Origin of the sequence: Ruegeria sp. HKCCSP351 (assembly GCF_017872535.1) — a bacterium.
GTDB lineage: Bacteria > Pseudomonadota > Alphaproteobacteria > Rhodobacterales > Rhodobacteraceae > Ruegeria.
The window spans coordinates 169,435-226,343 of the sequence record NZ_JAEDOV010000001.1 but is presented as its reverse complement, the minus strand read 5'-3'; the positions used below and the strand labels follow the sequence as shown (position 1 = coordinate 226,343).

Here is a 56,909-nt window from a genome sequence, read left to right as displayed (position 1 = left end):
ATGATCGCCTTGGGAATGATCCCCTGAACCCCGACCGAGTAAAGGACCACGATAATCATCGGTGCCAAAGCGATAATCGGGATCGTCTGGCTCACGATAGCCCATGGCATGACTGACAAATCCATCACGCGGCTATGCACGATCCCAACGGCCAACAAGACACCCAGCCCGGTCCCGATGACAAAGCCCAGCATCGTGGCGCTGAGTGTCACCCATCCATGAAAGACCAGCGATCTTTTCGAGTTGATTTTCTTCAGGACGGTTGTATCCCACAGTTCAATCGCCACCTGATGAGGGGATGGCAAACGGGGCTTGCCCTGCTCCCAAGCAGCTGGAATTGCGAACGAATTATCCAGAACGAGACCGAACTCTCCCAGATCCCGACGCGCGCTTGCGGTGGGTGGCTGAACCTCGGCACCGCCACGTTCAAGTTCGGTCAAAACCCCTTTGATGTTCATCGGAACGCAAGCGACATACCAGAACAGAACGATCACGGCGACGACTGTGAAAACGGCGATGATCTGCTTCATGCGTGCCACTCCATACGATAGACGGGCACTGTATCCGGCGGTGCAGGTAGTTCTTCGGCAGTAACCTCGAACCCTTCACGGCGGTAAAACCGCTGCGCCGACCGATTGGGTTTGTGTGTTGTCAGCCAAAGATGGGTCCGACCCTGCTTCGCCTTGGCAACGAAACGCTTGCCAATTCCCTGCCCCGTCCGGCTGCAATACAACGCACCGATCTTACTCTGCGCCGGATCTATGGACATGTAGCAATCAACCGGATCACCCGCGACCCAGATTTCGCGGCTGTCAAACGCATCGCGGATCAAGATCGCCAGTTGTTCAACTGGCAATTCATCAGGCATCCAGTCCGTCTGCGAGGCCCAGTTGTAAATCACGCGGGCACAAGCCGGCACGTCACCTACCACGGCCCGTCTGATGGTTTCTGTCCCCGGATCAGTCGTCATAAGAATGCCCCGCCCGCAACCCGTCGCGAACACGATGGGCCACTTCGATGAATTCCGGAGTGTCACGAATGTCCAAGGGCCGTTCCTTTGGCAGCGGGCTGTCGATCACATCCGTAATCCGCCCCGGCCGCGGGCTCATCACGACAATTTTAGTACTCAGATAAACGGCTTCGGGAATCGAATGCGTCACGAATCCGATGGTCTTTTCGGTTCTTGCCCAAAGCGCCAAAAGCTGCTCGTTCAGGTGGTCGCGCACAATCTCATCCAAAGCGCCGAACGGCTCATCCATTAACAAGATATCAGCATCAAAGGCCAAGGCCCGCGCGATGCTGGCGCGCTGCTGCATCCCGCCGGATAACTGCCATGGAAACTTTCCGCCAAATCCTTCAAGATCAACCAGTTCCAGGACTTTTCTCACCCTTTCTTCCTGCTCGGACGCGGAATAGCCCATGATCTCAAGCGGCAACTTGATGTTCTTTGCTATCGTGCGCCAGGGATAAAGGCCCGCCGCCTGAAAGACATACCCATAGGCCCTGTTCCGCCGCGCTTCGTCTGCGGTCATTCCGTTGACAGTCAGCGACCCGCCGGTCGGTGTCTCCAAGGCCGCGATGCAGCGCAGGAAAGTGGTTTTTCCACAGCCCGAGGGGCCAATGAAACTAACAAATTCCCCCTTGTCGATCGTCAGGTTCACGTCTTTCAACGCGTGAACAGGCCCGTCATTGGTTTGAAAGGTGAGGTCAAGCTGCCTTGCTTCGATGACGTGCTGGGTCGTGCTTTCAGTGGTCATTCTACTGCCTTGAAAAGAGTGGTGCCGGGGCCGCCCAGATAGCGGCCCAACGGATCAAACCCCCGTCGCCGGGATACCTGTCCGCTCAACCGGCCGAGGGGCGGTTAGTTCCTTCCACGCGCTCAAAGCCTTGTTGACAGTCGTATTTGCCTCGCGCGCAACGAACTCGCCATGGCCTTCCTGCGTGCGGATTTCACCATCATGTACCGCAACCTGTCCACGGGTCAGCGTAAAGCGCGGCAGGCCTTTGACCTCTTTGCCCTCAAACACGTTGTAGTCGATCGAAGATTGCTGCGTACTGGCTGTGATCGTTTTCGTTTTTTCAGGATCCCACACTACGATATCTGCATCCGCCCCAACAAGGATCGCGCCTTTTTTCGGATAGCAATTCAGTATCTTGGCGATGTTTGTTGAAGTCACTGCAACAAATTCATTGGGCGTCAGGCGTCCGGTATTCACACCGTGCGTCCACAGCATCGGCATCCGATCTTCCAGACCGCCGGTCCCGTTCGGGATCTTGGTGAAATCCCCAACTCCAAAGCGTTTTTGTTCGGTCGTAAAGGCGCAATGGTCGGTTGCCACAACACTCAGCGATCCTGATTGCAGGCCATTCCACAAGCTGTCCTGATGCTGCTTATTGCGGAACGGGGGGCTCATGACCCGCCGCGCGGCGTGGTCCCAATCCTGATTGAAATATTCGCTTTCATCCAGAGTCAGATGCTGAATCAACGGTTCGCCCCACACTCTCTTGCCCTGCATTCGGGCCCGACGAATGGCTTCATGAGATTCTTCGCAGGATGTATGAACAACATATAGCGGCACCCCCGCCATATCAGCGATCATGATGGCCCGGTTGGTGGCCTCACCCTCTACTTGCGGCGGTCGGGAATAGGCATGCGCTTCGGGGCCAGAGTTCCCCTCGGCCAGCAGCTTGGCGCTCAGTTCGGCAACGACGTCTCCGTTCTCGGCATGCACCATTGCGATGCCGCCCAGTTCGGCCAAACGCCTGAACGAGGCATAAAGCTCATCATCATTCACCATCAGCGCGCCTTTATAGGCCATGAAATGTTTGAAGGTATTGATGCCGCGCGTCTCGATCACGGTCTTGAGGTCGTCAAAAACCTGTTCGCCCCACCATGTCACCGCCATGTGGAACGAGTAGTCGCAATTCGCCCGTGTCGATTTGTTGTCCCAACGCTTCAGGGCATCCAGCAGGCTTTCGCCCGGATTGGGCAGCGCGAAGTCAACAACCATCGTCGTGCCCCCGGCCAGGGCGGCCCGCGTACCGCTTTCGAAATCGTCGCTGGAATAGGTGCCCATGAACGGCATTTCCAGATGGGTATGCGGATCAATCCCACCGGGCATCACATAACAGCCGGTCGCGTCCAGCTCGTTATCCCCTTTCAGACCCATCCCGATCCCGGTGATGACGCCGCCTTCGACCAATACATCCGCCTTGTATGACAAATCCGCGGTGACAACGGTTCCGTTTTTAATAACAGTACTCATTTTGAACTCCCTGATGCGGTCCGCGCCGCTTGCTTCATCTGGCCAAAAATATCCCGGGGGAGTCGCCCTTGGGCGACGGGGGCAGCGCCCCCTATTCCACGATTTCGGCAGTCTCGACCACGGCATGCAGCAGGACATCTGCCCCGGCTGCCGCCCAATCCTTGCTGATCTCTTCAGCCTCATTATGGCTCAGCCCGTCCACACAGGGGCACATGACCATGGCGGTCGGGGCAACACGGTTGATCCAGCAGGCATCATGCCCCGCGCCCGAGATGATGTTGGTATGCGAATAGCCCAGCCTTTCAGCCGCATCGCGCACGGCAGACACGCAATCGTCGTCGAACTTCACCGGATCGAAACCGCCGACTTTCTCGAATTCGACCTGCAGGCCCATTTCTTCGACAATATCTTCCGCCGCCACCCGCAGGCGATTTTCCATGTCGGTGATCACCTCCAGCTCGGGCGAGCGGAAATCGACCGTGAACACCACCTTGCCCGGGATTACGTTGCGAGAATTCGGGAAAACGTCGATATGCCCCGCGGCACCGACCGCATGCGGTGCGTGAGACCAGGCGATTTCGTCCACTTTCTCAAGAATGCGCGCCGTCGCAAGCCCGGCATTCTTGCGCATCGGCATCGGGGTTGAACCGGTATGGGCATCCTTGCCGGTCACCGTGACCTGTGTCCAGCTCAGACCCTGACCGTGGGTGACGACGCCGATATCCTTTCCTTCGGCTTCAAGGATCGGGCCTTGTTCGATATGCAACTCAAAGAAAGCGCGCATCTTGCGCGCGCCAACTTTTTCTTCACCGCGCCAACCGATCCGGTTCAGTTCATCCCCGAATTTCTTACCATCGGCATCTTCACGGTCATACGCCCAGTCCTGCGTGTGCATTCCCGCAAAGACGCCAGACGACAGCATGGCAGGCGCATATCGCGTCCCTTCCTCGTTGGTCCAGTTGGTTGCCACGATGGGATGTTTCGTCTTGATCCCGAGGTCATTGAGCGTGCGGATAATCTCCAGCCCGCCCAGAACGCCCAGAACGCCGTCATATTTTCCGCCAGTCGGCTGCGTATCCAGATGCGAACCCACATAGACCGGCAAAGCGTCCGGGTCGGTGCCCTCACGATGCGCAAACATGTTGCCCATCTGGTCCAGCCCCATGGTGCATCCGGCCTCTTCACACCATTTCTGGAACAAGGCGCGGCCTTCGGCATCCTCGTCAGTCAGAGTTTGCCGATTATTCCCCCCCGCAACACCGGGACCGATCTTGGCCATCTCCATCAGGCTGTCCCACAACCTGTCGCCATTGATCCTAAGATTCTGCGCCGGAGCTGCCATTGTCTTATTCCCTGTTTGCTTGCGATTTTGCTCGCTATTGGTGTCTTGATTTGACCAACTGGTCAAACTCACGCTATCACGGGTTCGGTATCAGTCAAGAAATTGCGCGGCAAAGCCTGAATTTTCAGTGTAATCCGTGCCTATCCGACGAAAAAAGAGACACACTGAAATCATGTCGAAAGACCGCGCACCGACTCGTATCCAGAAGAAGAACCGAGCCGCGATTCTCGAGGCTGCCCTGAATGTGTTTTCCGCACACGGGTTTCGTGGGGCAACCGTCGATCAGATTGCTGCCGAGGCGGGGTTGAGCAAACCCAATCTCCTCTACTATTTCGCGTCGAAAGAGGCGATCCACACCGAATTGCTTTCGGGCTTGCTGGAAACCTGGCTGGCGCCCCTGCACGATCTGGATGAGACCGGTGATCCGATGGAGGAGATGCTGTCCTATATTCGCCGGAAACTGCAAATGAGTCAGGAGCTACCACGGGAAAGCCGCCTTTTTGCCAATGAGCTTGTGCAAGGCGCGCCCCGTATTCACGACGCTTTGTCCAATGATCTCAAACAACTGGTTGACGAAAAGGTCACCATACTCACCAATTGGATGGATCAGGGCAAAATCGCACGGTTGCACCCTTATCATTTGATGTTTTCGATCTGGGCGCTGACGCAGCATTATGCCGATTTCGACGTTCAGGTGCGGGCTATTCTGGGCCACGAAAACCCGTTCGAGGGTGCGGAACCCTTTGTAGAGACGTTGTACCGAAAGCTCCTGACGCCATGAATGCAGGGGCCGCGTCAGCGGCCCCTCAGGGATATTCCCTGTCTCGATCATTCCGCTGCTTTGGCCATCGGATTGTTCGGGTGCGTGGTCCAGTTCGCGTAGGTCGGCTGAACCTCTTTCCCGGTGCGCGGATCGATTTCACCTGCCGCCATCGGCACCATCGAAATACAGCCTTCCACCGGGCATACATCAACGCAGAGGTTACAGGCGACACATTCGTCATCCATCACCTCGAACACACGGTCATCCGATATTGAAATCGCCTGATGGCTGGTATCTTCACAGGCGGCATAGCAGCGGCCGCATTTGATACACTGGTCCTGATCGATTTTGGCTTTGGCGATGTAGTTCAGGTTCAGGTATTGCCAATCGGTGACATTGGGCACCGCGCGTCCGATCACCTCATCAATGTTGGTGTACCCCTTTTCATCCATCCATTCCGACAGACCTGCAGTCAATTCATCGATGATCTTGAACCCATAGGTCATCGCAGCGGTACAGACCTGCACCGTGCCACATCCCAGCGAGATAAACTCGGCCGCATCACGCCATGTGGTGACACCCCCGATGCCCGAGATCGGCATGCCATGCGTCGCCTCGGCCCGCGCGATTTCGGACACCATCGACAGGGCGATCGGTTTCACGGCAGGGCCGCAATACCCGCCGTGGCTGCCCTTGCCATCGATCGAAGGTTCAGGGCTGAACGTGTCCAGATTGACGCTGGTAATCGAATTGATCGTGTTGATCAGCGACACCGCATCCGCGCCACCGTTTCTGGCCGCCGCCGCAGGTTTGCGGATATCGGTGATGTTCGGAGTCAGTTTCACGATGACCGGTCGGTCATAGTATTGCTTGCACCAACGGGTGACCATTTCGATATATTCCGGCACCTGCCCTACGGCGGACCCCATACCGCGCTCGCTCATCCCGTGCGGGCAACCGAAGTTCAGTTCGATTCCGTCCGCGCCGGTTTCAGCCACGCGTGGCAGAATGGCTTTCCAGGCTTCTTCCTCGCAGGGCACCATAATCGAAGCGATCAGGGCGCGATCCGGATAGTCGGACTTGACCCGCGCCATTTCCTCGAGGTTCACCTCAAGCGGGCGGTCGGTGATCAGTTCGATATTGTTCAGTCCCAGCAAACGACGGTCGGCACCATAAATCGCGCCATACCGCGGGCCGTTCACATTTACGACCGGCGGCCCCTCGGACCCCAGCGTCTTCCACACAACACCGCCCCAACCGGCCTCAAACGCGCGACGAACGTTGTATTCCTTGTCCGTCGGCGGCGCAGAGGCCAGCCAGTAAGGGTTGGGGCTGGAAATGCCCAGAAAGTTAGTCGTCAGATCGGCCATGGCTTCTCCCTTCCCGGCTCAGCCGGATTTTTTGAATATCATTTCGGTCGGGCGTATGCGCCCGGCCTTGAGGTTTTTGACGTAGTTCTGGAACTTTTCGGGTGCCGTCTCGCCCATCATCAGATGAATGCCCAGCGGTGCCAGGCCGGATTCAGCAATCTTTGCAAAGACGTCCTCGAAGAACTGTATCGCGAATTCGGTGCGATCCGTTTCTGTCACCAGTTCAAGACCCGCGGCACTTGCCGCAGACTTATAAACATCCGGCGCATCCACGAACGAGGTTTCGGCAACAGTGGACCACGGCAGAGGGAAAGCCAGCGGCTCGTCCACGTCTGCGGCCATCACATCGAACAGGGCAAAAGTACCGCCCTTGGCCAGCGCCCGCGACACTTCGGCGAACAGCCCGGCCTTGTCCATAATGTTCATGCCCACATGCATCATGACAGCCAGATCGAACCCAGCATCCGGCACCGGCATCTCCAAGGCACTACCCACATGAAAGCTGGTTTTCGAGGAATGCCCGACCATATCGCTGAGCACCCTGGCGGTTTCAACGAATTCCGGTGTCAGATCGACGCCCGTTACCGTCGAGTCATAGCGATCCACAACATAGCGAGAGGTTCCGCCGATACCGCATCCGACATCCAGAACGCGCGTCGCATGGGTCGGCGACAACTGCGCAAACAGGTTGTTGGTCGCCAGAACGCCACCCGTGTGGAACTCGTCCCCTGCTTTCAGGTCTGCGACCGTGGCCGCATCCGGATCGATACCGCTGGCCTCAAGCGCCGCGCGGACGCGGTCGGTCAGAGCTCCGGTGGTGTAATGTTGCGCTACGGCTTGTTCGATCTGGGACATGGGAATACCTCAGCAGCGAAAGGAATGGGGTGAATACCCCATCCTATCACGAAACCAGCGTCGCGTGGATGTCCATCGCAGCATCCCTGCCTTCGGCAACAGCCGTGACGGTCAGGTCCTCGCCGCCCGCCGCGCAATCTCCACCTGCCCAGACACCGGCCACAGAAGTGCGTCCCGCACCGCTGACAGCGATCTTGTTGCCGTCCAGCTTCAGCCCTTCCGGCGCACCTTCCAGCGTCTGACCGATGGCTTTGAGAACCTGGTCTGCCCGCAGCCGGACCGTCTCACCGGTTCCGGTAAGCTGACCGTTCTGGCTTGAGGTATATTCCAGCTCAATCTCGGTAGCGGCTCCATTGCCGTGCACCGCCACCGGCTGCACGTTCGTCAAGATCTGAACCCCGTGCGAGGCTGCCAGATCCTGCTCGTACCGGCTGGCACCCATGGCGTCGCGGCCCCGACGATAGGCAATGGTGACATTCTCGGCACCTAACAATTTGGACTTTACCGCTGCGTCCACCGCAGTCATGCCACCGCCAATAACGACGACGTTCCGCCCGACAGGAAGCTGTGCAAGATCACCAGCCTGCCGCACGTCCGAGATGAAATTGACGGCATCCCGCACGCCGTCCTTGTCAACACCATCCGCGCGCAGGGCATTCACCCCGGCAAGTCCGATGGACAGGAACACCGCGTCGTAATTTTCGACCAGACCATCCAGCGAGATGCCTTCACCCAGAACCGACCCGGTTTCAATCGAGATACCACCGATTTTCAACAGCCAGTCGACCTCGGCCTGCGCAAAATTGTTGGTCGATTTATAGGCGGCAATCCCGTATTCGTTCAGACCGCCCGGTTTGGGCTTGCCTTCGTGGATCACCACGTCATGACCCAGCATGGCAAGACGATGCGCGCAGGCCAGACCAGCAGGCCCTGCCCCCACGACAGCAACCGTCTTCCCGGTTGATGCCGCACGTTCAAACGGATGCGCGCCCGCGGACATAAGATCATCCGTCGCAAAGCGCTGTAGCCGCCCGATCTCGACCGGCTTGCCTTCTGCCGTCTCACGAACACAGGCCTCTTCGCACAGTGTTTCCGTCGGACAGACACGGGCGCACATTCCGCCCAAAATGTTCTGCTGAAAAATCGTTCGCCCGGCTGCCTGCGGCTGTCCAGCCTGAATCTGACGGATGAATAGCGGAATATCGATGTCTGTCGGACACGCTGTCACGCAAGGTGCGTCATAGCAGAAATAACAACGGTCTGCTGCAACTGCGGCCTCATGCGGGGCCAATGGCGGATGCAGATCGGTGAAATTCGAGGTCAGCTCATCGCTTGAAAGCCGCCCGGCGACGATGCCGGGTGCCATCTGGCCCTGTGCCATCACTCTACTCCCTGTAGATATGTTTGTTATGACCTCAGCTTGCCACAAATAAATTTTTTATCAATTGGTAAAATTTGCCAAATGGTCAAAAAATTGAAAATCCGGGCCGTAAAACCCGGATTCATTGGCATTTTGGTTAATTTCAGGGCCGAAAAGCTTTCAGACCATTTCGCCAAGATGGCGGGACTTGGTCCAAACCCGGGCGCCGTCAGGCCCTGCAACGGCCCGCGAGTGCGTTCCGGGCGGCAAGCGCAACCAGTCCCATGTCGAAAATTCCTCCCCAGCTTCTTCGAAACTGCCGCTTATGACAAACACTTCCATGCCTTCGCGCGCGTCCAGTTCGACCACGTCCCCAGCCGCCCATGTCCGCACAAAAACGTCCTCATGATCATCTTTGAACAGTTGTACGTCAGAATCGCCATTTATCGACCGGCGAACCTCGGTCCGGTCTTGCGGGTCGAACTGGTGCAGCTTGACCAGAATGGTCGCGCCCTCCACAGCAGACGGAGTGTGCGAGGACGTCGGAGGGTTGCGAACATAGCTGCCGACGGGAAAATCTCCGGTCTCGTCCTGAAATACACCGTCCAGCACCAGATATTCTTCGCCGCCGTCATGGGTATGGGCGGAAAAGGTGCTGCCGGGCGCAAAGCGGACAATGGTTGTTGCGCGGGCCACCTCATCACCAATCCGGTCCAGCATTTTACGCTCGACGCCAGCCGCAGGGGAAGCGACCCATTCGCTATTGTCAAAATGAACTGCGACCCGTTTTGTGAAATCCGCATTGATCCGCATGTGTAACCCTTTCTGCTACGACCCCTGAAAGAAATGGGATCGCGTGATGAAATTTCAAATTTTCCGCTTTTGACGCCTTGGGCCGCTTGCTGTAATCCGAACTTCAAGGTGCATGGTCAAACACCTGTCGGGAACGGGCATAGATGCAGGCAACGTCACAGACATTCAACATCGCGGTCGTCGGTCAAAACAACCGCCTGCAATACGAAGCCCTGTTGTTTGCGGCTTCACTGCGCCATTCTTCACCGCAATTCGGGGGCAAACTGTTTGTCGCCACGCCCAATCCGGGGCCCCGCTGGAAACAGGACCCGCGCATTCAGGACGAAGAAGTTCTGAAAGCCCTGAAACAACTGGGTGCCGAAATTCTGCCCTTCGACTCGCATGTATTCGGTGAAAGCTATCCGTACGGCAACAAGATCGAAGCGCTGATGGCTCTGCCGGAAGATGAGCCCTTTGTGTTCTTTGACACCGACACGCTGATCACTGGCGAGATCACATCTGTACCTTTTGACTTCGACCGCCCCAGCGCATCACTGAAGGTTGAAGGGACATGGCCCAAACCAACGCTGTATGGCCCCGGTTTTGACGGTATCTGGCGCGCGCTTTACGCCCGGTTCGGGTTGGATTTCGAAAGCTCGCTGGACACCGATCAACCCCATGACCACTGGCGGCGGTACCTATATTTCAATGCAGGCTATTTCTTCTACAAATGCCCCCGGAAATTTGGAGAGCGTTTTCTGGACTACGCCAGAACAATCCGCGACGAAAACATTCCGGAACTGACTGGCCAAAGCCTTGATCCCTGGCTGGATCAGGCCGCCCTACCCCTTGTCATTCACTCGTTCGGCGGCGGTCGTGATGTTTTGCCCTCAGGTTTTCTGGACGGGTCCGTCAGTTGCCACTATCGCCTGTTTCCCTTGCTTTACGCCCGTGAAAGCGACCAAGTGATTGACGTTTTGGAGACCGTCGTCGCTCCAAACAAGGTCAAGAAGGTTCTCAAGCAATACGAGCCACTGAAAAAGATGGTTCTGCAGGGGAAAGGCGCAAAAGTCCGCGCCCTGTTTGACCGGGATCAACTGCCACGACGTGAACAGGCCATCCGCAACACGATCAAAAGCAAGGGCCTCTGGCTGCGCTGACAGGATCGTTGTGCGCAGGCGGGCAATGGCCTACAGATTTCGCAAGACAAATTCCAACAGGAGATTTTCAAGATGTCTGACGGCCCCACCTACGGTTTCGACACGTTGCAAATTCACGCGGGCGCCCGCCCCGACCCGGCGACCGGAGCGCGCCAGACACCCATTTATCAAACCACAGCCTATGTGTTTCGCGATGCAGACCACGCAGCGGCCCTGTTCAACCTGCAAGAGGTGGGCTTTATCTATTCCCGCCTGACCAACCCAACCGTCGCCGTTCTGCAGGAACGCGTGGCGACTCTTGAAGGCGGTGTTGGTGCCGTTTGCTGCTCGTCCGGGCACGCGGCCCAAATCATGGCGCTGTTTCCGCTGATGGGTCCGGGTTGCAATGTGGTCGCCTCAACCCGTTTGTACGGCGGCACGGTCACCCAGTTCAGCCAGACAATCAAACGCTTTGGGTGGTCTGCCAAGTTTGTCGACACCGATGATCTGGACGCGGTGAAGGGCGCAATCGATGAGAATACCCGTGCGATTTTCTGCGAGTCCATCGCCAATCCCGGCGGCTATGTGACGGACATCCGTGCACTGGCAGATGTGGCCGATGCGGCGGGCATTCCGCTGATTGTCGATAACACCTCGGCAACACCATATCTGTGCCGCCCGATCGATCACGGAGCGACTCTGGTGGTGCATTCAACCACCAAGTACCTGACCGGCAACGGTACGGTCACTGGCGGGTGCATCGTGGATTCGGGCAAATTCGACTGGTCGGCAAATGACAAGTTCCCGTCACTCAGCCAACCCGAACCGGCCTATCATGGACTGAAGTTCCACGAAACGTTCGGACCTCTGGCCTTTACCTTCCACGGCATCGCCATCGGTCTGCGCGATCTGGGCATGACCATGAACCCGCAGGCGGCCCACTACACGCTGATGGGGATCGAAACACTGTCGCTGCGAATGGAGCGCCACGTGGAGAACGCCCAGAAAATCGCAGCGTGGTTGGAAGCGGATGACCGGGTGGACTACGTCACCTATGCGGGATTGCCGTCATCGCCTTACAAAGACCGGGTCAAATCGCAATATCCACGTGGCGCTGGCGCATTGTTCACCTTTGCAGTGAAGGGTGGCTATGACGCCTGTATCAAACTGGTCAACGCGCTGGAGATTTTCAGCCACGTAGCCAATCTGGGCGACGCGCGCTCGCTGATCATTCATTCGGCATCGACGACACACCGTCAATTGACCCCGGAACAGCAGGAAGCCGCGGGCGCAGGTCCGGGCGTGGTGCGCGTATCCATCGGTATCGAAGATGCGAACGATCTGATTGCCGACCTTGATCAGGCCCTGGCCAAAGCAACCGCCTGACCATGACCCAGCACGACACAAACGATCTTGGCCAGCCCATCGGCTTACCGGTTTCGGGTGACTTTCCACGCCCGACACCACCCTATTCGCCGATGGTGGGCAGGTATTGTTCCGTCGTGCCCCTTGATGTGAACAGGCACGCGCCCGGACTGTTCCGGGCGTTTGCAAAGGACACGGATGGCCGCAACTGGACGTACCTACCCTACGGCCCGTTTGCTGGCGAACCTGAGTTCGAAGACTGGGCGCGCGCCAACTGCATGGGCGCGGACCCGATGTTCCATACCGTTCTGGACGGTGATGATATACCGTTGGGCATGGCCTCATATTTGCGGATCGAACCCGCTGCCGGAGCGATTGAGGTCGGGCATATCCACTTTTCACCACTGCTTCAGCGCAAACCGCAATCAACCGAAGTCATGTATCTGATGATGCGGCGCGTGTTCGATGAACTGGGTTACCGGCGTTACGAATGGAAATGCGACGCGCTGAATGGTCCGTCGCGCAGTGCGGCAGAGCGGCTTGGGTTCACCTTCGAAGGCGTGTTTCGCCAAGCGACCCACTACAAAGGACGCAACCGCGACACAGCCTGGTATTCAATCATAGATACCGAATGGCCACGCATCCGCGATGCTTTCGAGGCCTGGTTGTTACCCGAAAATTTCGACGCTTCGGGCCAACAACGAAAACCGCTGATGGCCCGCGCGAAGGGTTGATTTCATTCCGAAATCTCGAACACCATCGAGACGCTGACAGACACCGAAACCTCGCCACCTGCCACAGGAACACCCCCTGCGTCAGCCATGCTCATCATGCGCATCTCGGGCATCGGGCGCACGCCCCCCGTTTGTTCCGAAATCGTTTGCACCGCGCCAAGGGTTACACCCGCGGCCTGCGCCAGCTGCTCGGCCTTGGCCATAGCTTCGCCGACAGCTTGCGCGCGCGCTTGGGCTTCGATTGGTTTGGTATCCTGCACCCCAAAGCTCAATCCACCAAAATCGTTGGCGCCATCCTGAATGACCGCATCCATGATGCTTCCAAGCTTGGACAGATCACGCACACGCACAAACACGCGGTTCGAGGCTGCGAACCCCGAAATTTCCGGTGTTTCCCCATTCTGCCCGTGCCGCCCGGACCAAACAGGGGAAAGCGACAGATCGCGGGTCTGAATATCGCGGTCTTCAATCCCCATCCCGGTCAGGCGCGCAAACACCTTCGCAACTGCGTCCGAGGTGGCCTGCATCGCTGCCGAAGCCTCGGCATTTTCATTTGTCACACCCAATGTGATCGTCGCCATATCGGGAGCAACCTCGATGGTTCCGGTTGCGTCTACGGTGATGCGACGTTCTTCCGCATGGGCAAGTCCAGCGGTCGTAGCGGCCATCATCGCGGCCAGAAAAGCGAATGTCTTCAATGTTATCACTCCGATTTGCTTGCATTAAAGATGGGTCGGCGATGCATTGCCATACAAGAGGAGAGTTTGCCTTTTTCTTTTCCTCGGCAAGTTCCTGCTTTAATGTCGGTCTGCGAACGCCAAGGTGTTTGCATCGACGTTGATAATTATGGTTCCTGCGGATTATGAAACCTGCCTTTGCGCTGTCTTTTTCTGCGACCGGAATATCACTGTATCATCACTCGGATGACGAATGGTTCGTTATCGGCTCGATTCCCTTGGATTCGCCGGACCTGTCCGGTCAGATGCAGGTTTTGCGGGAAAAAGCCTTTGCGTTGGAAAACGACCTGAGCTGCAAGCTTGTTTTGCCTTCCGAACAGGTTCGATACCTTCAGGTTGCAACCGATGACTTACCCCCCGAAGACACGGTCGAACGTATTGAGAGAGCACTTGCCGACGCTACGCCTTACGCTTTGTCCGAACTCAGTTACGACTATCAGACCGAAGGCGGCACCACCTATGTTGCAGCTGTTGCGCAGGAAACGCTGAGCGAGGCGCGTACCTTTGCCTCGGACCATGGTTTCGTGCCGGTTTTGTTTTGCGCCGAGGAAGACGCAGACGCATTCCCCCGAGAGGCATTGTTCACAGCGCGTTCGGGCGTATCGAAAACCCAACCAGCAGAGCCACCGCTGTCGGAAAAAAACTCTGACCTGCCCGAACCGGCAAAATCCACTGAGAAACCAGCGCATCCCATTGCAGGCACGGCAGCACCAAACGTGTTTCTGACCCCCGAAACACCTGACAAAAAGTTTGCGAATACGAAAGCGCAGGCACCGCGCATTGCGATCCCGGCATTTGCCGCGGCGGTTCTTCTTGGCGGCGTTTTCGGCGTTTGGCTGGCCTTGGACAGCGGTGGAGAAACAGATCAGGTCGCACTGAGCCCAACTCCAACCGAGATAGGTGTTTCCGCGCCGGATATCGACGCCCTGCCACCGACAGTGCCCGAAGTTGCAGCAATTGCGCCTTCGGAAAACTTGCCACCCGAGCCTGCTCTGGACGGGGACGTGCCCCCTACACCAGACCCCGCCGAGGCCGAAGCCGTAGAACAACCGGAACTCACCCCAACCGACGCGGCAATCCTTGAGGCACTCAAGGTGGCCCCGACCCCTGTTGAATCTGTGGCTCAGGACCCCGAGGCAGATGAGGATATCAGCGCTGCCTCCGGTGTGAATGTAACGCCTCCGGCCGCTTTGGATGTGCCAGAAGCCCCGGAACCGGACGATCTTTATCTGACGTCGATTGACAAATCCGACCTGTCAAGCGATGCGGTTGCCCTGCCCCCGGCTTCCAGTTTCGATACCGACGAACCCTTCGTTCGGGACGTGCAACATGGCATAGCAGGAGCGCGGTTCAATCTGGATGACCGCGGGCTGGTAACGCCCACGCCGGAAGGGACGCTGAACCCGGATGGGATCGTCATTTATCAGGGCCGGCCACCGAAGGTTCCACCGGCGACGCCAGTGCGTTTCGAAGACGAACCCGTACTTGACGAGGTCGACGAAAGACTGGCCGGTCTTCGCCCCAAACCTCGCCCCGCAGATCTGGTCGAGAGCTTCGAGCGCTGGCAATTGGGGGGGCGGTCGCTGGCAGAGCTTTCGACGAAGCGACCCAAAGCACGCCCTGACAGTCTGCAAGCGCGCACAGAAATCGACGAGACGCCAACCGCATTGGCCGTTGTCCGCGTCCCGCGCCCCAGAGTGCGCCCGGCGGGTTTGGACACTGGAAAGGCACCTGTTTCTGGTAACTCCAATCTTGGATCAACGGCCGCGCTGGACCAGAGTTCAGATGACGCCGGATCGTTTCAGCCGAAATCGGTTGCACCCAAGATTCCCTCAACCGCATCTGTAGCCCGCCAGGCCACGCTCGATAACGCGATCAATTTGCGCCGCCTGAATCTAATCGGCGTTTACGGCACACCCGCAAACCGGCGCGCTTTGGTTCGGCTTCCCAGCGGGCGCTACAAAAAATTGAAAGTTGGCGACAATATTGACGGCGGCAAGGTTATTGCAATCAGTGACAGCGAACTGCGTTATCAAAAGAAAGGTCGCAACGTGACACTGGCTATGCCGCGAGGCTGACATAGGCGCTCAAAGCCGTGACCCATCACCTGCAAACAGGCACGTCAGAGGCAGCAAAACCGCCCCCGACTTATTGGTTCATTTGGATCAAGCCGCGGAAATCTCGCCGCTTTCGATCTGTTCGCGCTCGATGGATTCAAACAGCGCCTGGAAGTTCCCTTCGCCGAAACCATCATCACCCTTGCGCTGAATGAACTCGAAGAAGATCGGGCCGATCACCGTTTTCGAGAAGATCTGCAACAGAATGCGCGTCTCGCCCCCGTCAACGACACCTTCGCCGTCGATCAGGATGCCGTGTTTCATCATCCGGTCCAGCGGCTCTTCATGACCGACCACGCGGGTCCTGGACATCTCGTAATATGCTTCATTCGGACCCGGCATGAACTTCAGGCCGTTTTCAGCAATGGCATCGGTCGAGGCATAGATGTCGTCGCTGCCAACTGCGATATGCTGAATGCCTTCACCTTTGTATTTCTTCAGGTAAGACACGATCTGCCCGGTCTCACCGCGGTCCTCGTTGATCGGAATACGGATACGGCCACAGGGTGACGTCAGCGCGCGGCTGTAAAGGCCAGTGAATTTTCCCTGAATGTCAAAGAAACGAATTTCGCGGAAGTTGAACAGGTCGCCATAGAACTTGAACCACTTGTCCATGTTGCCCTTGTAGACATTGTGCGTCAGGTGATCGAGATAGAAGAACCCCTCGCCCCGAGGTTTTGATTCCTTGATCCATTTGAATTCCTGATTATAGGGCGAAGTGTCGTAGTACTGATCAATGAAATAGATCAGCGACCCGCCAATCCCCTTGATCGCAGGCACATTCATGGTTTTGTCAGCGCCGTCGTAAGGTTCCGCACCCTTTGACACGGCATGCTCGTACGCTTTTTGCGCGTCCACGACCCGCCAGCCCATCGAAGGCGCGCAGGGCCCATGTTCGGCTACGAATTTAGCTGCAAAACTGTCCGGGTTGGCATTCAGGATGTATGTGACATCCCCTTGCTGCCAAAGCTCGACGGCAGGATCTTCCTTGTGGCGTGCCACCAGATCAAACCCCATCTTTGCGAACAGATCACGCAGCTCCTGCGGTTCAGGATGAGCGAATTCGACGAATTCAAACCCATCTGTTCCGGCAGGGTTTTCTTCGCTGATCACGGATTTCGGGGCATTGTGCGGGAAAGGACCCATGGGCGTCTCCTACGAAAACAGGAATTTCTTTGCTGATTCAAAAATACGACTTTTCTGACGCTGTTTCTGCGCATTGTTTTTGTATAAACTGCAAGATGACGCGCAAAATGCGCATATCAGTTAATAAAATCAGGATTTTTCCGCACATGTTGGATGCAACCGACAAGCGACTGCTTTCCGCGCTGCAAAAAGATGCACATCTGACAGCGCAACAACTGGGTGAAATGCTGAACCTGTCGCCCAGTCAAGCGGGTCGCCGCCGACAGCGGCTTGAAGTCGAAGGGTACATCACCGGATATGCTGCCCGGCTGGACCCGCTGAAACTGGGCTTACAGGTGCAGGGGTTCGTTCAGGTGCATCTGGGCACCCATGGCCCCGAGCAATCCGCAAGCTTTGCCCGCATGGTCGACACCCGACCCGAGATTACCAGTGCATGGACAATGACAGGTGAGGCAGACTATCTGCTGCACATCTACTGTGACGACCTGTCCGCCCTCAACAGCTTGCTACATCATGTGATCCTGCCGCATCCTGCCGTTGCAAGAGTACAAAGCCAGATCGTAATGGATCAACTTAAACGCGACGCCCCCCTTCCCACCTGAAAAGGTTCTGAGGACACACATGGACGACTTTCTATATCAGGCTTCAATCTATCTGGCAGCGGCAGTCATTGCCGTTCCCCTGTCTGCCAGACTGGGGTTGGGATCCGTGCTGGGTTATCTTGCCGCCGGGATCATTATCGGACCCGCACTGGGCCTTGTCGGAGCGGAAACCGAAAATCTTCAGCATGTGGCCGAATTTGGCGTGGTGATGATGCTGTTTCTCATCGGTCTGGAACTGGAGCCACGCGCCCTGTGGGACATGCGCGACAAGTTATTGGGTCTGGGCGGATTGCAGGTGTTGCTGTCAACAGTCGCGATTGCTGCCGTGGCCATGTACGCCAACCATCCCTGGTCGGTTGCCCTGGCGGTAGGGTTGACCCTTTCGCTTTCATCGACCGCGATCGTTCTTCAAACCCTGTCAGAAAAAGGCCTGATGCAGACAAACGGCGGCCGCGCGACATTTTCGGTTCTGTTGACGCAGGACATCGCGGTGATCCCAATTCTGGCTTTGTTGCCACTGCTGGCGCTGCCCGCCATGCCACGTTTCCAAGCAGATGGATCGATTGACCGGGGGGCAGGAGGATCACATGGCGCAGGCGATCACAGTTTGTCGCTGGTCGAAGGGCTGCCGGGCTGGGCCGTCACCCTTGTCACAATCGGCGTTGTGGTGTTTGTCATTCTGGCCGGTGTCTACCTGACTAGACCGTTGTTTCGCTTTATCCACGCAACCCGTCTGCGCGAGATGTACACCGCACTGGCACTGATGATTGTCGTGGGCATTTCGTTTCTGATGACACTGGTCGGCCTATCACCTGCCCTGGGCGCGTTCCTGGCAGGCGTTGTTCTGGCCAGTTCTGAATTCAGACATGAAATGGAAAGCGACCTTGAGCCGTTCAAAGGATTGTTTCTGGGGCTGTTTTTCATCACGGTCGGTGCCGGAATAGACTTCGGTTATTTTTTCAACGACCCGCTGGACCTGATTGGACTGGCGCTGCTTGTGATACTTGCCAAGGGGATCATCCTATTTCTGGTGGGCAAGGCCTTCAAACTGCGGGGGCGTGATCACTGGTTGTTCACCCTTGGGTTGGCGCAGGCTGGTGAGTTCGGTTTTGTCCTGCTGGCATTTTCGACGAAACAGAATGTCATTCCGCCCGACCTGTCGCAGAAACTGCTAATGATCGTTGCTCTGACGATGTTAATCACGCCTCTTCTTTTCATCGTCTACGATGCGTTGTCGCGGAAGATTGGCGATTCCGCGGCCAGCCCTGAACCTGACGTGATTGACGAAAAGGGCCCGGTCATCATCGCCGGCATTGGTCGCTTTGGTCAGATCGTCAACCGGCTGGTGCGGGCCAGCGGTTTCAAGACAGTCGTTCTGGACCACAATATTGAAACCATTCAGCTGATGCGCCGATTTGGCGTCAAAGGCTTTCTTGGCGATCCCACTCGGCCGGAACTGTTGCGCGCGGCGGGATTGGACAAAGCATCCGTTCTTGTCGCCGTTATGGACGATCACAAGCAAGTCACGCGGCTTGTCAGCTATGCCAGACGGCAGCGTCCTGACCTTCACATCATCGCCCGCGCCCGCGACCGGACCCATGTATACGAGTTGTATCAGGCGGGTGCCAATGACATCGTGCGGGAAATGTTCGACAGTTCGCTGCGCGCGGGTCGCTATGTTCTGGAGAATATCGGACTGAGTGAGTACGAAGCAGCCCAGGCTGAACAGACGTTTTACCACCATGACAGGAAGGCGGTGCGCGATCTGGCCGAGCTTTGGGTCCCCGGAATGCCAATCGCCGAAAACAAGAAATACATCGAGCGTTCGCAGGCGCTGGAAAAAGATCTGGAAACCGCGCTGCTGGAACTGGCTGAAGAGCACGCCAAGAAATCGGCCTGACCCAAGCCTTTGCCCGGGTCAGGTGCGGGTTTAGCCGTCCGAAACCCCAGCTTCGGCAAAGGTAGCCATGCCGGAATGACAGGCGACAGCGCTTTTCAGAATGTTGATCGCCAGCGCCCCGCCGGACCCTTCGCCCAACCGCAGGCCAAGGCTCAGCAACGGCTCTTTGCCCAATTTCGCCAGCACGGCACCATGGGCCGCTTCGGCGCTTTGGTGGCCTGCCACGGCATGATCCAGCGCGCCATCGGACAGCTTCCACAAGCAGGCTGCGGCGGCCGAACAGATGAACCCGTCCAGGATCACCGGGATGCGCAACACCCGCGCGGCAGCAATTGCACCCGCCATTGCAGCAATCTCGCGCCCACCCAGACAGCGCAGGATGTCCAGACCATCATTCGACTTGTGTTTCGCGACGCCCTCGGCCACGACACGGGTTTTGTTGACCAGACCGGCGTCATCCACACCGGTTCCGCGCCCTGTCCAATCGGACGCGTCGCCACCAAACAGCGCGCAGGCAATAGCCGCAGCCGGGGTGGTGTTGCCAATCCCCATTTCGCCGACCACCAAAAGATCGGATTGCGGATCAACGGCCTGCCAGCCAGTGCGCAACGCGGCCAGCAACTCATCCTCTGTCATGGCGGGGGTTTGGGTGAAATCCGCGGTCGGCTTGTCCAGATCCAGCGCGTGAACATCCATCTTCGCGCCTGCCGCCCGGGCCAACTGATTTATCGCCGCCCCGCCATGTTCGAAATTCATCACCATCTGCACGGTTACTTCGGGCGGAAAGGCCGAAACACCCTGCGCGGTAACACCGTGATTTCCGGCAAACACAATGACCTGAGGTGCGCTGATCTGTGGACGGGCGTCCCCCCGCCATCCTGCATACCAGACCGCAAGATCCTCAAGCCGACCAAGCGCGCCAGGGGGTTTGGTCAATTGTCCATTTCGCTCGGCCGCGCCCTGCACCGCAGCAGCATCCGGGCCCGGAGTCCCCGCCAGGACAGCACGGAACGTGTTCAAATCATTCAGTTCAGGCAGCATGAAAGCCTCATTGCATCAGAGTGGTCCTGCGTGTTTAACCGAAGGATCGAAACCAACAAGACCCCGAAAGGCACGGGTGTGCAAAAAAACGACACCAAACCGTTTTCCCTGTGGGATGTTCCGCTGGCTCTGGTGCTGTTGACCCGCCTGCCCCTGCCCCGTTTGCCTAAAGCCGTGTTTGCCCGGCAGGCACAATCGGCATGGGCGTTTCCACTGGTTGGGCTGGTCGTTGGCGGGCTGGCATGCCTGACCGGTTGGCTGGCGATGGGTCTACAACTGCCCCCGTTTGTCGCAGCCTCGTTGCTGGTCGCGGTACTGGTCTTGATGACGGGCGCTATGCACGAGGATGGTCTGGCCGACACGTTCGACGGGCTTTGGGGCGGTTTCACTCCTGAACGCCGGTTGGAGATCATGAAGGACAGCCAGATTGGAACGTACGGCGTGCTTGCCTTGATGATCTCGCAGATTTTACGAATCTCTGCGATTTCCACCATACTGGCCGTTGGTCCGATCTGGATGGTTGTTGCGGCTTGTGTATTTTCCCGCGCCCTGATGCCAGCACTAATGGTTCTTCTTCCAAACGCCAGAAAGTCGGGCCTGAGCCATTCTGTTGGCACCCCCGGCGCAGGATCAGCCTGTATCGCAGTGGGCATCGCGATTCTGGTCGCTTACAGCTTGTGCGGAAGTCTGGCGCTTACCGCGATACTCTGCGCGGCTTTGATCGTTGCTGTTTTGGGGCTCGTCGCGAAGACCAAGATCGGCGGTCAAACCGGAGATATTCTGGGCGCATCACAACAATTGGCGGAAATCACATTTCTGCTTGCCATCAGCGCCCAGATCTAAGGCGCGCCCCCGGTTTCAATTCGCAATGTATCGCCGCAATGTTTGCAGTGCACGGCGTCGGGGTCGTGCCGGTACAGCCCGCAGCTGGGGCATTTGTGACGGACCTTCTGTGGCGCGAAAATTGCCTGCGCCAGCCGGACGAACAAGGCCACGCCAACGACCATAATGAAGACGGAAAACAGCTTGCCGCCCGGTGTGACCAAAGTGATGTCGCCAAACCCGGTCGTGGTGAGCGTCGCCATGGTGAAATACAGCGCGTCTATGTAGGGCGTTTGCGCGTCTTCGGGGATAAAAAACACCAAAACGGCCGTTGAGGTGGCAAAGACAAAGACCAGCAGGTTGATCGCCGCAATAACTGCGTCCTCGTGCGTGCGGAAAAAACGGCTGTCGCGCCGCAGATCCCAGAGCAGGTGATATGAATGGATCAGACGCAGGGCACGTAAAATCCGCAGGAAAGCGAGGTTGCCTGTCAAAAACGGATCAAGCACCAGCGAGAGGATGACCACGATATCCGCCACTGTGTAAATCTGGCGCAAAAATCTCCAGCGGTCTTTTGAGATCCAGAGCCGCGCAGAGAAATCCAGAAAAATCAGCACACCGACCAGTTGGCTTGCAACGGTTAAGCCCGGCCCATGCGGGATGTGCGCCGTCCCGACAAAGAAAATGATTGTCGCAACATCGAACAGGATCAACGCATACCTAAACCAGACCGAAACAGGGTCGTGTCCGATGTACAGGTATTTCACAGTCTGCTTCACGTGCGTCCGGTAATCTGCTGCATACACAGTGAAATTAGCGCCACTTGAACAATTCACCAAGCCACGAAAAAGGCCGCCCCAAATTTGGAGCGGCCCGTATTGTCAATGTACCTTCGATCAGGCAGCGCGTGAGGTCAGAACCTCGTCAACCTGTTTGGCGGCTGACACCTCGCCAGCGCCTGAAACAGCCGCGACCTCACGGGTCAGACGCTCCAAGGCAGCTTCATACAGCTGGCGCTCGGAATAGCTCTGCTCGCGCTGATCATCGGTGCGGTGCAGGTCACGGACCACTTCGGCGATCGAGATCAGATCACCCGAGTTGATCTTCTGTTCATATTCTTGTGCGCGACGGGACCACATGGCGCGTTTCACCTTGGCCTTGCCTTTCAGCGTTTTCATCGCCTGGCTGATCACATCGGGCGAGCTGAGCGACCGCAGACCGGACTCGGTTACCTTGTTGGTCGGAACGCGCAACGTCATCTTGTCTTTCTCAAATGAGATGACGAACAGCTCAAGCGAGAATCCCGCGACATCCTGTTCCTCGATCGAGATAATCTGGCCCACGCCATGGGCGGGGTAGACAACATAGTCGTTCGGGCGGAACTCGAGCTTTTTCGACTTTGTCATTCAGTTTTTTCCTTGCTAGCGGACGGGACACGGACAACAAAAGCACCACATGCGGGGACTGTCTCAGCCCCGTCAGGCGGCGATACTGTCACAAATTCAGAACTCCAAAGTGAGCATACTTACGGAGCGCATCCCAATCTCGGTCATCATGTGGATATAGTATATCACAAATTTACGACGCCCGAAAGTTTACCTTACGGGAATCTTTTGTATTCAACCTTGATTCAACAGGTTGTACTGCGATCTTTATGTCCAAAACAGGCCGCTTGGAACGAATCACTCAGCCGCCTTCGCCGGGCGCTTCCGAGAAATACTTCTTCATCTTGCCCTCTTCACCATCACGCTCCTCCGCATCGGGCAGCGGGTCTTTCTTGGTCACGATCACCGGCCATTGTTCGGAATACTTGCGATTGAACTCGACCCACTCCTCCATGCCCGGCTCGGTATCGGGGCGGATCGCGTCAGCGGGGCACTCGGGCTCGCACACTCCGCAGTCAATGCATTCATCAGGATGGATGACCAGCGTATTTTCACCTTCATAGAAACAGTCCACCGGGCAAACTTCGACACAGTCGGTGTATTTGCAGGCGATACAGTTTTCGGTGACTACATAGGTCATGGTCGGATTCCTGTTTGCGGTTTGAGCGACTAGCTAATTCAGTCTGGCCCGCTCTTCAAGACAGGATCAGTGATCTTCCGGGCGAGAAAGATCAATAGCACGTCGATCTTTCTTGGTTGGCCGACCTTTTCCCTCGAAACCCGGATTTACCAGAGGCGCTTCCTGCTTTTCGGTCATATCAAAGTACAGCGTTTGCGCCTCGGGCGCCGGACCGCGGCGTTCCCCCAGTTTTTCCACACGTATGACGCGGACAATGCGGCCCTGCGAGAAGGTCAAAACGTCACCGGGGGCCACGGCTTGGGCCGGTTTCAGCACCCGGTTTCCATTCAGCCGGACATGGCCGCCACTGACCTGTTTGGCGGCAAGGCTGCGGGTCTTGAAGAACCGCGCCTGCCACAACCATTTGTCAATTCGCAGTTTGGCCTCGGCCATCTTGCGTCAATTGCCGTCCTTCAGACCCATAAGCGCTGCGGCGAACGGGTTGTCGGGATCAATGGCCTTTTCCTTCTTCGGTGGACGTGACGAGAAGGTCTTGGCTCCTTGCGGTTTTCCGCCCTTCTTGCCATGCGGTTTGCCACGGCCCTCCTGCGGTTTGCCCCGTGGTTTCCCCTTGCCCTGCCCCGGCTCGCGGCGCGGTCCACGGTTCGGCTGGCGCTGGCGACCCCATGTGAAGGTGTAATACACTTCAACCTCGGGTTCATCCGACGCAGGTTCCGCAACCTGACCTTCCGTGGCGGCCTCGTCTGCAACCTCAGTGCTTTCGGTGGCCTCGGTTGTCGCTTCGGCGGGCGCGGCGACCTCTTCTGATGCCGCATCGGGTGCAGGCGTCTCGTCGATAACGGCTTGTTCCGCCGCCTCTGTCACAGGCTGCTCTACCGGGGCCGGTTTGACCTTGTCACGCTCGCCGCGTTCGGCTTTGTAGCCCAGCCCCTGCATCAGGTCAGCAAACTGTTCAAGCGTCATACCGGTGATCGACAACATATCCGGCTTGGCTTCGAACCCGCCACGGCTGTCCTCCGCACGAAGCATGTCCGCCAGACGTTCCAACATGTCGATCCGGATCGACCGGTCACCCGCATCGCGGTAGCCGCACATGGTGTCATAGCCCTGCGGTGCATCCTTGGCGACCGGCACAGTCACCAACCCCGGAGGCGGTGCTTCGGGGAATTCCTGCAAACCGCTGGACAGCGCCCAAAGCACGAGACGCAGACGCGTGGGAGCAGGTTTCAGCAGCAGCGGCATAAAGATGGTGAACTGGCCAAACCGGATACCATGCTTGCGCAAGGCGCCGCGGGCGTCCTGATCCAGATCCTTAACTTCTTGTGCGACCCCCGCACGGGGCAGTACGCCCAGCGCCTCGACCATGCGGAAGGCAAATCCTTTCGCCAGACCGTTGAGTTCCTCATCGCGCGACAGATTAAGCAGCGGCTCGAACAGCGCAGCGATTTTGCGGTCGATGAAGTGCTGCAACCGGCGCCGCACCTTCTGTTCAACATCCGGACCGGCGGCTTCGTCCACAAAAACCTCGACCACGGGCTTGAGAGGCTCGGCCCCGGCAACCAGTTTGCCAACGGCATATTCGCCCCACATCAGGCCGCCCTGATCGGTGAAATCAATTTCGGTATCGGGCGCATTGTAGAAGCGATCGGCACGCAGATGGAATTGCGGCGCGAGTGCTTGCAGGGAAGCCGATTTCAGCGCTTTCGCTTCGGTTCCTTGCGCGCTTTTGTCCGGGCTGAACCGGAACCCTTCCAGACGACCGACGAATTCGCCTTCGACGGTCACTTCACCCTTGTCATTTACTTCGGCCAAAAGGGCCTCCTTCTGCTTGAGCCGCCGCAACAAAACCGATGTACGCCGGTCCACAAATCTTTGAGTCAGTCGCTCATGTAGTGCGTCAGACAGCCTGTCTTCTACAGTGCGCGTTTCGTCACGCCAATGTGATTCGTCACGCACCCAACCGTTTCGTTGCGCAACATATGTCCAGGTGCGAATATATGCCAACCTTTTGGATAACGCATCGATATCCCCATGGGTTTGGTCAATCCGCCGTATCTGCCGGGCCATGAAATCATCGGGAATACTGCCGCGTTCGTGCAGGTGGCCATAGATCACTTCCAGCAGGCTGGCGTGCTCTGCATGGCTGATGCCGCGAAAATCAGGGATTCTGCACACATCCCAAAGCAATCGAATGGATGGACCGTCACTTGCGCGGGCGGCAATCTCGGCCTGTTGTGACAGCGATTTCAACACATTCAGGTCGTCAGCAGGGCGGGCTTTGACCAGGTGTTCGTCACTCGGACTGACCTCAAGCGAGTTGATCAGCGCGTCAATCGAGCCAAACCGGAGGGCGGCATTCCGCCAGTTCAACTTTTTCATCGGCGTAAACCGGCTGTCCATGATTGCCTGCGCGACACCTTCGTCCAGCGGCGGCGCCTCGCCGGTCACGCCAAAAGTGCCGTCCGACATGCCACGCCCGGCCCGGCCTGCGATCTGGGCCAGCTCATTCGGGGTCAGCGGGCGCATCCGCCACCCGTCGAATTTGGTAAGGGATGAAAATGCAACGTGGTTTACATCCAGGTTCAAGCCCATACCGATGGCATCTGTGGCGACCAGGTAATCGACCTCGCCATTCTGATAAAGCTCCACCTGAGCATTCCGCGTCCGCGGGCTGAGGGCACCCATGACCACCGCCGCGCCACCTTTCAGACGGCGCAAAAGCTCCGCGATGGCATACACATTCTCAACCGAAAACCCGACAATAGCGCTGCGGGCAGGCATCCGGCTGAGTTTCTTCGAACCGGAATAGACCAACTGTGACATCCGCTCGCGCCGGACAAACTGCGCCTCGGGTACCAGCGCGGCAATCGGGCCGCGCATGGTGTCAGAGCCAAGGAAAAGTGTCTCGTTTGTTCCGCGCGACCGAAGCAGGCGATCCGTAAAGACATGGCCGCGCTCGGGATCGGCACACAGCTGGATTTCATCAATTGCCACGAAATCCGCGCCCATACCTTCGGGCATCGCTTCGACCGTGCAGACCCAATACTGGGTCCGGGGCGGCACGATCCTCTCTTCGCCGGTAACTAAAGCAACAACCGATGGCCCGCGGATGGCGACGATCTTGTCATAGACCTCGCGCGCAAGCAGACGCAGCGGCAGACCGATGACACCTGTGCGGTATCCCAGCATCCGTTCGATTGCGTAATGGGTTTTACCTGTATTCGTAGGGCCCAAAACGGCCACTATTCGGGATGACCCGCTCACCTTTGCCCCCTGCCCGGACCTTACAGCGCTGCGCCGTCAATCTGCGGCTTCAGTCGATTCACCGCATTGGTTACTTCTTCGTGGTGGGGATGTATAGCCAATGCCCGTGAATAGGCCTCGTAGGCTTTGTCGGGTTGTCCGATAATCTCAAAGATCAGGCCCAGACCGTAGATTGCCTCGTAATTGTTGGGGTTCAGGGTCAGGGCATGTTCCAGATCGGCAGCGGCCATGCCAAACCGTTCGATCCCAAAAAAAGCCGAAGCGCGTAGGTGCCAGCCTTCAGCAAAATCGGGCGCATGGTCCGTCAGGGCGGTCAGATGTTCCAGTGCCGCACCTACGTCACCGTCATCCAGCGCTTCACGGCCACGTTCCAGCAGCAGATCGGCCGATGCTGAACCGGACTGGGCCCACAGAGCTTGCAACTGCCGATCCAGAGCAATGGCCTGCTCGGGCGTCGATTGGCCAAGTTTTTGCAGCAATTCGCCCTCATCGCGCAAATCCGCTTGTTGCGCGAGGCAGGTGGAGGAAATCGTGACTAGGACAAAAAGTGCCGCGACGATACCTTTGAGATTGTAGATTGCAATGCTCATAACAATAGTCAGTGTAGCGTTGCGACCGGGGATGTCCATTCACGGCGCACTAACAATATGAGGAAAAACATGAGCGAGACTCTTGAAAAGGCAGCCGCCGCTTTGAATGAAAAACTGGAAGGCGGCGCGTTTGATGCCTCGGCCAAGTTTGATATCGCCGATCTGGGTGCCATTGTCCTGGATTCCAACGGTGCGCGGGTCAGCGACGATGATGCTGATGTCACCCTCAGCGCGGATGCCGACACGTTCGAACAAATCCTCAGCGGTGAATTGAACCCAACAGGTGCGTTCATGTCCGGCAAGCTGAGCATTGATGGCGACATGGGTGTTGCCATGAAACTTGCATCGGTACTGGCCTGATGGAGTTCTCGCCGGCCCCCCTGTTTGAAGACGTGGCCGGCGGCCCCGCCGGTGGAAAGGCCCACTGGTTGACGACGTCGGATCAAAAACGCATCCGCGTTGCTCACTGGCTTCCGGGCGGAAAGGCACATGGCACTGTCATGATGTTTCCGGGACGCACGGAATACATTGAAAAATACGGCAATACTGCCAGCGAATTCGTAGAGCGTGGGTTCGCCATGCTGGCTGTCGACTGGCGCGGTCAGGGTCTTGCAGATCGGTTGCTGGACGATGCTCGGGTCGGACATGTCGATCAGTTCACCGATTACCAGCAGGACGTTCAGGTTACCCTGAAACTTGCAAGCGCGCTGGATCTGCCAAAACCATGGTACGTGGTCGGGCATTCGATGGGCGGTGCAATCGGGTTGCGTGCCGTCATCGAGAATGGCTGCTTTGCCGCGTGTGCCTTCACGGGCCCGATGTGGGGAATTTTCTTCACCCCGGTCATGAAACCCCTAAGCCGCGTGACAGCCTATTGGGGCACAGCGCTTGGCCTGGGCGAGCGCACCCCCCCCACCACGACGCTCAAAAGCTATGTTCTGTCGCAACCTTTCGAGGGAAATATGCTGACCCGTGACCCGGACATGTACCGGATGATGCAGGATCAGTTGAACGCACATCCTGAACTCGCGCTGGGTGCCCCTTCAAACCTGTGGCTGCGCGAGTCGCTGGACGAATGTGCATGGTTGATGGAACAGCCCGCCCCGAAAGCTCCTTGCCTGACATTTTTGGGCAGCCATGAGCAAATTGTGGACCGCAAGGCAATTCGTGCGCGCATGGCCAATTGGCCCAACGGAACGCTGATCGAAATTCCGGATGGTGAACACGAGGTGCTGATGGAAGCACCCGAGGTTCGAGGGCCTGTTCTGGACAAGATCGCGGCGCATTTTCTGGCCAATCAGGCCAATGGCGCATCCGAGCTGGTTTCCTCGTAAACCCTTTCACCTTTGGAATTGGCCGCTTGTGATCCGGGCGCGCCAGCCCTAGATGTTTGCAAAAGCAGTCTACTAAAGGTGATCCATGCGCGACCTCCCCTTCCCTGTCCGTGACGCGAACGCAATCGGTGGCTCCGGCAATCTGGGCAATCTTCCGGAATGGGATCTGAGCGATCTCTATACCGCGGAAGACGCACCCGAGTTAGCGCGCGATCTGGATTGGCTGGAAGGCGAATGTGCCGCATTTGCTGCTGATTACGAAGGCAAACTGGCCGATCTGGATGATGCAGACCTGCTGGCCTGTGTGCATCGCAACGAAAAGATCAACGCCATCGCCGGGCGTATCATGTCCTTCGCTGGTCTGCGCTATTACCAACTGACCACTGATGCAGAGCGCGCCAAATTCCTGTCGGATATGCAGGAAAAGATCACGATCTTCACCACTCCGCTTGTGTTCTTCACGCTCGAGATCAACCGGATCGAAGACGACGTTCTGAAGGCGCATTTTGCGGCCAACAAAGATCTTGCCCGATACGAACCTGTGTTCCGCCGCATCCGCGCAATGAAGCCCTACCAGCTGTCTGACGAGCTGGAAAAATTCCTTCACGATCTGGGGGTTGTCGGCGACGCGTGGGAACGTCTGTTCGACGAAACGATTGCCGGACTGGCATTTCATGTCGACGGTGAAGAACTGAACATCGAAGGCACCCTGAACCTGCTGACGGAACAGGACCGCGCGAAACGTGAGGCTGCGGCGCGCGAACTGGCATCGGTCTTTCAGGACAACGTAAAAACCTTCGCCCGAGTCCACAACACGCAGGCCAAAGAGAAAGAAATCGTTGATCGCTGGCGCAAGATGCCGACCGCTCAGACCGGGCGTCACCTGTCGAACGATGTCGAGCCCGAGGTGGTCGAGGCCCTGCGTGAGGCAGTCGTGGCCGCCTACCCCAAGCTGAGTCATCGCTATTATGAGCTGAAGCGCAAGTGGCTTGGACTGGACGTCATGCAGGTCTGGGACCGCAACGCGCCCCTGCCCATGGAAGACACGCGTATCGTGAATTGGGAAGAGGCCCAAAAGACAGTAATGAACGCGTATAACGCCTTTGATCCCCGGATGGGCGAAATCGCGGCCCCTTTCTTCTCAAAAGGATGGATCGATGCGGCGGTGAAACCAGGCAAAGCGCCGGGGGCCTTCGCCCATCCGACGGTCACCGATGTCCACCCCTATGTGATGCTCAACTATCTGGGCAAACCGCGCGATGTGATGACGCTTGCCCATGAACTGGGACACGGCGTCCATCAGGTGCTGGCCGCCGGTCAGGGCGAGATGCTGTCATCCACCCCGTTGACGCTGGCGGAAACCGCCTCGGTCTTTGGCGAGATGCTGACCTTCCGCAAGATGCTGGAACAGGCCGAAACCCCGGAACAGCGCAAGGTTCTGCTGGCTGGTAAGGTCGAAGATATGATCAACACGGTGGTCCGCCAGATCGCCTTCTACGACTTTGAATGCAAGTTGCACGCCGCCCGACGTGAGGGCGAGCTGACCCCGGATGACATCAACGCCCTGTGGATGAGTGTTCAGGCCGAAAGTCTTGGCCCCGCATTTGAATTCATGGACGGGTACGAGACCTTCTGGGCATACATCCCCCACTTCGTCCACTCGCCCTTTTATGTCTATGCCTATGCCTTCGGCGACGGCCTCGTGAATGCGCTTTATTCTGTATACGAAAACGGCTCGGATGGGTTTGAGGACAAGTATTTCGACATGCTGCGCGCTGGTGGTTCAATGCACCACAAGGAACTGCTGGCCCCGTTCGGCCTGGACGCCAGCGACCCCAAGTTCTGGGACAAGGGCCTGTCGATGATCTCGGGCTTTATTGATGAGCTGGAAGCGATGGAGGGCTGAGACGCCCTCGACAGAGGGTGGCGACATCTGCCTTGCGGAAAGAACCTGCCATGCCCGGGAATGTCACGCCCAAGGGGCTCCTGAATGCCCGCTACGCGGGGCGAATCTGGCGTTTGAACTATCGCTATTGGGCGGCTCGAAACATTGGAAACAGCGGTGGGGCTTGGTCCGCTTTGATTAGTCCCATATCTTGAAAACCATAGCGCTTATACAGCGATAGATTTGTGGGGTTTGTCGACTCTAAGTAAGCAGGTCTTCCATCTTCGTCACAACGTTTGAGGCAGCATTCAAGCAATGCGGACCCCAACCCTTTTCCTTGGCGAAATGGATCAACCGCAATAAAAGCTAAATGCCAGCAGTCCTCATCGGGATGATAATTGTCCATCTGCCCAAAGGTTTCGAACAATGCATTATGCTTCTCTGGTGAGACCGTCTGCTCAAAACAGGCGACAAGCCGTTCTTCATCAGGGTAAATGCCTGGCGGAAGCCAAAGTGCGCCAGCGGTGAAATCATCGTTTCGAAACGCGCTGCCCTGTTCAAACGCACGCCCTCCAAAGAAGTCCATTACTCGCGGGAAGTTGGAGAGGAATTCGGCAGGTTCAGGATACAGCCAACGCATGAAAGGGTCCGCAGAAAATCCAAGAGCAAGTCCGCTTAACAAACTTTCTGCTCCACTTCGGGTTGATGATCTAAACATGAAATTACCTTTGGTCGCTCCACCTCGATTTCCAAGTTTTAGCATGAGCGCCGTAAATACTTGTTGTCAAATGCGCAATTTATTGTCCTGCCCAAGCAACGTTGGATGACTGCTCCAGGGTCTCAGCAGCCGTACCTGAGATCACTTCAACTGGCTGTCTTTTGACCCACGCCGATTGACGCCGCCACGTGCCTTGAACGCACTATCGCGTTCCTGCTGGCAATCAAGGCACAGCTTCACGCCCGGCAAAGCAACGCGGCGTTTTTCAGGGATCGGCTCTTCGCATTCGGCGCAATGGGTCAGGCTTTCACCAACAGGCCGCTTTTGCGCCTGCATCCGCGCCAGTTCATCCGAAATCGACGCTTCGATCTGTTCGCTCACTGCGCCGTCGCGCGCCCAGCCTCCGGCCATGGGTCATCTCCTGCTAAACGTAAGCAAAAGGATAGCCGAGCCCGCGCGCAAAGGGCAAGTTACAGCGAAACTGCGCCCTCGAACACGCGGTCAATCACCTCTTGCGTCCCCCGAGAAAACTCAAGCGGACAGGGATACTCTGCCCCTTCCCTAACCGAGCGGCAGAAGGCTTCGACCTGAAGCTTGTAATGGTCTGCGCCGGGGAACCGGGTGACCAGCACCTCAAGCCCCGGGCGATGCAACTCGACCCGGGCTTCACCAAACACACGCGCATTAAACGGAGTTGTCAGACGGATCAGGCCATTTTCCCCGTGAAACACCATTTCCTGGTGCGGATGCATCCGAATGGACACGTAGCTTGAGTAGGTAAAACCGGGGAACTGCGCGCGAATTTCGGTGAAGATGTCGATATCATCCTGCCAACGGATGGCTGATTGTATCGACACCGGTTCCTGCCCCGTTGCAAAACGGGCTCCACCGATCACGTAGACCCCGATATCACGCAATCCGCCGCCGCCCGTTTCAGCGCGGTTTCGAATATTCTGGGTATCTGCCCGATTGTCGAAACTGAACGCCCCGGTTACATGCACCAGATTTCCGATTGCACCATCCGCAATCAGTTTACGTGCCAGTTGCCATTGGGGGTGATGCACGATCATGTACGCCTCGGCGGCAAGCAAGCCGCTTTCGTCGCGCTTTTGGATCAATGCGTCAAACTCATCCGCCTTCATTGTCATCGGCTTTTCGCACAGCACATGCTTGCCGGCATCCAGCGCTTTCAGGCTCCATTCCACATGAAGGTGGTTCGGCAAAGGTATGTGGACCGCATCGATACCGGGGTCCGCCAACATCGCATCATAGCTTTCGAACACTTTCAGATCGGGACAGAACGACAAAAAAGGTTCAGCCTTTACCGCATCTGACGTCGCCAGCGCAGCCAGTCGCGCCCCGTTGGCGGCATGTATCGCCGGTGCCATGTATTCACGCGCGAATTTCGCGGCCCCCAACACGCCAAACTGAACCGGTTTTTGCATCACGCTCTCCATAGATTTTCGAACCCAAAGGGTTCGCTCCCCTGCGAGGTCCGCAGGATCGACCTGTCACACCGTCATCGAAATGAAACGCGTCTTTGCCGTACCATAGCTTTGGCCCTGCGGCCATTCTTTTGGCTTCACAGTTTGGATAGCGGCCGCAGACGTTCAGCAGGTGATGATCTGTCGGGACGCGCCATGCATGTGCGCAAAGAGGAGGTTTCTTCGCACAGATGAAAAACCAACCCGCAGCTATTGCAGGCTGGTATTTTGGTCAGCTGACACCCAGCATCCCTTTTTCACGTGCCAGATCCCGCATTTTCTTTTGCAGCTTCTCGAACGCGCGAACTTCGATCTGACGGATCCGCTCGCGGCTGACATTGTACTGCGTGCTAAGGTCCTCCAGCGTCACCGGCTGATCCAGCAAGCGGCGCTGGGTCAGGATGTCCTTTTCACGGTCGTTCAACACGTCCAGCGCCGCAGCCAGCAACTCGCGACGCGCTTCCAGCTCATCGCGCGCCTCATAGTCTCCGGCCTGATCGGCGTCTTCATCCTCAAGCCAGTCCTGCCATTGCATCGTCCCTTCGCCTTCGGACCCAACCGTGGCATTCAGTGACGCGTCCCCGCCGGACATACGGCGGTTCATGCTGATCACTTCCTCTTCGGTCACGCCAAGATCATTGGCAATCTGCGCGACGTTTTCGGGGCGCAAGTCGCCCTCTTCCAGTGCGCCGATGCGCGCCTTGGCTTTGCGCAGGTTGAAGAACAGTTTCTTCTGCGCCGAAGTTGTGCCCAGTTTAACCAGCGACCATGACCGAAGGATATATTCCTGAATCGAGGCGCGAATCCACCACATGGCATATGTCGCCAGGCGAAAGCCTTTTTCAGGGTCAAAACGTTTGACCGCCTGCATCAGGCCCACATTGGCTTCGGAAATCACTTCGGCTTGCGGCAGACCGTAGCCGCGATATCCCATGGCAATCTTAGCCGCCAGCCGCAGGTGCGATGTCACCATCTTATGCGCGGCTTCTGTGTCCTGCTCTTCGACCCAGCGCTTGGCCAGCATGTATTCTTCTTCCGGCTCAAGCAGGGGAAACTTGCGAATCTCCTGCATATAGCGGTTCAGGCCGCCCTCGGGCGTCGGCGCGGGGAGATTTGCGTAATTTGCCATTATGATGTCCCTCCGACAAATGTTTAAGTCTTTAACATAGGATATGGGTAAAGAACCCATCCTGTTCAAGAGGTGCTGCTAACAGTCTGAAATTAATCTTTCATGAAGGAAAGATAAGAAACTCTTACTCACAGGACTTTGCTTATTATGTCAGCGGTGAGCGAAGCGCGGCAATCAGGTTCTCCATGTCTTGCGGCAATTCGGTTTCAAACCGCAGGTTTTCGCCGGTCACCGGGTGCTCGAACCCCAATACGGTGGCGTGAAGCGCCTGCCGGGGAAAGCCGGACACGCATTCGGCAGCGGCAGGTGCAAACGCCTTGATGGCCAATTTCCGCTTTCCACCATAGACCGGATCCCCGACAAGCCCATGCCCGGCATGGGCCATATGAACGCGGATCTGGTGCGTTCGCCCGGTCTCGAGCCAGCATTCGATCAAAGCCAGACCAGCAGGCGCACCAAATGTTTCAACAACCCGCGCGCGTGTCACAGCGTGGCGCCCGCCATGAAACAACACCGCCTGCCTTTGACGGTCGGTCTTGTGCCGCGCAAGCTGGGTCGTCACACGCATGATGTTTCCCGGCTCAAAGCTGACACCTTTGACGCCGCGCAAACGGGGATCACTTGCATCCGGAACCCCGTAACACACAGCGCGGTAATAGCGTTCGACACTATGCGCTGCGAATTGCTCGGCCAGCCCGTGATGTGCGGCGTCCGTTTTGGCGACCACCAGAAGACCGCTGGTTTCCTTATCGATCCGGTGAACGATACCGGGGCGTTTCACCCCCCCCACACCTGACAAAGCGTCACCGCAATGGTGTAGCAAGGCGTTGACTAGCGTACCCCCGGGCGAGCCCGGCGCGGGGTGCACCACCATGCCTGCTGGCTTGTTGACGACGATCACGTCTGCGTCTTCGAAAACAACCTCAAGCGGGATGTCTTCAGCACCGATATGGCTGTCTTCCGCCTCGGCTACAGTTATGGCGACCTGCGCCCCTTCGGACACTTTGGCCTTTGGGTCCTGAGTCCGGGTCCCGTCGATCCGAACCGCGCCATCCTCGATCAGGCGCGCCAACCGCGTGCGCGACAGGTTTTCACCGTCTGGCACATCCCGCGAAAGCGCCTTATCAAGGCGAGGCGGCGGATCGGCCGCGATCTGAAACTCAATCTGGCGGGTGCCCATGACTGTCCCTTCCGAACCCCAAGAACCGCAGGAAACCCCGCAGCTACGATTACTGCGGCGGATGGTCATGCTGCTGACCGCGGTGATGATTGGCGGGGTTCTAGTGACATTCGCCCTGATTGTCATCCGCCTATCAGACCGCACCCCCACCCTGCCGGATCAGATCGACTTACCCGATGGTGCCCGAGCGCAGGCCCTGACCATTGGATCCAACTGGTATGCGGTCGTGACAGACGACAACCGCGTCCTGATCTATGACAAGACAACAGGAAAGCTGCGTCAGGAAATCGCCGTCGAGTAACCGGATCAGTTCGGGAACAGACGGGTGCCGACCCAGGCCTCACCCATCTGCACATCCAGTTCGGGCGTACGCATCTTGCGTTTTCCGCCAAACGGGCAGAGCGTGATTTCGCCCAGATAAATCTTGTCGCCAATTACATAAAGGTCCACCCGCGCAAACTCGACACGTTGTCCGACGGCTTCGGCAATTGCGACCATATCGTCAAACACCTCTGGCTTGGGCTCGGTGTCATCGCTTGTCTGGAAATACAGCTCTTTCGGGATGAAGTTGAAATCCCGGTCGTGGATCATCTGCACATGCCCTCGAGAGCGGTCCCGGTCGACCTGAACAATCTGGACCTTTCCGGCGACAACCCAGAATTTCCAGTCGATGATGTCCTGACCTTCTGCCGCCAGATCCTCTTCAAGGAAATAGCGTGTTTCGATCGTGGAATACCACCATTCTGCCGCCCAGAAGCCGTGGGGAATGGGTTTATTGCTCCAATTGGTAAGCTTTTCCTGGGCCAGGTTGCGGTCTTCTGTGTTCATGGGCCAGGTGATCCTGTGGTTTTGCCCCTGCCCGTTATTGCATTTGAGCCAATAGCTGCCGGGCTCGAGGTCGAGGTCTTCCGGCAACTCAGGCGACGATGAAACCCAATAGCGCTTCACCGGTGTAACAAGGTTCCTGGCTGGTTCTGGGATATAACTTTCCGCCGTCAACTTATCCGCCGCCGACACTTCGGGCATCTCGGCAAACAGCTTCATGACCAGCATCTTCTCAGTCACGGTCTTGGGGTTGCTCAAGTCAGGCAAATAGCGCTGATTGTTGGCAAACCTCGACAATGACATAGACATGGCATTCAACCGCAATGCGTCATTGGCATAGTGATCCCAACCTCGCTGATGACCCGATTGGGGTTTGTCATTCACCCCATAAAGCCCTTTGTCTTTTATCTTATCCAATTCAACCTGGGCCAATTTGAAGAATTGCTCAGAATTTGCGACCTGAGCTACAGACATCACGCCGTTGGTGGCCTCACTGATTTCCTCTTTGCTGATCCGCAAGTCCGGAAGCGAGTCGGGAAACTCGATTTTCTGCGGCGCGCCCCGCCCTCTGCGCGGCAAAGGTGCATTGGCAGGACTGATCCCCAAACCGCGCAGCCTTCGATCCAGAAATGAATGACGTTTTACACCCTTGGCAATCCACCAACGCATCCGACGGCCCCAAAGATGGACGGCCTGCGTCTGATCCGTAAGGTACTTTTTTCGAAACTCCCGCGCTGGAATGTCGTTCGCCTGCCCCGTTTGCCGAAACGGCAACGGGTAAAACACCGGGGGTGGGCTGGCGTGTTCTATCTCGCCATGATGTCGCAGAAACCACGTCATGACACCGGGTCCGTAAACACTGTGTGCCTGATCCGAGGCATGAGGCAACTCACCGGCCTTTTTCTGGCGTTCCAAATTCTCGCGTTCCTCACCTTCTACCCAAGGACGGATCGGGAATGGATCAAGGCTGTATTCCGTATACGCTTTCAGCGCGGGGCTGTCGGACGGCAACCGCATGATCGCATTGCAGATCGTATTACGATTGAAGAAGCCGAAAATATGATCCGCTTTCGGGATCGGTTTCAAAGAAATCACATCCGTATCGCACCAGAGAAAATCGGTTTTTTGCATTAGCTGCAGCCTGAAAATATCAGATTGCGGAACCGGTGTTTTAAACTGGTTGTTCATAATGAACCGCTGCGGTTCGTGAATTTCGTTCGCCGAAACCAGTTCGATACCTTCGGGTACATTCTCGACTTCGTCATAGTGGAACAGCACGACCCTGTGTCCGTTCGCGACAAAAGACAAAAGGCACATCTGTTCCAGAAAACTGAGAGGACCTTCCAACCAGAGCATTCCGATTGTGGGAAGAGTATTTTCCGCGGCCATATGCAGTTTCTCCGAAGGCGGGTTTTTCAGGATTCAGGCTGTTTTTCGCTGGAAGACGGTTGCTTGTCTGCCGAAAGACGCGCGTGCAATCCGCGGTCTTTAGCAACAAATTCTACAGCCGGCTTATTAACAAGCGTCTGGTAAAGCGCGTTGTATTCTGGCTGTTTGAGAAGGTCTTCGATCAACGCCTTGTGCCACAGGAATGCTTTTCGGTGCAGCCGAGCTAGCCGCCCATCGGACTGAAACTCCGCCATCAGTGCGTCAACTTCGCCCTTGTACCTGAGGATCGTCTCATCCGTCGCACCACCCCGGTTCCAACGGTCCCAGTATTCCGTTCCCAGCGTCTGGGAGGAGTGGTTGGCCCGCCCACGGCTGCGCTTGGCCAGATAGGCTTGTGTGGAGCGGACCGCATAGTGATTGATCTGTGCAATCTCAAATCCATAAGGCGGTGCAACATGGTTCCCAAAAGGTGCGGGCTCTTTCGCGTGTCCCCCGGGAACGGACCGGAATACACCTGCCTCAAACTCGGACTTGGGGTGCGGGTTGTGCATACCATAGCGGAGATAGACTTCACCCTGCCGGAAAAGCGATTTGACGAACCGGCGCCCCGCCCCGCCCTGCTCATACTCCAACTCACCATCGAAAAACTGCTGCGTCACTGGCGCGTCGCGCAACACGTGGCGACCGCTGTTCGAGAATATCTTCCATGGAATGGAAATGACATCCACGCCCGGTGTGGCCTCGATCAGGTCGTCCACCTTATGGTTTCCGACATGAATATTCAGAAACTCATCCGCATCGCAGACATAGACCCACTTGGCTTCTTTCACTACGGGCAAACGGCGGGCCTGCCTCAGAGCTGATCTGTGAATCCCGCCTGTTCCCACGCGGTTTCTGTGAAACTCAACATGACCCAGGGCCTCAAGACGGCGCAAAATTCTGTTCGTACCGTCCGTGCAATCGTTGGTGTAAACAATGATCCTGTCGAAGCCCAACACCTTATGATGAGCCACCCATTCCAGAATATATGGGCCCTCATTTTTCATCGCAGAGATGAGGATTTTTTCAGGCTTGTTCGTCACTGCCATTCACCCCAGACGCTTAGTCGCCCTGTTTCTTGCTGTCGTCTTGCGGAGTGATTTTTTCTATAGCGATCTGCGCACCAGCAATTGCCCGGATACGCAATTCACGGGGGTGTTTGCCCAGAAACTCGTTGACGGCCCGGATCACCCCGTCGCCCCACCAACCGCGACGGTGGTAATCATCAAACGCCATGATCCCACCCGCTTTGATCTTGGGAAACAACGCCTCCAGGTCCGCGGTTACTCCTTCGTAAGAATGATCCCCATCGACATAGGCAAATGAAATGCTCTCATCGTCAAAGAGCTTTAATGCCGGCACCGAGAAATCGCGAATGATGCCAACCTTGCCTTCTTCGATCTCTTTTTCGAAGGACGCGACGACCTTCTGGAAGATGGCTTCCATCTTTTCGTCTTCGGTCCGGCCGACAAACGCCGTTGTATGCGATTCCTCGCCAATATGTTTCCAGGGATCGATCAGAAACAACTGACTGGGTTCAAGCAATTTCAGGATTGTCGGAGAAAACTCGCCCTGCCAGACACCGATCTCAACAGCCACGCCACCCTTGGGAAGGCGCGTCAGGAACGTACGACGGATCGCGTCTTTTGTATTCTTGCGCTTTGTTGCCTTGTCTGCGTTCGGTTTATTCTGGCTGCCGGGAACAGCACCGATCACTCTGGGTTCGTTTGACATCTCGACCTCACTTGCAGACGGGTATTGAATTCACACGAAACCCGTTTTGTTTATTGGGCAATGGCTAACATGTCGTTGCTTCAAGAACCAGAAGCTATGTGTCGTTTTTGGAAAGTGGTGGCAACTTGTCGATACCAAGCCATGGTGGCTCGAGGCTTGTAATCCGATAGTCACTCGCTTTACTCGCAAGAAAACGGTTAATAGCCGAAGACATTCCGGAATAAGACCCTTTGCCCCGCCTGTAGGATGTAAAAGCGATACTTCCGCCCGGAGCCAGAACCCTGTCGATCCGGTTCAGCAATTGCAACATGACACGCTCGGCGCGAACGCCGCGTATGATCACGACGCCCACACTTTGATCCTGAAACAGCTTCAGCATCAAAGGCGGCAGCGCCCGGTAGACCCTCAGACGCCCCGCAATGATCGGTTCGCGGAAGTACTCCAGCAATGCATAGAACGTGCGATCCAGGGCCTGTAGATTACTGTCTTGCGTCGTATCCTTGCAGGCGAATGTATCCCACGACAGCCCCCATGGCCCGATGATCGTCAATTGAGCAACTGCATCCAATGCGAGTATTTCTTCTACAATTTCGGTTTCGACATGCCCGATCAAAACCCAGTTCTTCTTGCCGCTGATTGACCGCAAGAACCGCTGTCGCTGCTCTTTCGTTCTTTCAACCTCCGGAGACACTGGCGGCAGGAAAGATGGGTTCTTCGGATCGAACGGCAAGTCCACCTGTATTGCATTAGTGATTAATGCATGCTGCGCCGCCGCTTCTTCGTACTCCATGGCCGTTCCCAGAGAATCCAGCCGGGTAAACCAAGGGTAGTTATTGGGTTTTGAGTTTTCAGGTTTGGACATCTTGCCCAAGCGCGTCCATTTCGCAACTTGCGCGAAAGAAACTTCGGGGTCTTTGTAGGTCTCGGCATCAAAGGAAAGATCGCCTTCTTCCATCACGCCCAGATCCAGCGCCTTGATATATCGCCCCCCGGCAAAATTCTTGTACCGAGTTATGAATCCCTGCGCGGCCTCTGTTTCACGTATCTCCGAGATACGGCGCTTGTGATAAGCAACAGCTTTTTCGTGCAAGTCTCCCAGAACACGATCCGCACGTAGTTCATCATACGATTTTCCAAGGCGGTCCAATTTGGAAAGGACCGATAATTCTTCAACCTTGTTGAAGCAATGCATGTGCCAATAGGCTTGTCCCGTTGCCTCCATCTTGGGATGAAACGCGGTTGTGTTTACATCCCCCCGCAGCCGCTTCATCAGATAACTCTCAATGGACCGGACGGCATAGTGGTTCATCCTGAAAAACTGCTGCCCAAAGGCCGCGCCAGTCGTGGAATGAGACCAACCGTTTCGCCGCATTGCAGGTGGCAAGGGATCTCCGTCACCATCGATCCATGCAAAGCTTTCAGCCTTGCCGGCGATTGGGCCACGTGGACGGTGTGTGTTGATTGCCCGATAAGACCCGTTGTTTCTGACAAGCGATTTGAAGGCACGCACATTCTGCGGCGTAACCACCCCCAACTCTGCTGCAGATGTGAATTGTTCGATCACAAACTTGTCTTCAAACTCGACAATCCCATTGTGCCCGAACATCTGCCATATCGCGGCAAAGCCATCTGCATGTGGAAAGGTGCGAAACAGATCGTCCAGCGTGCCGTCCCCAACACGGATATCGAGAAATTCATCGACATCACAAACCAGAATCCACTCGGCCTCAGCGTACCAGGGATGTTCCATAGCGTTCGCATAGGCCGACGCCTGCGGCCCATGCTTCCAGGGACCGGGGTTATCGATATGCACCAGAAAACCCAGTTCCTCGCATCTTTTCAGGATCGCGTCGGTGCCATCAGAACAGTCATTCGAATTGACTATGAAATGCGTGAACCCGATCGAAAGGTAATAGGCGATCCATTCAAGGATGAACGGCCCCTCGTCTTTCATCGTTGATATGACAAGTCTCATCGCACCTACCCGCAACCTTGGCTCGCAAACTCAGGACGAAGGGAAAAATCGCATCATTGCAGAGGTATCGCGCGCTTCCCGACACCTGGCTTAGTTACGGGCCACGGATTTGCAATGCAAGAGAACAGACCAGAACGGCAAAGCCTGCTTCGCGTATGTCAATTTGAATATCACAAGATACGAGAAGATTTGGTGCGGTCGAGAAGACTCGAACTTCCACGGGTGTTACCCCACAGCGACCTCAACGCTGCGCGTCTACCAATTCCGCCACGACCGCACTGCCAGTGACTTGGTAGAGCGGCGTATAGACGTTGGCGCGCGCGATGTGAAGAGGCAAAAACACACTGGTTTAAAAACCTTCGCAGCAGTCTTATCTAAGCCGATGCACAGCGCAGTTTCGATCTGACAGGAGCCTCAGATGACCTCGACCGACACCCACCCCATCATACAGATCGATATCGTGTCGGACGTTGTGTGCCCATGGTGTATAGTCGGGTTTCGTCAGCTTGATGTGGCAATGAAACAGCAGGGCATCCAAGCCCAACTTCGCTGGCACCCGTTCGAATTGAACCCGAACATGCCGCCTGAAGGGCAGAACCTTCGGGAACACATCACGGAGAAATATGGCTCGACCCCTGAACAGAGCCAGCAGGCCCGCGAAAGGCTAACGGCGATCGGGGCGGAATTGGGGTTCACCTTCAACTTTGATGAAGACAGCCGGATCGTGAATACATTCAAGGCGCATCAGTTGCTGGATTGGGCCGAAGGTCAGGGCCTGCAACATCAATTGAAGCTTGCGCTATTCGACGCGTATTTCACCCGGCAACAGGATGTTTCCGACACTGAGGTTCTGTTGCAGGCCGTCACTTCTGCAGGGCTGAACCCTGATACCGCACGGCAGGTGCTTGAGACCGGGGAGCATATCGCTTTGGTGCGAGAGAAACAGCAGTTCTGGACCAGCCGGGGGATCTCTGGTGTGCCGTCCATGGTATTTGGCGGAAAATACCTGCTGACCGGAGCGCAAGGGGTCGACACCTATTCTCGGGTGCTGCAACAGTGTTTGGCCGAAGCGGCCTGACCCCTCTTCCCCTGCCCGCTTTGGGCGGATATGAGGCCGCCATGGAATGGAAAATCACCGATGGTCTGACCAGTTATGACGACGCCACCGCCTTTATGGAGGCGCGCGTCGCCGGGATTGCGCGCGGCGACGCGGAGGAGTGCATCTGGTTGCTGGAACACCCGCCGCTTTATACAGCAGGCACGTCGGCAAAGATCGAAGACCTGACCGATCCTGACCGTTTTCCGGTTTATGCAAGCAAACGGGGCGGCGAGTACACCTATCACGGGCCCGGTCAGCGTGTGGCCTATGTCATGCTGGACCTGAACAAGCGCGGGCGCGACGTGCGCCAATTTGTGAAGCAGCTGGAAAACTGGGTGATATCGGCGCTGGCTGAATTCAACGTACACGGCGAAATACGCGACGGACGCGTTGGTGTCTGGGTGCGACGCGACGACAAACCGCTGACGGTGGCTGGCAAACCGGCAGAGGACAAGATCGCGGCAATTGGTCTGCGTTTGCGAAAGTGGGTCAGCTTTCACGGCATTTCGATCAATGTCGAACCGGATCTGGAGCATTTCTCGGGCATCGTGCCCTGCGGGATCAGCGAATATGGCGTGACTTCGTTGGTGGATCTGGGGCTTCCGGTCACTATGGATGATCTTGATGCGGCCCTGAAAAAAACCTTCTCGGACGTTTTTGGTGCCTCTGATCTCTGATTCTATTTCGTCAGAGAATCAGCTTCAGCTGTGCTTGGTTACAACAATATGCATGTGTGGAAGGCTCTGTTTCCGAAACACGTTGCAATTTACCAAGAACTATTCAGTTTTACGTTATTCTTTAGGCAATTCTTAATTCTCTAGGATACATCGGTGTTGTTAACGAGTAATATGAAACTGCCAATCAAGAGTGAGTGGTATGTTAAACCGGTGATCAAGGGCTCGCCCTCGAAATCCGAGAAGTGTTTGGTTACGAGTCTGCCGTTCCGACCCCAAATCGGAACGGCAATTCATTTCCCCCTTCACGCTGAAACCCGTGCTCAAGCCGTATTGGCTCGGAGCAGGCGATTTCTGCGTTGTCAAGCCGTTGAGACACTTCACCTGTCCCGAGGCGGTCTTTCGGGTATTCTTATTTCCGGCTGCAACGGCATGAGCGGGTGAATGTGGGCTATTGTCCGGCCTGGAACTTAATAAACACCCACAAAGCTATTGATTATGAATACTTTTTTATCGTTTCAGCATGTTGTGCGATCAGGTCGAAATCACCCATTTTACCAGGTGGGCGCATCGACACGCCGTCATGGCGCGGCAGGACGTGAAAATGCAGGTGAAAAACCTCCTGCCCGCCTGCGGTTTCGTTGAATTGCTGAATGGTTACACCGTCCGCGTCGAAGGCCTTCATCACTGCACGGGCCATCTTTTGAACGGTGTTCATGACCGCCGCCAGTTGGTCGGGCGTGGCATCCAGCACATTGCGGCAGGGTGTTTTGGGGATCACCAGCAAATGCCCATCAGCGCGCGGCATGATGTCCATGAAGGCCAATGTTTCGGCGTCTTCGTAAACTTTTGACGAAGGTATCTCGCCGCGCAGAATTTTGGCGAAGATGTTGTCGGGATCATAATCCATGGTTGGCCATCCGTTCCTTGAGGGGCTTTCGACCGAGTTGTGGTCCAGCCGCCCCGCCGGGTCAAGCCGGGGGATTGAAGGGTGAAATGTACAAATTGTACCGGGTTTTCAGAGGCCGTTGTTCGTTTTGTACACTTGGATTTGGCATGAGATCACATCATCAGAGACAGATGCGGCACGTTCCCGACAGGTGATGTCTGGTTGCGTTGCAGAGTACGGGTTTCGCAATTCTTAATCGGACGAAAACTGGTTAAATTTTTGAATACTTCATCAAGCTCAAGTCGAAGGTGCACTGTGCGGACAAACCCGCTATTGCCAGTAGCCCCAAAAATCATCTGATATTAGACAAGTCTTGGTGAAGGTGGTTTACATCCGCTAAGCACGTTCGGAATATCTTGTGTCAATTATGAAACTTTTGCTGCCTATCCTGCTTTTGAGCGTTTTCGCGTGCGTTCGCGCTCCAGAAATTGTGGGCATCGATAATCCCACAATTCCGACGAGTTCAGTGATCGAAGCCACCAAACACAAATTATTTATCGCAACAACTCGCGAAGATTCGGAAGTCGTCGGTGCTTTATTTTCCGAGCTCCGAGCAGATGAATTGGGTTTGGCCTCAGTCGAGGTATCAGTTCCACCAACGCATGTAGCTGGGGCTTTGGAAAGGCCCAAATCTCTTCCACCTGACCCGCGAACGGAATTCGCGATCATCGATCCCGCAATATACCGCTCCAAAACTGCATTTCTGTCATCGCTGAACACGGAACTGCGATCTCGCGCCCCCGCGGAGCGTGAAGTGCTCTTATTTGTGCACGGGTATAACATGACAACCAGCGACGCCATTTTGCAGGTGGGACAATTCGTCCAAGACAGCGGCTTTAAAGGGGTGCCGGTACTTTTTACCTGGGCTTCGGGAGGTCGGCTTTCCAGATATGTTTACGATCTCAACAGCGCCCTTGTTGCGCGGCCTCTTTTGATCGATGCAGCGGAGATACTCACGCAATCCACCGCGACAAAGTATCATGTTTTTGCCCATTCGATGGGAGGGTTTTTGACGATGGAAGCGATTGTTGACGCCGCTCAGAAAGGTCAATTCAATAGAATGGGTCGCCTGCAAAACGTGGTACTGGCTTCGCCTGACATAGATGTGGATTTATTTCGATCTCAGATGAGAGAAATAGGCAATACATTCGATCGGTTCTTCATACTGCTGTCTAAGGATGACTCCGCTTTACGCGTGTCACGCCGGATTGCGGGCGGCGTCCCGCGCGTGGGGGCTGCAGACGCAGAAGAACTCAGCGCGCTTGGTGTTACTGCGATCGACCTGTCGCGAATCCAGAATTCGAGGACAGGCAGTCATTCAAAATTTGCGGGATCGCCGGAAATAGTGCAGGAGATCGGACGCGGGTTAAACGAAGCCCCTGGTTATGGCTCGCGCCGGCAGACCGTTTTGGAGCAGCTAATAGGAGACCTGCCTGTACGTGTGGTTACGGCTGGTGACTAAGCGTTTGAGCGCCAAGAATGAACCGCCGCTTTGGGCTCAACACCCCCTTCCCTGTCCTCGATCCTGCGGAGTGGGCCGACGGCAGGCGGCATGATGACAGGTACCGGATCCGCTGTATCACCACCCCCCCGAAACGCTCAGATCCCGGCCTCCTGATCGTTCGTTTTCAAGGGGGGTGCGGCCATTTATCTTGATCCAGATCAAACTCGGCCATTGAAGGTCGCCCCTACGCATTCTAAAACCAGCAGGAATCCCGCGCGTTGGAGAGGTCCGGCTGCGCGGTGTAGTTGCAACAGGAGGCACCTATAATGGCAGACGCAGCCATTCATGGTCACGACCATGAAGACCAGCGCAGCTTTTTCCAGCGCTGGTTCATGTCGACCAACCACAAGGACATCGGGATTCTGTACCTGATCGTTTCGGCTCTGGCCGGTCTGATCTCGGTTCTGATGACCGTTTACATGCGGCTTGAACTGATGCACCCCGGTGTTCAGTACATGTGCCTGGAAGGCTTCATGGCCGACCCGTGTACACCCAACGGGCATCTGTGGAACGTGATGATCACCTATCACGGTGTTCTGATGATGTTCTTCGTTGTCATCCCTGCCCTGTTCGGCGGATTTGGCAACTATTTCATGCCGTTGCAGATCGGCGCGCCGGATATGGCGTTCCCGCGGATGAACAACCTGTCCTTCTGGCTTTATGTTGCCGGTACCTCGCTGGGTGTGGCCTCGCTGCTGAGCCCGGGTGGTAACGATCAGATGGGTTCGGGCGTGGGCTGGGTTCTGTACCCGCCGCTGTCCACGACCGAGGGCGGCATGTCCATGGACCTTGCGATCTTTGCCGTGCACGTATCGGGCGCCTCCTCGATCCTCGGCGCGATCAACATGATCACCACCTTCCTGAACATGCGTGCCCCCGGCATGACCCTGTTCAAGGTGCCGCTGTTCAGCTGGTCGATCTTCGTCACCTCGTGGCTGATTCTGCTGTCGCTGCCGGTTCTGGCGGGCGCGATCACCATGTTGCTGATGGACCGCAACTTTGGCTTTACCTTCTTTGATCCAGCCGGTGGCGGCGATCCGATCCTGTATCAGCACATCCTGTGGTTCTTTGGCCACCCGGAAGTGTATATCGTGATCCTGCCCGGTTTCGGCATCATCAGCCATGTCATCGCGACCTTCTCGCGCAAGCCGATCTTTGGCTATCTGCCGATGGTCTGGGCGATTATCGCAATCGGTGTGCTGGGCTTTGTCGTGTGGGCGCACCACATGTACACCGTTGGCATGTCGCTGCGTCAGCAGGCCTATTTCATGCTGGCCACGATGGTCATCGCGGTTCCGACAGGTGTTAAGGTCTTCTCGTGGATCGCGACCATGTGGGGCGGTTCCATCGAGTTCAAGACACCGATGCTGTTTGCCTTTGGCTTCCTGTTCCTGTTCACCGTTGGCGGTGTGACCGGTGTGGTGCTGTCGCAGGCTGGCGTGGACCGCGCCTATCACGACACCTACTATGTGGTGGCACATTTCCACTATGTGATGAGCTTGGGTGCCGTGTTTGCGATCTTCGCTGGTGTGTACTTCTACTTCAGCAAGATGACAGGGCGTCAGTATTCCGAGTTCTGGGGCAAGGTTCACTTCTGGCTGTTCTTCATCGGCGCCAACCTGACCTTCTTCCCGCAGCACTTCCTGGGTCGTCAGGGGATGCCGCGCCGCTACATCGACTATCCCGAAGCGTTCGCGCAGTGGAACTATGTTTCGTCGATTGGCGCGTTCATCTCGTTCGCCTCGTTCCTGCTGTTCTTCGGCATCGTGATCTACGCCCTGCTACGTGGCGCACGCGAGACCCGGCCCAACTACTGGAACGAGTATGCGGATACGCTGGAATGGACCCTGCCCACCCCGCCGCCCGAACACACGTTCGAGCAGCTGCCCAAGCAGGAAGACTGGGACAAGGGCCACGCGCACTGATCCCGACCTGATCCAAGAAACCCCGCCCTGGTGGCGGGGTTTTTCTTTGCCCTCACCCTGCGTTCGCCAAGTGCGACGAAATCGGCTATGATGTGCGGACGGAACAGTCGGAGGGTCGGCAATGCCCGAGATCGACTTTTGGTATTCCATTGGCAGCACGTACAGCTTCCTGACCGTGATGCGTCTGGAGGAATGGTGCGCCCAGCATGACGCCACGGTGAACTGGCGCCCGTTCAACGTGCGCACGGTGATGTCGGCCCAGCAGAATATCCCTTTTGCCGGAAAGCCTGTGAAATCGGCTTACATGTGGCGCGATATCGAACGCCGCTGTGCCAAGTACCACATCCACGCCAACCTGCCTGCGCCCTATCCGATTTCCAATCTGCCGCTGGCCAATCAGGTTGCGTTGCTTGGAATGATGGATGGCTGGGGCGTGACGTTCACCCAAACGCTCTATCGCATCTGGTTCGAGGAAGGGGTGGAAGCTGGTCGCGAAAGTGCGCTGTCCGAGGCGCTGTTGCGGTGTCAGCAAGACCCCCGACTGACCCTGGCACGCGCACAAGGCGACGACATCGTCGCGGCCCTTGAGGCGGAAACCGAAACCGCCGTCAAACTGGGTGTTTTCGGCGCCCCCAGCTTTGTTGTCCGGCAGGAGGTGTTCTGGGGTGACGATCGTCTGGATGACGCCCTGTCCTGGTCTCGGGTCGGCCACGTCGTCTGATCAAAACCCGTCGACATGAGGCGGCGCTGCGCTATGTTCGCGGTATGCCCTATACGTGGAATCAGACCTCGGAAACCGAACAGGAACTGCGGCTTTGGCCGCATAACTCGCTGCCGCCGCGGGGCGCGATGATCACGATCCTGTCGGTGTTCCTGTTTGGCCTGATCCCGCTGCTGGCCACGCTTGGTTCCGTGATCCTGTGGGGGTTGCTGCCGTTTCTGCTGATCACTGTGCTGGGGCTGTGGCTGGCCATCAAGACCAACTACCGCGCCCGCAGTGTGTTCGAGGTACTGACCCTGTCGGGCACACATGCGCGGCTGGTGCACCACACCCCCGGCAAAGAGCAGCACGAATGGTCTTGCAACCGTTATTGGGCGCGGCCGGCGATGCATGAGAAAGGCGGCCCGGTTCCGCATTATGTCACCCTTGTCGGAGACGGGCGCGAGGTCGAAATCGGGGCGTTTCTGTCCGAAGATGAGCGGATCATGCTTTATGACGAGCTGGTCCTAAGACTGCGCGAGCCGGTCGCGCAGTAATGTTTTCCGAGGCCCAGTGCCTCAGCAATCGCCGTTTGAGGCTGCGCACAGGTGATCCTTGACCATAGGACCGACCTTGCCGAAATCCATCTGGCCGGTATAGCGCGTTTTCAACTCGCCCATCACCTTGCCCATATCGCGGATCGAACCCGCGCCGGTTGCCGTGATGGCGGTTTGAATGGCCTTGCTGACCTCATCGTCATCCAGCTGTTTGGGCAGAAATTCCTCGATCACCTCGACTTCGCGAATCTCGCGTTCGGCCAGATCCAGGCGACCGCCCTCTTCGTAGGCGCGGGCGCTTTCCTTGCGCTGCTTGGTCATTTTCCCAAGGATTTCAAGAACCTCTGCGTCGCTGCATCCCTTTGCTTCTTCATTGCTGGACGCACGTGCCGCGATGTCGCGGTCTTTGATGGCGGCGTTGATCAACCGCAGTGTCGACAGACGCTCGGCTGCTTTGTCTTTCATTGCTTGCTTCAGGGCGGCATTCACCCGTGATCGCATGTCCATTTGGTTTGTCCATCCCCATGACAACGGAACCCCGACCATATAGAAACAAAAAGCCTGATACAACCGGGGGTCGATCCATCTAACCCATTGAAAAACAACAACAGCCTAAAAATTGAACAGACTTGACCCAGACGCCCAACCCCCTTAGGTATGCGCCGATTTACCCTACAGGAGAGTCGCGCCATGGCCCCAAATGCCCCGTCCAAGCCCACCGCATGTCTGGCTTTGGCCGATGGAACCCTGTTTTACGGCGCAGGCTTCGGCGCGATCGGGCAAACCGTGGCCGAGCTGTGCTTTAACACGGCGATGACCGGATATCAGGAGATCATGACCGACCCGTCTTATGCCGGGCAGATCGTAACCTTCACCTTCCCTCATATCGGCAATGTCGGCGTGAACCCCGAGGATGACGAAACCGGTGATCCGGTCGCCGCTGGCATGGTTGTGAAATGGGATCCGACCGAGCCATCGAACTGGCGCTCGGCCGAGGAGCTCAAGGGCTGGCTGGCGCGTCGGGGGCGCATCGCCATCGGTGGCGTTGATACCCGCCGCCTGACCCGGGCCATCCGCCAGCAAGGTGCGCCGCATGTGGCGCTGGCCCATGATCCCGAGGGAAATTTCGACATCGAGGCGCTGGTCGCCGCCGCGCGCGGTTTTGCCGGGCTGGAGGGCATGGACCTGGCCAAGGAGGTCACCTGCGCCCAAAGCTATCGCTGGGACGAGATGCGGTGGGCCTGGCCGGATGGGTACCAGCGCCAGAAGGCCCCTGCCCACAAGGTTGTTGCCGTTGACTATGGCGCCAAGCGCAACATCCTGCGCTGCCTCGCATCCGCCGGATGTGATGTGACCGTTCTGCCCGCAACCGCGACCGCAGCCGAAGTGCTGGCACATCAGCCCGACGGTGTTTTCCTGTCGAACGGTCCTGGCGATCCGGCAGCAACAGGCGAATACGCCGTACCGATGATCAAAGAGATTCTGGAGACGACAGACCTGCCTGTGTTCGGCATCTGCCTTGGACACCAGATGCTGGCGCTGGCGCTGGGTGGTCAGACGGTCAAGATGAACCATGGCCACCATGGCGCGAACCACCCGGTCAAGGATCTGGACACCGGCAAAGTCGAGATCACATCGATGAACCACGGTTTTGCTGTCGATGCGCAATCCCTGCCGGATGGCGTCGTGGAAACCCACCGGTCGCTGTTTGACGGTTCGAACTGCGGTATCCGCATGGCGGATAGGCCGGTTTATTCGGTGCAATACCACCCCGAGGCATCGCCCGGACCGCAGGACAGTTTCTATTTGTTCGAGCGCTTCGCCGAGGCCATGGAAAAGAAGAAAATTCAGGCATAACTGCTTGTCTGTGCAGTGTTAACCGGGTGTTAACCCTGATCGAACAACCCTGAGCGCAGGTAACTGCGCCAGGGTTTTGTTATGGCTGAGCTTGATCTTCTGGATTTCACGTCCGCCGCACCGATCCCCGCGCACGGGCATCGGAAGCCGCTGGGCACCTGCCTGCTGGAAATCGGGGCCATCACCCGATCCCAGTTGGACCATGCGCTGAGCCAGCAAACCAGACAGAACGCACCGCTGGGAGAGATATTGGTCGGCGAAGGCTATGCCACCCGGCAGGACGTGTTGAGCGCTCTGTCCGCGCAATCCGGCTGGCAGATTGCCGATCTTGAACAGATCCCGCCGATGCCGGAACTGAGCGGGTTGATGCCGGTCGACTTCTGGCTGAAACACAATGTCATCCCTTGGATGCGGATTGGCCCCCTTGTTCTGGTGGCCACCGCCCGGCCCGACCGGTTCGCAACCGTGACCGCCGAAATGCGCGAATGCGAATATGCCGTGATCCCGGTGCTGGCGGCATCCGATCAGATCGACCGCACAATTGCGCGGCAATTCTCGGGGTCTTTGGCCAGATCGGCGGAAACCCGGGTTGATCCCGCACAAAGCTGCCGCAACTGGACCCTTAGGTCACGCGTGGGACCTTCGGTGGCCCTGTTGTGTGTGCTGGGGCTGTTTGCCATGTTCCCGGCGTTTGGCCTGCTGGCGGTGCTGGGCATGGCTGTGGGAACTCTGGCGCTTTTTGCAGCCTTTCGGATGGCTGGCACGCTGGCTTACCTTTGGCATCGCCTGAGAACGCAGCCGGACCACACCGAAGCTGCCATCACATTGCGGCAACCCTGCGTATCGATCATGGTGCCATTGTACAAGGAGCGCGAGATCGCGAACGCTCTGGTACAGAGACTACAGCGGCTGACCTATCCCAAGGCGTTGCTGGATGTCATCCTTGTGCTTGAGGAAAAGGATGACGTGACGCGCAATGCCCTTGCGCAGGTGAGCCTGCCCAGCTGGATTCGCATCGTCGAGGTGCCCGAGCTGAACGGGTTGACCACCAAGCCGCGCGCCATGAATTACGCGCTGGATTTCTGCCGGGGCGACTTCGTCGGCGTCTGGGATGCCGAGGACGCCCCACAACCGGATCAGATCGAGCGCGTGGTGGCGCATTTCACCCAGGCCGCGCCGGATGTGGTGTGCCTGCAAGGGGTTCTGGATTACTACAACCCGCGCACCAACTGGCGGTCACGCTGCTTTACCATCGAATACAACAGCTGGTTCCGCGTGATCCTGCCGGGGATCGCCCGCATGGGGCTGGTGGTGCCACTTGGGGGCACCACGTTCTTTTTCCGTCGCGACAAGCTGTTGGAACTGGGCGGCTGGGATGCCCATAACGTCACCGAGGATGCTGATCTGGGCGTAAGGCTGTACCGGGCCGGGTACCGGACCGAAATGGTGGATACCACAACATATGAAGAGGCGAATTTCCGGGCCTGGCCCTGGGTCAAACAGCGCTCGCGCTGGCTCAAGGGGTTCATGGTCACGTATCTGGTGCATATGCGCAGCCCGCAAAAGCTGTGGCGTGACCTTGGAGGTGCCAGATTTCTGGGCCTTCAGGCGTTCTTTCTGGGCACGTTGGGGCAATTTCTGCTGGCGCCCGTTCTCTGGGTATTCTGGCTGTCAAGCCTGGGGCTGGCCAATCCGATGGATAATATCGTGCCGCATTCAACCTCTACCGCGCTGATCGGGCTGTTTTTGATGGCAGAGGGGCTGAGTATCGGTGTTGGTCTGATCGCCGTATCCGCACGCGAGCGGCGGTTTCTTTTGCCTTGGGTTCCGACGATGTTTCTATATTTCCCGCTGGGCGTGATTGCCGGTTACAAGGCGCTGTGGGAATTGGCGACCAACCCGTTTTTCTGGGACAAGACCCAGCACGGACAGGCCAGCGAAGACGAGCCGCTGGCCTGACAATCACTTGTCGCGGCGGCTTGCGTCCTGCTTCAGGCGCGTCATGAATGCGATCGAGATATGGTCCTTGAGCGCCCGCCCCGCCGCCTCTTCATCGCGCGCGGCAATGGCTTCGACGATGCCTTTATGTTCGCTCTGGGCAATTTCTCCGCGCCCCTGCACGGCCAGCGACGTGGTCGCCATCAAGGCCATAGTCCGGTGCACCAGATCAAGCTGCTGGACAAGGTAGCGGTTGTGCGAGGCCAGATGGATCTGTTCGTGAAAGCGCCGATTGGCACGTGACAGCGCCATCGGATCACCCACCAGCTTGTCATCTTCGAGGACCATGTCGTGAAGAACCCTGATCTCTTCTTCGGTGGCGTGTTTGGCGGCCAGCCGCGCGGCGAGCCCTTCCAGTTCGCGGCGCACGATATAAAGCTCGGCCATCTGGTTGTGGTCCAGCGACGCCACGATCAGCGACCGCCCGTCCCGTTCCAGCAGAGACTGGGTTTCCAGACGTTGCAGCGCTTCGCGGATCGGGGTGCGCGACACTCCGAACCGTTCTGCCAGCTCGCTTTCAACCAGACGATCGCCGGGCTTGTAGACGCCGACATCAATGGCTTCGAGTATCAGGCTATAGGCATCCTTGGTGGGGGATCGGGTCTGGCTCATGGGGTATTCTGTCTCCTCGTTCGGACATGTCTATCCGTCTCTGGGGGCGGCAATCAAGTACGGCATTGAAAACACCCCGCCCGCGCCCTAAACCCAAACCATGGTCAAACCGTCCTTCAGTCATGTCACGCAATGGGTGTTCGATCTGGATAACACCCTCTATCCGCCGCATATGCAGCTGTTCGATCAGATCGAAGTTCTGATGACGGATTACGTGGTGCAGGCCATCGGCGTGGACCGGGCCGAGGCCAACAGGCTGCGCGGGCAGTACTGGCGCCAATACGGCACCACGCTGGCCGGGCTAATGGCCGAACATGATCTGGACCCCGAGCCTTATCTGCACGCGGTGCATCAGGTGGACATGAGCCATATGGACCCGGATGCAGCGCTGGCCGATCACATTCGCGCCCTGCCCGGACGGCGCATTGTCTACACCAATGGCAGCGCGCCCTACGCCGAGCGGGTTTTGCAGGCGCGCGGGCTTTCGGGGCTGTTTGATGCAATCTATGGCGTCGAACATGCCGGGTATCGGCCAAAGCCCGAGAAAGCCGCCTTTGAAGCCATCTTTGCACAGGATGGCATTCAGGCTGACAAGGCCGCCATGTTCGAGGATGACCCGCGTAATCTGGCCGCCCCGCATGAGATGGGCATGCGCACGGTTCACGTCGCCCCGGACCCGCATGAGGCCGATCACATCCACCATCACACGGACGATCTGACCGCGTTTCTGGCCCGCCTGCGGTAGCCTGTCACACTGCGACGATCCGCACGTTCTGCACCCGAATGCGCAGCCCTATATGCGCTGGAGCGACGAACAGAACGGAGAGCCCCATGAGCGCGATCGAGATGCCCGGACGCCTGCCGGTTTGGCAGCGCCTATTCTTTGCAATTCCGGTTTTCGGGTGGCTGGCCCGCGACGCCGCCAACGCCAAGGCGGAGGACCTGTATTATACCGTCGGCGCGGTCCTCAGCATGTGGGGCTGTTCCGCCATGGTATTCGGCCTTCCCGGCCTTTACATCCCTGCCCTGATGATGGTGCCGGTGATGTTCCTTGTCCTGATCCTGATCTCACGCGGCTGAGATACGGGACAGGATGTCACTTGGCGCAGGGGGTGGAACCGAACTAGGGTCTGCCCGAGATGATGAGAGGCGCCATGACTGACAGTTGTGACATCCTGATTTCCGGCGGTGGAATCGCCGGTCTGACCGCAGCGGCGGCGTTTGGAACCGCCGGGTTTGACGTGGTGTGTGTAGATCCCGCGCCACCGATCACCGAACGGGATGTGGACGGGTCTGACCTGCGCACCACCGCCTTTCTGCAACCTGCGCGCGGCCTGCTGGAGCAATGCGGCCTGTGGGCGCGGCTGGATGCCCATGCGGCCCCCTTGCAGATCATGCGTATTGTCGATGCCGGGGGAGACGTGCCCGAACCCCGCGTCATACGCGATTTCAACGCAGCCGACATTTCCGAGCAACCGTTTGGCTGGAACCTGCCCAACTGGCTGTTGCGCCGGGAGATGGTCGCACGGCTGGCAGAGCTGCCGAATGTCGATTTCCGCCCCGGCACCGGGACCGTCAGCCTGTTCACCCGCACTGCCGAAGCCCGCGTTGGCCTGAGCGACGGCAGCCGCATCCGCTGCAAGCTGGTGCTGGCCGCAGATGGGCGCAACTCACCCATGCGCGAGGCCGCCGGTATCAATGTGCATACAACACGGTATGGGCAGAAAGCGCTGGCGTTTGCGGTGACGCATCCTATTCCGCACGAGAATGTCTCGACCGAGATACACAGATCTGGCGGGCCGTTCACATTGGTTCCGCTGCCAGATTGGCAGGGGCAGCCCTCGTCCGCCATCGTCTGGATGGAGCGCGGCCCGAAGGCCGTTGACCTTTTAACCCTTGATGCCGAAGCATTTGAGGCTGCGATGACGGAACGGTCCTGTGGCCTGTTTGGCCCCTTGAAGCTGGCATCGCGCCGGACCATCTGGCCGATCATCAGCCAGTCCGCGGAACGGTTGGCGGGTGAGCGTATTGCCCTGATGGCCGAAGCCGCGCATGTGGTGCCCCCCATTGGCGCGCAAGGGCTGAACATGTCATTGGGCGATCTGCGCTGCCTGCTGGATCTGGCGCAGTCCCGGCCCGAAGGTCTGGGCGACGCGCAGATGCTGGACGCCTATCACAAGGCGCGCCACACCGAGATCGAGATGCGGGTCAAGGGGATCGATTTGCTGAACCGCGCCTCGATGATCGAGGCGCGCCCGCTGCGGGATGCGCGCGCAATGGGGCTGAGCGCGCTGTATTCCCTGCCGCCTGTACGCAAGACGTTGATGCAGATGGGCCTTGGCGTTCGCTAAGGCCCGACCCGTTTACAGAACCTGATCCAGCACACGCTTCAGGCGCGCGATGGTGGCGTCCACATCATAAAGCTTGTCCAATCCGAACAGGCCCAGACGGAAGGTGCTGAAGCCTTCGGGTTCATCACATTGCAGCGGCACCCCGGCCGCGATCTGCATCCCCAGAGCGGCAAATTTCTTGCCGTTCTGGATTTCGGGGTCCGAGGTGTAGCTGACCACAACGCCGGGTGCGCCGAAACCGTCAGCCGCCACCGAGACAATGCCATAGTCCTTCAACATCGCCCGCACGCCGTCGCCCAGTGCCCATTGCGCCTTGCGCAGCTTTTCGAACCCGTATCCCCTGGTTTCTGCCATGGTATCGCGGAAGGCCAGCAGCGCATCGGTGGGCATCGTGGCGTGATAGGCGTGACCGCCATTTTCATAGGCCTGCATGATCTGGCGCCACTTCTTCAGGTCGATGGCGAAACTGTCCGAGCTTGTCTGTTCCAGACGCGCCTCGCCCCGTTCGGACAGCATGACCAGACCGGCGCAAGGCGATGCGCTCCAGCCCTTTTGCGGTGCCGAGATCAAGACGTCGACACCGGTGGCTTTCATATCCACCCAGGCACACCCGGATGCGATGCAATCCAGCACCATCAATGCACCCACCTCATGCGCCGCGCTGGCCAGGGCGGTCACATAGTCATCCGGCAGAATGACACCCGCCGCCGTTTCAACATGGGGAGCGAACACAACGCCGGGTTTCTGTTCGCGAATCGTTGCGACGACCTCGTCAATCGGTGCGGGCGCAAAGGGGGACGGGCTGGAATTTCCAGTCTCGCGCGCCTTCATCACGGTGGTTGAGCTGGTCAGGGCACCGCTTTCGATGATCTGGCTCCAGCGGTATGAAAACCACCCGTTCCGAACCACAAGAACATCCGCCCCGCGCGCGAATTGCCGGGCGACCGCCTCCATCGCATAGGTGCCGCCGCCCGGAATGACGGCCACCCCGTCTGCCTTGTACACCTCTTTCAGCATGGCCGAGATATCGCGCATCACCCCCTGAAACTTTTGGGACATGTGGTTCAGCGAGCGATCGGTGAATACGACCGAGAATTCTTCGAGCCCGTTCGGGTCAACGTTTTTCAGCAAGGCAGGCATATGGCGTCCTTTCAATATCGTCAGTGCAGTCTTGGTCTGTTTCCCTTGGCCAGTAAAGCCGTTTCCCAACAAAAAGTGACGTCACGGAATGCAGGCAAAACCGGCCTGTTCGGTGCTGTATGACGCTGGGAACACGAGAAAATGACGCCAATCAGTGTCACTTCCCCTTTACACTTCTGCTTGCTTCTGAACAGATGCGCACACTTTTTACTTGAAGGGATATTTTTCCTGTGACGATACAAAAGCGTATTAACTTCCAGTCCGTTCGAGATGAAGTAAAACGACGTATTGAAAGCCGCGTGTGGCCTCAGGGATCTTTGCTGCCGACCGAAACGCAACTGGCCGAAGAATTCAATTGCGCCCGCGCGACGGTGAACCGTGCCCTCAGGGAACTGGCCGATCAGGGTTTCATCGAACGCAAGCGCAAAAGCGGCACGCGGGTCAAGAAAGAGCCCAGCAAACACGCCAAGCTGGAATTCTCGCTGGCGCGGCAGATGGTCGAAAGCCAGAATGCCGTCTATCGCTATGCGCTGGTGGAACGGACTGTCGAGGCCTGCCCCCGCTGGCTGTCCTCTCAGCTTGATGTCCCCGCCGAGACGCGGGTTCTGCATGTCGTCTGTA

General features: G+C 57.2%; 55 protein-coding genes and 1 tRNA gene (2 of these 56 only partly in view). 24 read left to right on the top strand and 32 right to left on the bottom strand.

What is annotated here, in order from left to right:
* The 5 genes from I9182_RS01120 to I9182_RS01100 form a co-directional block, all read right to left on the bottom strand.
* Positions 1-530: the 5' portion of an ABC transporter permease gene (locus I9182_RS01120; protein WP_209595945.1), read on the bottom strand. It extends 388 nt beyond the left edge of the window; 530 of the gene's 918 nt are visible here — the first part of the coding sequence; its start codon is at positions 528-530; the stop codon falls past the left edge of the window.
* Complete coding sequence (locus tag I9182_RS01115) at positions 527-970, bottom strand: GNAT family N-acetyltransferase (RefSeq protein WP_209595942.1); 444 nt, start codon at positions 968-970, stop codon at positions 527-529. Before I9182_RS01115 ends, I9182_RS01120 begins: the two co-directional genes overlap by 4 nt.
* Complete coding sequence (locus I9182_RS01110) at positions 960-1,757, bottom strand: ABC transporter ATP-binding protein (protein WP_209595940.1); 798 nt, start codon at positions 1,755-1,757, stop codon at positions 960-962. Before I9182_RS01110 ends, I9182_RS01115 begins: the two co-directional genes overlap by 11 nt.
* Positions 1,758-1,811: 54 nt before the next feature.
* Complete coding sequence (gene hydA, locus I9182_RS01105) at positions 1,812-3,266, bottom strand: dihydropyrimidinase (protein WP_209595938.1); 1,455 nt, start codon at positions 3,264-3,266, stop codon at positions 1,812-1,814.
* A 91-nt stretch (positions 3,267-3,357) separates the two neighbouring features.
* Positions 3,358-4,608, bottom strand: a complete 1,251-nt coding sequence (locus I9182_RS01100; RefSeq protein ID WP_209595936.1) for a Zn-dependent hydrolase — start codon at positions 4,606-4,608, stop codon at positions 3,358-3,360.
* Between the two features lie 172 nt (positions 4,609-4,780).
* Between I9182_RS01100 and I9182_RS01095 the strand changes: the two genes are divergently transcribed.
* Positions 4,781-5,389, top strand: a complete 609-nt coding sequence (locus tag I9182_RS01095) for a TetR family transcriptional regulator C-terminal domain-containing protein (RefSeq protein WP_209595934.1) — start codon at positions 4,781-4,783, stop codon at positions 5,387-5,389.
* 47 nt (positions 5,390-5,436) lie between these two features.
* On the opposite strand, the gene preA is transcribed toward I9182_RS01095, so the two are convergent.
* The 4 genes from preA to I9182_RS01075 all read right to left on the bottom strand — a co-directional run bounded on the left by preA (position 5,437) and on the right by I9182_RS01075 (position 9,769).
* A complete protein-coding gene (gene preA / locus I9182_RS01090; protein ID WP_209595932.1) occupies positions 5,437-6,741 on the bottom strand; it encodes an NAD-dependent dihydropyrimidine dehydrogenase subunit PreA in 1,305 nt (434 codons plus the stop codon).
* Between the two features lie 18 nt (positions 6,742-6,759).
* Positions 6,760-7,596, bottom strand: a complete 837-nt coding sequence (locus I9182_RS01085; protein ID WP_209595930.1) for a methyltransferase domain-containing protein — start codon at positions 7,594-7,596, stop codon at positions 6,760-6,762.
* A gap of 46 nt (positions 7,597-7,642) precedes the next feature.
* Positions 7,643-8,977: an NAD(P)-dependent oxidoreductase gene (locus I9182_RS01080; RefSeq protein ID WP_209595929.1), complete on the bottom strand. Its 1,335-nt coding sequence runs from the start codon at positions 8,975-8,977 to the stop codon at positions 7,643-7,645.
* A 159-nt stretch (positions 8,978-9,136) separates the two neighbouring features.
* Complete coding sequence (locus I9182_RS01075; protein ID WP_209595927.1) at positions 9,137-9,769, bottom strand: cupin domain-containing protein; 633 nt, start codon at positions 9,767-9,769, stop codon at positions 9,137-9,139.
* Positions 9,770-9,912: 143 nt separating this feature from the next.
* Between I9182_RS01075 and I9182_RS01070 the strand changes: the two genes are divergently transcribed.
* The 3 genes from I9182_RS01070 to I9182_RS01060 all read left to right on the top strand — a co-directional run bounded on the left by I9182_RS01070 (position 9,913) and on the right by I9182_RS01060 (position 12,986).
* Positions 9,913-10,908, top strand: a complete 996-nt coding sequence (locus tag I9182_RS01070) for a hypothetical protein (RefSeq protein ID WP_209595925.1) — start codon at positions 9,913-9,915, stop codon at positions 10,906-10,908.
* A gap of 72 nt (positions 10,909-10,980) precedes the next feature.
* On the top strand, positions 10,981-12,273 hold the full coding sequence (locus I9182_RS01065; protein ID WP_209504197.1) for an O-acetylhomoserine aminocarboxypropyltransferase/cysteine synthase family protein: 1,293 nt from the start codon (positions 10,981-10,983) through the stop codon (positions 12,271-12,273).
* A 2-nt stretch (positions 12,274-12,275) separates the two neighbouring features.
* A complete protein-coding gene (locus I9182_RS01060) occupies positions 12,276-12,986 on the top strand; it encodes a GNAT family protein (RefSeq protein ID WP_209595924.1) in 711 nt (236 codons plus the stop codon).
* 2 nt (positions 12,987-12,988) lie between these two features.
* Here I9182_RS01060 and I9182_RS01055 read toward each other — a convergent pair whose 3' ends face one another.
* Positions 12,989-13,693 (bottom strand): SIMPL domain-containing protein, encoded by a 705-nt coding sequence (locus I9182_RS01055; RefSeq protein ID WP_348540367.1) that lies wholly within the window; start codon positions 13,691-13,693, stop codon positions 12,989-12,991.
* 155 nt (positions 13,694-13,848) lie between these two features.
* On the opposite strand from I9182_RS01055, the gene I9182_RS01050 reads away from it, so the two are divergent.
* Positions 13,849-15,801, top strand: a complete 1,953-nt coding sequence (locus tag I9182_RS01050) for a hypothetical protein (RefSeq protein ID WP_209595919.1) — start codon at positions 13,849-13,851, stop codon at positions 15,799-15,801.
* A gap of 87 nt (positions 15,802-15,888) precedes the next feature.
* Here the strand turns inward: I9182_RS01050 and hppD are convergent, their stop codons facing one another.
* A complete protein-coding gene (hppD, locus tag I9182_RS01045; RefSeq protein ID WP_209595917.1) occupies positions 15,889-16,986 on the bottom strand; it encodes a 4-hydroxyphenylpyruvate dioxygenase in 1,098 nt (365 codons plus the stop codon).
* 146 nt (positions 16,987-17,132) lie between these two features.
* Between hppD and I9182_RS01040 the strand changes: the two genes are divergently transcribed.
* Together I9182_RS01040 and I9182_RS01035 are read left to right on the top strand one after the other, a co-directional pair.
* Complete coding sequence (locus I9182_RS01040) at positions 17,133-17,588, top strand: Lrp/AsnC family transcriptional regulator (protein WP_209504202.1); 456 nt, start codon at positions 17,133-17,135, stop codon at positions 17,586-17,588.
* 19 nt (positions 17,589-17,607) lie between these two features.
* A complete protein-coding gene (locus tag I9182_RS01035) occupies positions 17,608-19,488 on the top strand; it encodes a monovalent cation:proton antiporter-2 (CPA2) family protein (protein ID WP_209595914.1) in 1,881 nt (626 codons plus the stop codon).
* A 30-nt stretch (positions 19,489-19,518) separates the two neighbouring features.
* Here I9182_RS01035 and cobT read toward each other — a convergent pair whose 3' ends face one another.
* Positions 19,519-20,529: a nicotinate-nucleotide--dimethylbenzimidazole phosphoribosyltransferase gene (gene cobT / locus I9182_RS01030; protein ID WP_209595912.1), complete on the bottom strand. Its 1,011-nt coding sequence runs from the start codon at positions 20,527-20,529 to the stop codon at positions 19,519-19,521.
* A 78-nt stretch (positions 20,530-20,607) separates the two neighbouring features.
* Here cobT and cobS point away from each other — a divergent pair, with 78 nt between their 5' ends.
* Positions 20,608-21,372 carry an adenosylcobinamide-GDP ribazoletransferase gene (gene cobS, locus I9182_RS01025; protein ID WP_209595911.1) on the top strand — a complete coding sequence of 255 codons (765 nt, stop codon included), beginning with the start codon at positions 20,608-20,610 and terminating at the stop codon, positions 21,370-21,372.
* On the opposite strand, the gene I9182_RS01020 is transcribed toward cobS, so the two are convergent.
* From I9182_RS01020 to I9182_RS00995, 6 genes are all read right to left on the bottom strand, one after another.
* Entirely contained in the window at positions 21,369-22,130 is a 762-nt protein-coding gene (locus tag I9182_RS01020) for a potassium channel family protein (protein ID WP_209595910.1), read from the bottom strand. The genes cobS and I9182_RS01020 overlap by 4 nt on opposite strands.
* 117 nt (positions 22,131-22,247) lie before the next feature.
* Complete coding sequence (locus tag I9182_RS01015; protein ID WP_209504207.1) at positions 22,248-22,757, bottom strand: CarD family transcriptional regulator; 510 nt, start codon at positions 22,755-22,757, stop codon at positions 22,248-22,250.
* A gap of 280 nt (positions 22,758-23,037) precedes the next feature.
* Positions 23,038-23,376, bottom strand: coding sequence for a ferredoxin FdxA (fdxA, locus tag I9182_RS01010; RefSeq protein WP_209504208.1), 339 nt, complete (start codon positions 23,374-23,376; stop codon positions 23,038-23,040).
* 66 nt (positions 23,377-23,442) lie between these two features.
* Entirely contained in the window at positions 23,443-23,808 is a 366-nt protein-coding gene (locus tag I9182_RS01005) for an RNA-binding S4 domain-containing protein (protein WP_209504209.1), read from the bottom strand.
* A 6-nt stretch (positions 23,809-23,814) separates the two neighbouring features.
* The gene (locus tag I9182_RS01000) at positions 23,815-26,640 is read right to left on the bottom strand and encodes a helicase-related protein (RefSeq protein WP_209595909.1); all 2,826 of its coding nucleotides are present in this window, start codon (positions 26,638-26,640) and stop codon (positions 23,815-23,817) included.
* Positions 26,641-26,660: 20 nt separating this feature from the next.
* A complete protein-coding gene (locus I9182_RS00995; protein ID WP_245222454.1) occupies positions 26,661-27,230 on the bottom strand; it encodes a tetratricopeptide repeat protein in 570 nt (189 codons plus the stop codon).
* Between the two features lie 69 nt (positions 27,231-27,299).
* Between I9182_RS00995 and I9182_RS00990 the strand changes: the two genes are divergently transcribed.
* From I9182_RS00990 to I9182_RS00980, 3 genes are all read left to right on the top strand, one after another.
* Entirely contained in the window at positions 27,300-27,590 is a 291-nt protein-coding gene (locus tag I9182_RS00990; protein WP_209504212.1) for an SCP2 sterol-binding domain-containing protein, read from the top strand.
* Positions 27,590-28,564, top strand: a complete 975-nt coding sequence (locus I9182_RS00985; protein ID WP_209595907.1) for an alpha/beta hydrolase — start codon at positions 27,590-27,592, stop codon at positions 28,562-28,564. Before I9182_RS00990 ends, I9182_RS00985 begins: the two co-directional genes overlap by 1 nt.
* 85 nt (positions 28,565-28,649) lie before the next feature.
* Positions 28,650-30,470 carry a M3 family oligoendopeptidase gene (locus I9182_RS00980; RefSeq protein WP_209595906.1) on the top strand — a complete coding sequence of 607 codons (1,821 nt, stop codon included), beginning with the start codon at positions 28,650-28,652 and terminating at the stop codon, positions 30,468-30,470.
* 124 nt (positions 30,471-30,594) lie between these two features.
* Here I9182_RS00980 and I9182_RS00975 read toward each other — a convergent pair whose 3' ends face one another.
* The 5 genes from I9182_RS00975 to I9182_RS00955 all read right to left on the bottom strand — a co-directional run bounded on the left by I9182_RS00975 (position 30,595) and on the right by I9182_RS00955 (position 34,960).
* A complete protein-coding gene (locus I9182_RS00975; RefSeq protein WP_209595905.1) occupies positions 30,595-31,212 on the bottom strand; it encodes an N-acetyltransferase in 618 nt (205 codons plus the stop codon).
* Positions 31,213-31,308: 96 nt separating this feature from the next.
* Positions 31,309-31,578 (bottom strand): DksA/TraR family C4-type zinc finger protein, encoded by a 270-nt coding sequence (locus tag I9182_RS00970; protein WP_209504216.1) that lies wholly within the window; start codon positions 31,576-31,578, stop codon positions 31,309-31,311.
* 59 nt (positions 31,579-31,637) lie between these two features.
* Complete coding sequence (locus I9182_RS00965; protein ID WP_209595904.1) at positions 31,638-32,612, bottom strand: Gfo/Idh/MocA family oxidoreductase; 975 nt, start codon at positions 32,610-32,612, stop codon at positions 31,638-31,640.
* A gap of 271 nt (positions 32,613-32,883) precedes the next feature.
* Positions 32,884-33,780, bottom strand: coding sequence for an RNA polymerase sigma factor RpoH (gene rpoH, locus I9182_RS00960; protein ID WP_209504218.1), 897 nt, complete (start codon positions 33,778-33,780; stop codon positions 32,884-32,886).
* 145 nt (positions 33,781-33,925) lie between these two features.
* Positions 33,926-34,960 carry an RluA family pseudouridine synthase gene (locus I9182_RS00955; RefSeq protein WP_209595903.1) on the bottom strand — a complete coding sequence of 345 codons (1,035 nt, stop codon included), beginning with the start codon at positions 34,958-34,960 and terminating at the stop codon, positions 33,926-33,928.
* On the opposite strand from I9182_RS00955, the gene I9182_RS00950 reads away from it, so the two are divergent.
* A complete protein-coding gene (locus I9182_RS00950; protein ID WP_209504220.1) occupies positions 34,959-35,261 on the top strand; it encodes a DUF6476 family protein in 303 nt (100 codons plus the stop codon). The genes I9182_RS00955 and I9182_RS00950 overlap by 2 nt on opposite strands.
* Before the next feature lie 5 nt (positions 35,262-35,266).
* Here I9182_RS00950 and I9182_RS00945 read toward each other — a convergent pair whose 3' ends face one another.
* From I9182_RS00945 to I9182_RS00925, 5 genes are all read right to left on the bottom strand, one after another.
* Positions 35,267-37,174 carry an ATP-grasp fold amidoligase family protein gene (locus tag I9182_RS00945; protein WP_209504221.1) on the bottom strand — a complete coding sequence of 636 codons (1,908 nt, stop codon included), beginning with the start codon at positions 37,172-37,174 and terminating at the stop codon, positions 35,267-35,269.
* Between the two features lie 26 nt (positions 37,175-37,200).
* On the bottom strand, positions 37,201-38,220 hold the full coding sequence (locus I9182_RS00940; RefSeq protein ID WP_209504902.1) for a glycosyltransferase family 2 protein: 1,020 nt from the start codon (positions 38,218-38,220) through the stop codon (positions 37,201-37,203).
* A 55-nt stretch (positions 38,221-38,275) separates the two neighbouring features.
* A complete protein-coding gene (locus I9182_RS00935; protein ID WP_209595900.1) occupies positions 38,276-38,947 on the bottom strand; it encodes a class I SAM-dependent methyltransferase in 672 nt (223 codons plus the stop codon).
* A gap of 94 nt (positions 38,948-39,041) precedes the next feature.
* A complete protein-coding gene (locus I9182_RS00930) occupies positions 39,042-40,922 on the bottom strand; it encodes a glycosyltransferase family 2 protein (protein WP_209595898.1) in 1,881 nt (626 codons plus the stop codon).
* Between the two features lie 190 nt (positions 40,923-41,112).
* Positions 41,113-41,199 (bottom strand) — tRNA-Leu (locus I9182_RS00925).
* A 141-nt stretch (positions 41,200-41,340) separates the two neighbouring features.
* Between I9182_RS00925 and I9182_RS00920 the strand changes: the two genes are divergently transcribed.
* The gene (locus I9182_RS00920; RefSeq protein ID WP_209504224.1) at positions 41,341-42,000 is read left to right on the top strand and encodes a DsbA family oxidoreductase; all 660 of its coding nucleotides are present in this window, start codon (positions 41,341-41,343) and stop codon (positions 41,998-42,000) included.
* A 41-nt stretch (positions 42,001-42,041) separates the two neighbouring features.
* Positions 42,042-42,698, top strand: a complete 657-nt coding sequence (lipB, locus tag I9182_RS00915) for a lipoyl(octanoyl) transferase LipB (protein WP_209595896.1) — start codon at positions 42,042-42,044, stop codon at positions 42,696-42,698.
* A 493-nt stretch (positions 42,699-43,191) separates the two neighbouring features.
* Here lipB and I9182_RS00910 read toward each other — a convergent pair whose 3' ends face one another.
* The gene (locus I9182_RS00910) at positions 43,192-43,605 is read right to left on the bottom strand and encodes an HIT family protein (RefSeq protein WP_209595894.1); all 414 of its coding nucleotides are present in this window, start codon (positions 43,603-43,605) and stop codon (positions 43,192-43,194) included.
* Positions 43,606-44,011: 406 nt separating this feature from the next.
* Here I9182_RS00910 and I9182_RS00905 point away from each other — a divergent pair, with 406 nt between their 5' ends.
* From I9182_RS00905 to I9182_RS00890, 4 genes are all read left to right on the top strand, one after another.
* The gene (locus tag I9182_RS00905) at positions 44,012-45,106 is read left to right on the top strand and encodes an alpha/beta hydrolase (protein WP_209595891.1); all 1,095 of its coding nucleotides are present in this window, start codon (positions 44,012-44,014) and stop codon (positions 45,104-45,106) included.
* Positions 45,107-45,414: 308 nt separating this feature from the next.
* The gene (ctaD, locus tag I9182_RS00900) at positions 45,415-47,073 is read left to right on the top strand and encodes a cytochrome c oxidase subunit I (protein WP_209595889.1); all 1,659 of its coding nucleotides are present in this window, start codon (positions 45,415-45,417) and stop codon (positions 47,071-47,073) included.
* Between the two features lie 121 nt (positions 47,074-47,194).
* Positions 47,195-47,794 carry a 2-hydroxychromene-2-carboxylate isomerase gene (locus I9182_RS00895; protein ID WP_209504229.1) on the top strand — a complete coding sequence of 200 codons (600 nt, stop codon included), beginning with the start codon at positions 47,195-47,197 and terminating at the stop codon, positions 47,792-47,794.
* A gap of 44 nt (positions 47,795-47,838) precedes the next feature.
* Positions 47,839-48,330, top strand: coding sequence for a DUF2244 domain-containing protein (locus I9182_RS00890; protein ID WP_209595887.1), 492 nt, complete (start codon positions 47,839-47,841; stop codon positions 48,328-48,330).
* Between the two features lie 21 nt (positions 48,331-48,351).
* Here the strand turns inward: I9182_RS00890 and I9182_RS00885 are convergent, their stop codons facing one another.
* Positions 48,352-48,837 carry a GatB/YqeY domain-containing protein gene (locus tag I9182_RS00885; RefSeq protein ID WP_209504231.1) on the bottom strand — a complete coding sequence of 162 codons (486 nt, stop codon included), beginning with the start codon at positions 48,835-48,837 and terminating at the stop codon, positions 48,352-48,354.
* Positions 48,838-49,020: 183 nt separating this feature from the next.
* Here I9182_RS00885 and carA point away from each other — a divergent pair, with 183 nt between their 5' ends.
* Positions 49,021-50,187, top strand: coding sequence for a glutamine-hydrolyzing carbamoyl-phosphate synthase small subunit (gene carA / locus I9182_RS00880; protein WP_209595886.1), 1,167 nt, complete (start codon positions 49,021-49,023; stop codon positions 50,185-50,187).
* Between the two features lie 81 nt (positions 50,188-50,268).
* On the top strand, positions 50,269-52,146 hold the full coding sequence (locus tag I9182_RS00875) for a glycosyltransferase (RefSeq protein ID WP_209595884.1): 1,878 nt from the start codon (positions 50,269-50,271) through the stop codon (positions 52,144-52,146).
* Positions 52,147-52,149: 3 nt separating this feature from the next.
* Here the strand turns inward: I9182_RS00875 and I9182_RS00870 are convergent, their stop codons facing one another.
* Positions 52,150-52,797, bottom strand: a complete 648-nt coding sequence (locus tag I9182_RS00870; RefSeq protein WP_209504233.1) for a GntR family transcriptional regulator — start codon at positions 52,795-52,797, stop codon at positions 52,150-52,152.
* A gap of 100 nt (positions 52,798-52,897) precedes the next feature.
* Between I9182_RS00870 and I9182_RS00865 the strand changes: the two genes are divergently transcribed.
* The 3 genes from I9182_RS00865 (at position 52,898) to I9182_RS00855 (ending at position 55,148) form a co-directional block, all read left to right on the top strand.
* Positions 52,898-53,542 (top strand): pyrimidine 5'-nucleotidase, encoded by a 645-nt coding sequence (locus tag I9182_RS00865; protein ID WP_209595882.1) that lies wholly within the window; start codon positions 52,898-52,900, stop codon positions 53,540-53,542.
* 86 nt (positions 53,543-53,628) lie between these two features.
* Entirely contained in the window at positions 53,629-53,877 is a 249-nt protein-coding gene (locus tag I9182_RS00860) for a hypothetical protein (protein WP_209504235.1), read from the top strand.
* Positions 53,878-53,951: 74 nt separating this feature from the next.
* Entirely contained in the window at positions 53,952-55,148 is a 1,197-nt protein-coding gene (locus I9182_RS00855) for a UbiH/UbiF family hydroxylase (protein ID WP_209595879.1), read from the top strand.
* Positions 55,149-55,160: 12 nt separating this feature from the next.
* On the opposite strand, the gene I9182_RS00850 is transcribed toward I9182_RS00855, so the two are convergent.
* Positions 55,161-56,288, bottom strand: coding sequence for an aminotransferase class V-fold PLP-dependent enzyme (locus tag I9182_RS00850; RefSeq protein ID WP_209595878.1), 1,128 nt, complete (start codon positions 56,286-56,288; stop codon positions 55,161-55,163).
* 317 nt (positions 56,289-56,605) lie between these two features.
* Between I9182_RS00850 and I9182_RS00845 the strand changes: the two genes are divergently transcribed.
* Positions 56,606-56,909, top strand: partial view of a GntR family transcriptional regulator gene (locus I9182_RS00845; RefSeq protein WP_245222453.1) — the start only. It continues 311 nt past the right edge of the window; only the first 304 of its 615 coding nucleotides appear in the window; it begins with the start codon at positions 56,606-56,608; its stop codon lies off the right edge, out of view.

Coding starts and splice junctions, on each gene's coding strand:
- I9182_RS01100 (WP_209595936.1), bottom strand. CDS start 4,608: ATGGCAGCTCCGGCGCAGAATCTTAGGATCAATGGCGACAGGTTGTGG.
- I9182_RS01115 (WP_209595942.1), bottom strand. CDS start 970: ATGACGACTGATCCGGGGACAGAAACCATCAGACGGGCCGTGGTAGGT.
- I9182_RS01095 (WP_209595934.1), top strand. CDS start 4,781: ATGTCGAAAGACCGCGCACCGACTCGTATCCAGAAGAAGAACCGAGCC.
- I9182_RS00895 (WP_209504229.1), top strand. CDS start 47,195: ATGCCCGAGATCGACTTTTGGTATTCCATTGGCAGCACGTACAGCTTC.
- lipB (WP_209595896.1), top strand. CDS start 42,042: ATGGAATGGAAAATCACCGATGGTCTGACCAGTTATGACGACGCCACC.
- I9182_RS00965 (WP_209595904.1), bottom strand. CDS start 32,612: ATGCAAAAACCGGTTCAGTTTGGCGTGTTGGGGGCCGCGAAATTCGCG.
- I9182_RS01015 (WP_209504207.1), bottom strand. CDS start 22,757: ATGACAAAGTCGAAAAAGCTCGAGTTCCGCCCGAACGACTATGTTGTC.
- I9182_RS00930 (WP_209595898.1), bottom strand. CDS start 40,922: ATGAGACTTGTCATATCAACGATGAAAGACGAGGGGCCGTTCATCCTT.
- I9182_RS00860 (WP_209504235.1), top strand. CDS start 53,629: ATGAGCGCGATCGAGATGCCCGGACGCCTGCCGGTTTGGCAGCGCCTA.
- I9182_RS00865 (WP_209595882.1), top strand. CDS start 52,898: ATGGTCAAACCGTCCTTCAGTCATGTCACGCAATGGGTGTTCGATCTG.
- I9182_RS00850 (WP_209595878.1), bottom strand. CDS start 56,288: ATGCCTGCCTTGCTGAAAAACGTTGACCCGAACGGGCTCGAAGAATTC.
- I9182_RS00995 (WP_245222454.1), bottom strand. CDS start 27,230: ATGAGCATTGCAATCTACAATCTCAAAGGTATCGTCGCGGCACTTTTT.
- I9182_RS00975 (WP_209595905.1), bottom strand. CDS start 31,212: ATGCTAAAACTTGGAAATCGAGGTGGAGCGACCAAAGGTAATTTCATG.
- I9182_RS01110 (WP_209595940.1), bottom strand. CDS start 1,757: ATGACCACTGAAAGCACGACCCAGCACGTCATCGAAGCAAGGCAGCTT.
- I9182_RS00905 (WP_209595891.1), top strand. CDS start 44,012: ATGAAACTTTTGCTGCCTATCCTGCTTTTGAGCGTTTTCGCGTGCGTT.
- fdxA (WP_209504208.1), bottom strand. CDS start 23,376: ATGACCTATGTAGTCACCGAAAACTGTATCGCCTGCAAATACACCGAC.
- I9182_RS00985 (WP_209595907.1), top strand. CDS start 27,590: ATGGAGTTCTCGCCGGCCCCCCTGTTTGAAGACGTGGCCGGCGGCCCC.
- I9182_RS01060 (WP_209595924.1), top strand. CDS start 12,276: ATGACCCAGCACGACACAAACGATCTTGGCCAGCCCATCGGCTTACCG.
- I9182_RS01040 (WP_209504202.1), top strand. CDS start 17,133: ATGTTGGATGCAACCGACAAGCGACTGCTTTCCGCGCTGCAAAAAGAT.
- I9182_RS00910 (WP_209595894.1), bottom strand. CDS start 43,605: ATGGATTATGATCCCGACAACATCTTCGCCAAAATTCTGCGCGGCGAG.
- I9182_RS01085 (WP_209595930.1), bottom strand. CDS start 7,596: ATGTCCCAGATCGAACAAGCCGTAGCGCAACATTACACCACCGGAGCT.
- I9182_RS00980 (WP_209595906.1), top strand. CDS start 28,650: ATGCGCGACCTCCCCTTCCCTGTCCGTGACGCGAACGCAATCGGTGGC.
- I9182_RS00955 (WP_209595903.1), bottom strand. CDS start 34,960: ATGGGCACCCGCCAGATTGAGTTTCAGATCGCGGCCGATCCGCCGCCT.
- I9182_RS01050 (WP_209595919.1), top strand. CDS start 13,849: ATGAAACCTGCCTTTGCGCTGTCTTTTTCTGCGACCGGAATATCACTG.
- I9182_RS01075 (WP_209595927.1), bottom strand. CDS start 9,769: ATGCGGATCAATGCGGATTTCACAAAACGGGTCGCAGTTCATTTTGAC.
- I9182_RS01070 (WP_209595925.1), top strand. CDS start 9,913: ATGCAGGCAACGTCACAGACATTCAACATCGCGGTCGTCGGTCAAAAC.
- I9182_RS01065 (WP_209504197.1), top strand. CDS start 10,981: ATGTCTGACGGCCCCACCTACGGTTTCGACACGTTGCAAATTCACGCG.
- I9182_RS00950 (WP_209504220.1), top strand. CDS start 34,959: ATGACTGTCCCTTCCGAACCCCAAGAACCGCAGGAAACCCCGCAGCTA.
- I9182_RS00870 (WP_209504233.1), bottom strand. CDS start 52,797: ATGAGCCAGACCCGATCCCCCACCAAGGATGCCTATAGCCTGATACTC.
- hydA (WP_209595938.1), bottom strand. CDS start 3,266: ATGAGTACTGTTATTAAAAACGGAACCGTTGTCACCGCGGATTTGTCA.
- I9182_RS00890 (WP_209595887.1), top strand. CDS start 47,839: ATGCCCTATACGTGGAATCAGACCTCGGAAACCGAACAGGAACTGCGG.
- I9182_RS00940 (WP_209504902.1), bottom strand. CDS start 38,220: ATGAAAAATGAGGGCCCATATATTCTGGAATGGGTGGCTCATCATAAG.
- I9182_RS01035 (WP_209595914.1), top strand. CDS start 17,608: ATGGACGACTTTCTATATCAGGCTTCAATCTATCTGGCAGCGGCAGTC.
- ctaD (WP_209595889.1), top strand. CDS start 45,415: ATGGCAGACGCAGCCATTCATGGTCACGACCATGAAGACCAGCGCAGC.
- cobT (WP_209595912.1), bottom strand. CDS start 20,529: ATGCTGCCTGAACTGAATGATTTGAACACGTTCCGTGCTGTCCTGGCG.
- I9182_RS00970 (WP_209504216.1), bottom strand. CDS start 31,578: ATGGCCGGAGGCTGGGCGCGCGACGGCGCAGTGAGCGAACAGATCGAA.
- I9182_RS00935 (WP_209595900.1), bottom strand. CDS start 38,947: ATGTCAAACGAACCCAGAGTGATCGGTGCTGTTCCCGGCAGCCAGAAT.
- I9182_RS01005 (WP_209504209.1), bottom strand. CDS start 23,808: ATGGCCGAGGCCAAACTGCGAATTGACAAATGGTTGTGGCAGGCGCGG.
- preA (WP_209595932.1), bottom strand. CDS start 6,741: ATGGCCGATCTGACGACTAACTTTCTGGGCATTTCCAGCCCCAACCCT.
- I9182_RS00855 (WP_209595879.1), top strand. CDS start 53,952: ATGACTGACAGTTGTGACATCCTGATTTCCGGCGGTGGAATCGCCGGT.
- I9182_RS01080 (WP_209595929.1), bottom strand. CDS start 8,977: ATGGCACAGGGCCAGATGGCACCCGGCATCGTCGCCGGGCGGCTTTCA.
- rpoH (WP_209504218.1), bottom strand. CDS start 33,780: ATGGCAAATTACGCAAATCTCCCCGCGCCGACGCCCGAGGGCGGCCTG.
- hppD (WP_209595917.1), bottom strand. CDS start 16,986: ATGGGTCCTTTCCCGCACAATGCCCCGAAATCCGTGATCAGCGAAGAA.
- I9182_RS00885 (WP_209504231.1), bottom strand. CDS start 48,837: ATGGACATGCGATCACGGGTGAATGCCGCCCTGAAGCAAGCAATGAAA.
- carA (WP_209595886.1), top strand. CDS start 49,021: ATGGCCCCAAATGCCCCGTCCAAGCCCACCGCATGTCTGGCTTTGGCC.
- I9182_RS00990 (WP_209504212.1), top strand. CDS start 27,300: ATGAGCGAGACTCTTGAAAAGGCAGCCGCCGCTTTGAATGAAAAACTG.
- I9182_RS00945 (WP_209504221.1), bottom strand. CDS start 37,174: ATGGCCGCGGAAAATACTCTTCCCACAATCGGAATGCTCTGGTTGGAA.
- I9182_RS00875 (WP_209595884.1), top strand. CDS start 50,269: ATGGCTGAGCTTGATCTTCTGGATTTCACGTCCGCCGCACCGATCCCC.
- I9182_RS00920 (WP_209504224.1), top strand. CDS start 41,341: ATGACCTCGACCGACACCCACCCCATCATACAGATCGATATCGTGTCG.